At 74.2% G+C, this 57043-nt stretch carries 47 protein-coding genes, 3 tRNA genes and 3 pseudogenes (2 of these 53 running past the window's edge); 19 read left to right on the top strand and 34 right to left on the bottom strand.

Features of this window, described 5'->3' with window-relative positions:
* The 5 genes from FXF50_RS10465 to FXF50_RS10485 form a co-directional block, all read right to left on the bottom strand.
* Nucleotides 1-494: the 5' end (the start) of an ROK family protein gene (locus tag FXF50_RS10465; protein WP_148427027.1), read on the bottom strand. The gene continues 559 nt to the left of window position 1, outside the view; 494 of the gene's 1053 nt are visible here — the first part of the coding sequence; its start codon is at nt 492-494; its stop codon lies off the left edge, out of view.
* 110 nt (nt 495-604) lie between these two features.
* Complete coding sequence (locus FXF50_RS10470; RefSeq protein WP_148427028.1) at nt 605-1396, bottom strand: putative protein N(5)-glutamine methyltransferase; 792 nt, start codon at nt 1394-1396, stop codon at nt 605-607.
* Between the two features lie 171 nt (nt 1397-1567).
* Entirely contained in the window at nt 1568-2680 is a 1113-nt protein-coding gene (locus FXF50_RS10475) for a cystathionine gamma-lyase (protein ID WP_148427029.1), read from the bottom strand.
* 7 nt (nt 2681-2687) lie between these two features.
* Nucleotides 2688-3695 carry an NAD(P)H-dependent glycerol-3-phosphate dehydrogenase gene (locus FXF50_RS10480; RefSeq protein ID WP_091312560.1) on the bottom strand — a complete coding sequence of 336 codons (1008 nt, stop codon included), beginning with the start codon at nt 3693-3695 and terminating at the stop codon, nt 2688-2690.
* A 76-nt stretch (nt 3696-3771) separates the two neighbouring features.
* On the bottom strand, nt 3772-4497 hold the full coding sequence (locus FXF50_RS10485) for a 1-acyl-sn-glycerol-3-phosphate acyltransferase (protein WP_148427030.1): 726 nt from the start codon (nt 4495-4497) through the stop codon (nt 3772-3774).
* Between the two features lie 109 nt (nt 4498-4606).
* Here FXF50_RS10485 and cofC point away from each other — a divergent pair.
* The 4 genes and pseudogenes from cofC to FXF50_RS10500 form a co-directional block, all read left to right on the top strand.
* Nucleotides 4607-5239: pseudogene (gene cofC / locus FXF50_RS29785) on the top strand (2-phospho-L-lactate guanylyltransferase); the annotation flags it as partial.
* 12 nt (nt 5240-5251) lie between these two features.
* The gene (locus FXF50_RS29790) at nt 5252-5449 is read left to right on the top strand and encodes a cold-shock protein (protein WP_212838810.1); all 198 of its coding nucleotides are present in this window, start codon (nt 5252-5254) and stop codon (nt 5447-5449) included.
* A 54-nt stretch (nt 5450-5503) separates the two neighbouring features.
* A complete protein-coding gene (locus tag FXF50_RS10495) occupies nt 5504-7792 on the top strand; it encodes an RNA degradosome polyphosphate kinase (protein WP_187399612.1) in 2289 nt (762 codons plus the stop codon).
* 40 nt (nt 7793-7832) lie between these two features.
* Entirely contained in the window at nt 7833-8714 is an 882-nt protein-coding gene (locus FXF50_RS10500) for an NUDIX hydrolase (protein ID WP_148427033.1), read from the top strand.
* 45 nt (nt 8715-8759) lie between these two features.
* On the opposite strand, the gene FXF50_RS10505 is transcribed toward FXF50_RS10500, so the two are convergent.
* The 4 genes from FXF50_RS10505 to leuC all read right to left on the bottom strand — a co-directional run bounded on the left by FXF50_RS10505 (nt 8760) and on the right by leuC (nt 13777).
* Nucleotides 8760-10808, bottom strand: a complete 2049-nt coding sequence (locus tag FXF50_RS10505) for an endonuclease/exonuclease/phosphatase family protein (RefSeq protein WP_148427034.1) — start codon at nt 10806-10808, stop codon at nt 8760-8762.
* 133 nt (nt 10809-10941) lie between these two features.
* Nucleotides 10942-11571, bottom strand: coding sequence for an HU family DNA-binding protein (locus FXF50_RS10510; protein ID WP_187399613.1), 630 nt, complete (start codon nt 11569-11571; stop codon nt 10942-10944).
* A 160-nt stretch (nt 11572-11731) separates the two neighbouring features.
* Entirely contained in the window at nt 11732-12319 is a 588-nt protein-coding gene (gene leuD / locus FXF50_RS10515; protein ID WP_148427035.1) for a 3-isopropylmalate dehydratase small subunit, read from the bottom strand.
* 15 nt (nt 12320-12334) lie between these two features.
* Complete coding sequence (gene leuC / locus FXF50_RS10520; protein ID WP_148427036.1) at nt 12335-13777, bottom strand: 3-isopropylmalate dehydratase large subunit; 1443 nt, start codon at nt 13775-13777, stop codon at nt 12335-12337.
* A 49-nt stretch (nt 13778-13826) separates the two neighbouring features.
* Here leuC and FXF50_RS10525 point away from each other — a divergent pair, with 49 nt between their 5' ends.
* A complete protein-coding gene (locus tag FXF50_RS10525) occupies nt 13827-14513 on the top strand; it encodes an IclR family transcriptional regulator (protein WP_013284529.1) in 687 nt (228 codons plus the stop codon).
* Between the two features lie 145 nt (nt 14514-14658).
* Here FXF50_RS10525 and FXF50_RS10530 read toward each other — a convergent pair.
* The 4 genes from FXF50_RS10530 to FXF50_RS10545 all read right to left on the bottom strand — a co-directional run bounded on the left by FXF50_RS10530 (nt 14659) and on the right by FXF50_RS10545 (nt 16078).
* Nucleotides 14659-14734: transfer RNA gene (locus FXF50_RS10530), tRNA-Glu, on the bottom strand.
* Nucleotides 14735-14887: 153 nt separating this feature from the next.
* Nucleotides 14888-14960: transfer RNA gene (locus FXF50_RS10535), tRNA-Glu, on the bottom strand.
* Between the two features lie 136 nt (nt 14961-15096).
* Nucleotides 15097-15168 (bottom strand) — tRNA-Gln (locus FXF50_RS10540).
* A gap of 106 nt (nt 15169-15274) precedes the next feature.
* A complete protein-coding gene (locus FXF50_RS10545) occupies nt 15275-16078 on the bottom strand; it encodes a fumarylacetoacetate hydrolase family protein (RefSeq protein WP_091312593.1) in 804 nt (267 codons plus the stop codon).
* A gap of 173 nt (nt 16079-16251) precedes the next feature.
* Here FXF50_RS10545 and FXF50_RS10550 point away from each other — a divergent pair, with 173 nt between their 5' ends.
* The 3 genes and pseudogenes from FXF50_RS10550 (at nt 16252) to FXF50_RS10560 (ending at nt 19128) form a co-directional block, all read left to right on the top strand.
* Nucleotides 16252-17688 (top strand): hypothetical protein, encoded by a 1437-nt coding sequence (locus FXF50_RS10550; RefSeq protein WP_148427037.1) that lies wholly within the window; start codon nt 16252-16254, stop codon nt 17686-17688.
* Between the two features lie 34 nt (nt 17689-17722).
* Nucleotides 17723-18208 (top strand): annotated as a pseudogene (locus FXF50_RS10555) (3-methyladenine DNA glycosylase); the annotation flags it as partial.
* A gap of 26 nt (nt 18209-18234) precedes the next feature.
* Complete coding sequence (locus tag FXF50_RS10560; RefSeq protein WP_148427038.1) at nt 18235-19128, top strand: 3-methyladenine DNA glycosylase; 894 nt, start codon at nt 18235-18237, stop codon at nt 19126-19128.
* Nucleotides 19129-19334: 206 nt separating this feature from the next.
* On the opposite strand, the gene FXF50_RS10565 is transcribed toward FXF50_RS10560, so the two are convergent.
* Nucleotides 19335-20729, bottom strand: coding sequence for a recombinase family protein (locus tag FXF50_RS10565; protein WP_187399614.1), 1395 nt, complete (start codon nt 20727-20729; stop codon nt 19335-19337).
* Nucleotides 20730-20775: 46 nt separating this feature from the next.
* On the opposite strand from FXF50_RS10565, the pseudogene FXF50_RS10570 reads away from it, so the two are divergent.
* Nucleotides 20776-21040: pseudogene (locus tag FXF50_RS10570) on the top strand (3-methyladenine DNA glycosylase); the annotation flags it as partial.
* 206 nt (nt 21041-21246) lie between these two features.
* On the opposite strand, the gene FXF50_RS10580 reads toward FXF50_RS10570, so the two are convergent.
* The 8 genes from FXF50_RS10580 to FXF50_RS10615 form a co-directional block, all read right to left on the bottom strand.
* On the bottom strand, nt 21247-21822 hold the full coding sequence (locus FXF50_RS10580; protein ID WP_255509980.1) for a GNAT family N-acetyltransferase: 576 nt from the start codon (nt 21820-21822) through the stop codon (nt 21247-21249).
* A gap of 69 nt (nt 21823-21891) precedes the next feature.
* Nucleotides 21892-22317 (bottom strand): alternative ribosome rescue aminoacyl-tRNA hydrolase ArfB, encoded by a 426-nt coding sequence (gene arfB, locus FXF50_RS10585; protein WP_148427041.1) that lies wholly within the window; start codon nt 22315-22317, stop codon nt 21892-21894.
* A 9-nt stretch (nt 22318-22326) separates the two neighbouring features.
* Entirely contained in the window at nt 22327-22635 is a 309-nt protein-coding gene (locus FXF50_RS10590) for a hypothetical protein (protein WP_148427042.1), read from the bottom strand.
* Nucleotides 22636-22761: 126 nt separating this feature from the next.
* Nucleotides 22762-23622: a S1C family serine protease gene (locus FXF50_RS10595; RefSeq protein WP_091312621.1), complete on the bottom strand. Its 861-nt coding sequence runs from the start codon at nt 23620-23622 to the stop codon at nt 22762-22764.
* A gap of 45 nt (nt 23623-23667) precedes the next feature.
* A complete protein-coding gene (locus tag FXF50_RS10600) occupies nt 23668-24627 on the bottom strand; it encodes a VWA domain-containing protein (protein WP_148427043.1) in 960 nt (319 codons plus the stop codon).
* Nucleotides 24624-25616: a DUF58 domain-containing protein gene (locus FXF50_RS10605; protein ID WP_148427044.1), complete on the bottom strand. Its 993-nt coding sequence runs from the start codon at nt 25614-25616 to the stop codon at nt 24624-24626. The genes FXF50_RS10600 and FXF50_RS10605 overlap by 4 nt, the downstream gene beginning before the upstream one ends.
* Nucleotides 25613-26662, bottom strand: coding sequence for a MoxR family ATPase (locus FXF50_RS10610; protein WP_148427045.1), 1050 nt, complete (start codon nt 26660-26662; stop codon nt 25613-25615). The genes FXF50_RS10605 and FXF50_RS10610 overlap by 4 nt, the downstream gene beginning before the upstream one ends.
* A gap of 192 nt (nt 26663-26854) precedes the next feature.
* Complete coding sequence (locus tag FXF50_RS10615) at nt 26855-27394, bottom strand: hypothetical protein (protein WP_148427046.1); 540 nt, start codon at nt 27392-27394, stop codon at nt 26855-26857.
* A 411-nt stretch (nt 27395-27805) separates the two neighbouring features.
* On the opposite strand from FXF50_RS10615, the gene FXF50_RS10620 reads away from it, so the two are divergent.
* Nucleotides 27806-28741 (top strand): endonuclease/exonuclease/phosphatase family protein, encoded by a 936-nt coding sequence (locus FXF50_RS10620; RefSeq protein ID WP_255509999.1) that lies wholly within the window; start codon nt 27806-27808, stop codon nt 28739-28741.
* Nucleotides 28742-28748: 7 nt separating this feature from the next.
* Here FXF50_RS10620 and cimA read toward each other — a convergent pair whose 3' ends face one another.
* Nucleotides 28749-30329 carry a citramalate synthase gene (gene cimA / locus FXF50_RS10625; protein WP_148427048.1) on the bottom strand — a complete coding sequence of 527 codons (1581 nt, stop codon included), beginning with the start codon at nt 30327-30329 and terminating at the stop codon, nt 28749-28751.
* Nucleotides 30330-30637: 308 nt separating this feature from the next.
* Here cimA and FXF50_RS10630 point away from each other — a divergent pair, with 308 nt between their 5' ends.
* The 4 genes from FXF50_RS10630 to FXF50_RS10645 all read left to right on the top strand — a co-directional run bounded on the left by FXF50_RS10630 (nt 30638) and on the right by FXF50_RS10645 (nt 33075).
* Nucleotides 30638-31198, top strand: coding sequence for a peroxiredoxin (locus tag FXF50_RS10630; RefSeq protein WP_148427049.1), 561 nt, complete (start codon nt 30638-30640; stop codon nt 31196-31198).
* Nucleotides 31199-31200: 2 nt separating this feature from the next.
* Entirely contained in the window at nt 31201-31731 is a 531-nt protein-coding gene (locus tag FXF50_RS10635; protein ID WP_148427050.1) for a carboxymuconolactone decarboxylase family protein, read from the top strand.
* An 89-nt stretch (nt 31732-31820) separates the two neighbouring features.
* Nucleotides 31821-32279 (top strand): PRC-barrel domain containing protein, encoded by a 459-nt coding sequence (locus tag FXF50_RS10640; RefSeq protein WP_148427051.1) that lies wholly within the window; start codon nt 31821-31823, stop codon nt 32277-32279.
* 67 nt (nt 32280-32346) lie between these two features.
* Nucleotides 32347-33075, top strand: coding sequence for a tyrosine-protein phosphatase (locus FXF50_RS10645; protein ID WP_187399615.1), 729 nt, complete (start codon nt 32347-32349; stop codon nt 33073-33075).
* A 66-nt stretch (nt 33076-33141) separates the two neighbouring features.
* On the opposite strand, the gene FXF50_RS10650 is transcribed toward FXF50_RS10645, so the two are convergent.
* Together FXF50_RS10650 and FXF50_RS10655 are read right to left on the bottom strand one after the other, a co-directional pair.
* Complete coding sequence (locus tag FXF50_RS10650) at nt 33142-34239, bottom strand: branched-chain amino acid aminotransferase (protein ID WP_148427053.1); 1098 nt, start codon at nt 34237-34239, stop codon at nt 33142-33144.
* Nucleotides 34240-34445: 206 nt separating this feature from the next.
* Nucleotides 34446-35477, bottom strand: a complete 1032-nt coding sequence (locus FXF50_RS10655) for a 3-isopropylmalate dehydrogenase (protein WP_148427054.1) — start codon at nt 35475-35477, stop codon at nt 34446-34448.
* A 152-nt stretch (nt 35478-35629) separates the two neighbouring features.
* Here FXF50_RS10655 and FXF50_RS10660 point away from each other — a divergent pair, with 152 nt between their 5' ends.
* Together FXF50_RS10660 and FXF50_RS10665 are read left to right on the top strand one after the other, a co-directional pair.
* A complete protein-coding gene (locus FXF50_RS10660) occupies nt 35630-36505 on the top strand; it encodes an FAD:protein FMN transferase (protein WP_148427055.1) in 876 nt (291 codons plus the stop codon).
* Between the two features lie 333 nt (nt 36506-36838).
* The gene (locus FXF50_RS10665; protein ID WP_187399616.1) at nt 36839-37195 is read left to right on the top strand and encodes a hypothetical protein; all 357 of its coding nucleotides are present in this window, start codon (nt 36839-36841) and stop codon (nt 37193-37195) included.
* 60 nt (nt 37196-37255) lie between these two features.
* Here FXF50_RS10665 and serA read toward each other — a convergent pair whose 3' ends face one another.
* Entirely contained in the window at nt 37256-38854 is a 1599-nt protein-coding gene (gene serA, locus FXF50_RS10670) for a phosphoglycerate dehydrogenase (RefSeq protein WP_091312671.1), read from the bottom strand.
* 275 nt (nt 38855-39129) lie between these two features.
* Here serA and FXF50_RS10675 point away from each other — a divergent pair, with 275 nt between their 5' ends.
* Nucleotides 39130-40884 carry a tetratricopeptide repeat protein gene (locus tag FXF50_RS10675; protein ID WP_148427057.1) on the top strand — a complete coding sequence of 585 codons (1755 nt, stop codon included), beginning with the start codon at nt 39130-39132 and terminating at the stop codon, nt 40882-40884.
* Between the two features lie 70 nt (nt 40885-40954).
* On the opposite strand, the gene ilvC is transcribed toward FXF50_RS10675, so the two are convergent.
* The 4 genes from ilvC to FXF50_RS10695 all read right to left on the bottom strand — a co-directional run bounded on the left by ilvC (nt 40955) and on the right by FXF50_RS10695 (nt 47059).
* A complete protein-coding gene (gene ilvC / locus FXF50_RS10680; protein ID WP_148427058.1) occupies nt 40955-41968 on the bottom strand; it encodes a ketol-acid reductoisomerase in 1014 nt (337 codons plus the stop codon).
* Between the two features lie 58 nt (nt 41969-42026).
* A complete protein-coding gene (gene ilvN / locus FXF50_RS10685; RefSeq protein WP_046563652.1) occupies nt 42027-42542 on the bottom strand; it encodes an acetolactate synthase small subunit in 516 nt (171 codons plus the stop codon).
* Complete coding sequence (locus FXF50_RS10690) at nt 42542-44428, bottom strand: acetolactate synthase large subunit (protein ID WP_148427059.1); 1887 nt, start codon at nt 44426-44428, stop codon at nt 42542-42544. The genes ilvN and FXF50_RS10690 overlap by 1 nt, the downstream gene beginning before the upstream one ends.
* A gap of 180 nt (nt 44429-44608) precedes the next feature.
* Nucleotides 44609-47059: a bifunctional diguanylate cyclase/phosphodiesterase gene (locus FXF50_RS10695; RefSeq protein WP_148427060.1), complete on the bottom strand. Its 2451-nt coding sequence runs from the start codon at nt 47057-47059 to the stop codon at nt 44609-44611.
* Between the two features lie 111 nt (nt 47060-47170).
* Here FXF50_RS10695 and ilvD point away from each other — a divergent pair, with 111 nt between their 5' ends.
* The gene (gene ilvD, locus FXF50_RS10700) at nt 47171-49018 is read left to right on the top strand and encodes a dihydroxy-acid dehydratase (protein ID WP_148427061.1); all 1848 of its coding nucleotides are present in this window, start codon (nt 47171-47173) and stop codon (nt 49016-49018) included.
* A 13-nt stretch (nt 49019-49031) separates the two neighbouring features.
* Here ilvD and FXF50_RS10705 read toward each other — a convergent pair whose 3' ends face one another.
* The 3 genes from FXF50_RS10705 to FXF50_RS10715 form a co-directional block, all read right to left on the bottom strand.
* Nucleotides 49032-50675, bottom strand: coding sequence for a SulP family inorganic anion transporter (locus FXF50_RS10705; RefSeq protein ID WP_148427266.1), 1644 nt, complete (start codon nt 50673-50675; stop codon nt 49032-49034).
* A 77-nt stretch (nt 50676-50752) separates the two neighbouring features.
* Nucleotides 50753-51091, bottom strand: coding sequence for a helix-turn-helix transcriptional regulator (locus FXF50_RS10710; protein ID WP_148427062.1), 339 nt, complete (start codon nt 51089-51091; stop codon nt 50753-50755).
* Between the two features lie 118 nt (nt 51092-51209).
* Nucleotides 51210-53657 (bottom strand): glycoside hydrolase family 2 protein, encoded by a 2448-nt coding sequence (locus FXF50_RS10715; protein ID WP_148427063.1) that lies wholly within the window; start codon nt 53655-53657, stop codon nt 51210-51212.
* 320 nt (nt 53658-53977) lie between these two features.
* Between FXF50_RS10715 and FXF50_RS10720 the strand changes: the two genes are divergently transcribed.
* The gene (locus tag FXF50_RS10720; protein ID WP_148427064.1) at nt 53978-54997 is read left to right on the top strand and encodes a LacI family DNA-binding transcriptional regulator; all 1020 of its coding nucleotides are present in this window, start codon (nt 53978-53980) and stop codon (nt 54995-54997) included.
* 31 nt (nt 54998-55028) lie between these two features.
* Here FXF50_RS10720 and FXF50_RS10725 read toward each other — a convergent pair whose 3' ends face one another.
* Nucleotides 55029-57043 carry the 3' portion of a bifunctional diguanylate cyclase/phosphodiesterase gene (locus tag FXF50_RS10725; RefSeq protein ID WP_255509981.1) on the bottom strand. Its footprint extends 274 nt past the window's final position, so the window shows 2015 of its 2289 coding nt (coding positions 275-2289); the start codon falls outside the window, past its right edge — the gene reads right to left on this strand; the stop codon is at nt 55029-55031.

Consider the following 57043-nt stretch of genomic DNA (forward strand, 5'->3'; position numbering starts at 1 on the left):
ACCACCCGGCCGCCCTCCACCACGCCGCCACCGAGCCCGGTGCCGACGATCGCGGCGACCGAGGAACGCTGCATCGCGTCGGCGCCGAAGTGCACGTGGTGCGCGTAGAGGGCCGCCGCGTTGCCGTCGTTGGCGTAGACCACCGGCAGGCCGAGCCGGTGCTCCAGCGCGCCGCGCACGTCGTAGCCGCGCCAGGCCGGCTGGGAGAAGTTGGTCGAGCCGCGCGAGGAGATCACCCCGGTGGCGCTGGCCGGGCCGGGCGTGTCCAGCCCGACCGCCCGGACCAGCTCGCGGGGCACCCCGGTCAGCGCCAGCACGCCGTCCAGCGCCCGGGCCAGGGCCTCGATCGCCGCCTCCGGCCCGGCCTGCACCTCGCTCGGGGTCTCCACGAGCCCGTCCACCAGGAACCGGCCGTCGACGGTCAGCACGGTGGCGTTGTTGCTCGTGCCGCCGTTGTCCAGACCCACCACCACCGGCACACCCGCGCTGCCCACCGCCACCGCCTCCCACCGAGCCTTGATCAGAGGCTAGTGGGCGGTGCGGCGTCCCGCCACGGTCGCGCGTGCCCGCCCGGTCCGGAACCGGGCGGGGTCAGGGGCGCGGCTCAGCCGGGCCGGCGGGCCGTGACGGCGGTGGCCTCCAGCTCGTCGTCGCGCACCACGGTCGGGCTCAGGCCGGCGTCGGCCAGGACCGCGCAGAGCGCGCCGGCCTGGCCGGCGCTCACCTCCACCGCCAGGTGCCCGCCGGGGGCCAGCCACTCGGCCGCGCCGGCGGCCACCCGGCGCAGCACGGCCAGCCCGTCCACGCCGCCGTCCAGCGCCACCGGCGCCTCGTACAGCCGCGCCTCGGGCGGCAGCATCGCCACCGCTCCGCTCGGCACGTACGGCGCGTTCGCCACCACCAGGTCCAGCCGACCCCGCCAGGCGGTGGGCAGGGGCGCGAACAGGTCGCCCTCGTAAACCGGGACGCCCAGCGGGTCGAGGTTGCGGCGGGCACACGCCACGGCGGCCGGGTCGAGGTCGGCGGCGGCCAGCCAGCGGGGTGCCAGCCGCCCGTGCAGCACCAGCGCAGCGGCGCCCGAGCCGCAGCAGAGATCCAGCACGGCGGGCGACGGGCCGGCCACCGCCGCGGCGGCGGCGACCAGCAGGGCGGTCCGCCCGCGGGGCACGAACACCCCGGGGTCGACGGCGACCCGCAGGCCGCAGAACTCGGCCCAGCCGAGCAGGTGCTCCAGCGGCAGGCCGGCGACGCGGCGGTCGACGAGGTCGGCCAGCGCCTCGGCCGAGCCGGCGGCGGCGATCAGCAGCTCCGCCTCGTCCTCGGCGAAGACGCAGCCGGCGGCGCGCAGCCGCCCGACGAGGGCGGGACGGTCGGGAGTGAACAGGGTGGGTGTCATGGCAGGCCTTTCGGGAACGCTCGTCGGCGCTCCCGGCGTCGCCTAACCCTGGGGCGACGCGGACTCGGAGGGAGCGCCGGTCCTCTGCTGGTGGATCGGTCTCACCTCCTCGAATCGGGGCCCGCGCGGGCCGCTGCTGCCCGTCACCCTAGTGGAGCGGCCACGCCGGTGTCAGGCCGCGTCCAGCGCGGCGGTCACGTCGGCCACCAGGTCCGCGGTGTCCTCGATGCCGCAGGAGAGCCGGACGAAGCCGGGCGGGGTGTCGTCCCCCCACTGGGCCCGCCGGTCGGCGGTGGTGTGCAGCCCGCCGAACGAGGTCGCGGCGGCCACCAGGCGGGACGCGTCGAGGAACCGGGCCACCCGGTCGGCGTCGCCCAGGTCGAAGGAGAGCACGCCGGGCATCCGTCGCATCTGGACCGAGGCCACGGCGTGGGCCGGGTCGGTCGGCAGCCCGGGCCAGCGCACGCCGGTGACGTCGGCGCGGCCGGCGAACAGCCGGGCCAGCGCCTCGGCGTTGGCGGTCTGCCGGCCCAGCCGCAGGTCCACGGTCGCCAGCGAGCGGTGGGCCAGCCAGCAGTCGAACGGCCCCGGCACCCCGCCGGTCGTCGTCCGCCAGGCGGTCACCGCGTCGAGCAGTTCCCCCGAGCGGGTCGCCACGTAGCCGAGCAGCAGGTCGGAGTGACCGGTGAGGGCCTTGGTGCCGGAGGCGACCACCACGTCGGCGCCGAGCTCCAGCGGGCGCTGCCCGAGCGGGGTGGCGGTGGTGTTGTCGACCGCCACGAGGGCCCCGGCGCCGTGCGCCGCGACGGCCAGCGCCGTCACGTCGGCCACGTCCAGGCCGGGGTTCGCCGGGGTCTCCAGCAGCACCAGCCGGACGCCCTCGAACGACGGGTACGGCCCGGCGGTCGGCACGAAGCCGACGCGCACCCCGATGCCCGCGAGGGTGTCGGTGGCGAAGGCGCGCACCGGGAAGTAGCCGTCGGCGGGCAGCAGCACGGTGTCCCCGGGGCGCAGCACGGCCAGCAGCAGCCCGGTGATGGCCGCCTGGCCGCTGGCGAAGACCCGGCAGTCGCCGCCCTCCAGCTCGCCGACGGCCGCCTCCAGCAGGCGCCGGGTGGGGTTGTCGGGCCGCCCGTACCCGTTGGGGGTCGCCGCCGGCCCCCGCCACGGGTCGAGGTGGTAGGGCGCCGCGAAGACCGGGCCGGGCAGGAAGGGCTGGCCCGGTTCCGGAGCGGGCAGCCCGGCGTGCACGCTGCGCGTGCCGTCCCCCCACTCGTCGGTCATCGCCAACTCACTCGTACGACTCGGGCTTCGCGGTCCGGCTCATGAGGGCGTCCACGGCGAGCCGCGGGTCCATCCCCTCGTGGCAGATCCGCTCGATCTGCTCGGTGATCGGCATCTCCACGCCGTGCGCCCGGGCCAGGTCGCGGATGGCCAGGCAGCTCTTCACGCCCTCGGCGGTCTGCCGGGTGGCCGCCTGGGCCTGTTCCAGGGTCTCCCCCCGGCCCAGGTGCTCGCCGAAGGTCCGGTTGCGGGCCAGGGGCGAGGAGCAGGAGGCGACCAGGTCGCCCATGCCGGCCAGCCCGGCGAAGGTGATCGGGTCGGCGCCCAGCGCCACGCCCAGCCGGGCGGTCTCGGCCAGGCCGCGGGTCATGAGCATGGCCCGGGTGTTGTCGCCGAAGCCCATGGCGGTGGCGATGCCGTACGACAGCGCGATCACGTTCTTCACCGCACCGCCCAGCTCGCACCCGATCACGTCGTCGTTGGTGTACGGCCGGAAGTACGGCGTCCGGATCGACGACTGGACCAGCGCGGTCCGGCGGCTGTCGGTGCCGGCCACCACGGTCGCGGCCGGCTGCTCGGCGGCGATCTCCGGCGCCAGGTTGGGCCCGGAGACGACCACCACCCGGTCGGCGGGCACCCCGGCGGTCTCCATGATCACCTGGCTCATCCGCTTCGTGGTGCCCAGCTCGATGCCCTTCATGAGGGAGACCAGCGTGGCGTCGGCGTCCAGGTACGGGGTCCAGTCGGCGAGGTTGGCGCGCAGCGTCTGCGACGGCACGGACAGCACCACCACCTCGGCCCCGGCGATCGCCTCCTCGGCGTCACCCGTCGCGGTGACCCGGTCGGGCAGGCGCACGTCGGGCAGGTAGTCCGGGTTGTGCCGCCCGGTCCGGATGGCCTCGGCCACCGAGGCGCGCCGGGCCAGGATGGTCACGTCCCGGCCGGCGTCGGCGAGGATCTTGGCGAACGCCGTGCCCCACGACCCCGCGCCGAGCACAGCGACATGCCCGCTCATGCCGTCGCCTCCCTGCGGTGGGCGACGACATGAGGCTCCAGCGCACTGAGCTGGCTGATTCGCTCGCTACGCTCGCTCATTCGGTCACCTCGGGGGTACGCGTCCGGGCCGGCCGCTCCCACAGCGGTGGTGGCGTGCCGCCGCGGATCTCGGCCACCAGGTCCCGGATCCGCAGCATGATCGTGTCGGTCATCTCCTCCAGGATCGCCCGGGTCGGCGTGGCGCCCGCCCACCGGCTCAGGTCGATCGGCGGACCGGCGACCACCGTCACCGGCGTACGCGGCCGCAGCCCGATGCGGGCGGTCCGCGGGTCGAACATCTTCTCCGGGCCGACCATGGCGACCGGGATCACCGGGGCACCGGTGGCCAGCGCCAGCCGGGCCGCGCCGGTTTTGCCCTTCATGGGCCACAGGTCCGGCTCCCGCGTGGTGGTCCCCTCCGGGTAGATCACCACCGCGCCACCCTCGTTGAGCGCGGCGACCAGCTTGTCCAGCGACTTGACCGCCTCGACGCTGCCGCGCTCGACCGGGATCTGCCTGCAGCGGTGCAGGATCCACCCGATCACCGGCACCTTGAACACGCTGGCCTTGCCGAGGAACTGCGGCCAGCGCCCCGAGTCGTAGATGAAGTGCGCGGCCACCAGCGGGTCCGCGTGCGAGATGTGGTTGGGCACGATGATGATGCCGCCGTCGCGGCGCAGGTGTTCCATGCCCCGCCAGGTGCGCCGCGTCCAGACGGTCAACACCGGCTTCACCAGCACCACGGCGAACCGTGGCCAGAATCCCAGCCTCCGCGGTGCCACCCTGCCTCCTCGTTCCGCCCCATGCGCGCACGCCCCGGGACGAAATCATGCCTGCTCGCCCCCGGTCCGGCCAGTGAGGGTACCGCCGGCCGACTGGCAGGATTGTCACGTGCCTGAGCCGACCTGGACCGTGGTGGTGCCGGTGAAGCGCCTCGGGGCGGCGAAGAGCCGCCTGCGCGGCGCGCTGCCCGGCGTACCCCATGAGGAGCTGGCGCTGGCCCTGGCGGCCGACACGGTCGGCGCGGTGCGGGCCTGCCCGGCGGTGGCCCGGGTGCTCGTGGTGACCGACGACCCCCGGGTGGCGGCGGAGGCCACGACGGCCGGCGCGGAGGTCGCGCCGGACCCGGCGGCCGGGCTGAACGCGGCCTTCCGGCACGGTGCGGCCGTGGCCGGCCCGCGCGCCGCGGTGGCCGGCCTGACCGCCGACCTGCCGGCGCTGCGCCCGGCCGAGCTGGCCACGGCGCTGCGGGCCGTCCCCTCCGACGGGGTACGCGGCTTCGTGGCCGACGCCCCGGGCAGCGGCACCGTCCTGCTCGCCGCGCCGCCCGGGGTGCCCCTGGCGCCCCGCTTCGGCCCCGGCTCCGCGGCGGCGCACACGGCGAGCGGGGCGCTGCCGCTGACCGGCGGCTGGCCCACCCTGCGCCGGGACGTGGACACCGCGGCCGACCTGGCCGCCGCAGCCCGGCTCGGCGCGGGCCCGCGCACCGCCGCGCTGCTGGCGCGGGCCGGCGGGGACGTCGGGTACGGTGCTGGCATGCAGGGCACGGTGGCCACCTACGACGCGTCGACCCGCAGCGGGGTGCTGCTCCTCGACGACGGCACCGAGCTGGCCTTCCCGGCCCGCGCCTTCGACGCCTCCGGCCTGCGGCTGCTCCGGCTCGGGCAGCGGGTCCGCATCGAGCGGGACGCCGCCGGCGAGGTCGTCCGGGTGACATTGCCGACGATGGCGTGACCCACCTGCCCCGAGTTCATTTTCCGTTCACCGTTGTCGGGGAATCATGAGGTGGTGAGCACCCCTCGCGAGCACCCCGACGGCCCCCGTAACCTCGTCGACCCCGGCGCGCCCCGCAACGGCGCGTCGACCCGCGGCGCCGACGGCCGGTTCCGCCGCGTCCGCCCGCCCGAGGAGAGCGTCAGCCCCGAGCCCGCGGCGGCGGCCTCCGCCGGGCTGGAGGAGTCGCTGGACCCGGTCGAGGGTCCGGGCCCGCAGGCGGAGCCCGCCGCGGCCCTGCCCCTGCCCGAGGACCGGTTCTTCAACCGGGAGCTCTCCTGGCTCGACTTCAACGCCCGGGTGCTGGCGCTGGCCGAGGACCCCCGCACCCCGCTGCTGGAGCGGGCCAAGTTCCTGGCCATCTTCGCCAGCAACCTGGACGAGTTCTACATGGTGCGGGTGGCCGGGCTGAAGCGCCGGCTCTCCGCCGGCCTGCCGGTACGCGGCGGCGACCGGCTGCCGCTGCGGACCCAGCTGGATCTGATCACCGAGAAGACCGCCGACCTGGTCTCCCGGCACGCCGCCTGCTTCGTCGACGACGTGCTGCCCAAGCTGGCCGAGGAGAACATCCGGATCCTGCGCTGGAGCGACCTCGACGACGCCGAGCGGGAACGGCTGCGCACCTGGTTCCGGGAGCACATCTTCCCGGTGCTCACCCCGCTCGCCGTGGACCCCGCGCACCCGTTCCCGTACATCTCGGGCCGGTCGCTGAACCTGGCCGTCTCGGTGCGCGACCCGGACGGCGGCTCGGAGCTGTTCGCCCGGGTGAAGGTGCCGAACAACGTGCCCCGGTTCGTGCGGGTGGCCCGCGACCAGCCGGGGGTGCGCTTCCTGCCGGTGGAGGACCTCATCTCGGTGCACCTCGGGCAGCTCTTCTCCGGCATGCAGGTGGTCGAGTGCCACCTGTTCCGGGTGACCCGCAACGCCGAGGTGGAGGTGGACGAGGACCGCGACGAGGACCTGCTCCAGGCCCTCGAACGGGAGCTGGCCCGGCGCCGCTTCGGCCCGCCGGTGCGGCTGGAGGTGGCCGCCTCCATCTCCGACCACATGCTGGAGCTGCTCGTCCGCGAGCTGGACATGGACGGCCACGACGTGCTCCGGGTCCGCGGCCTGCTCGACCTCTCCGCGCTCTGGCAGGTGTACGGCGAGGCCGACCGCCCGGACCTCAAGGACCCGCCGTTCGTGCCGGCCACCCACCCCCGGCTCGCCGAGGGCGAGGTGCCGCGCAGCGTCTTCGCCACCCTGCGGGACGGGGACGTGCTGGTGCACCACCCGTACCACTCGTTCGCGACAAGCGTGCAGCGCTTCATCGAGCAGGCCGCCGCCGACCCGGACGTGCTGGCCATCAAGCAGACGCTCTACCGCACCAGCGGCGACTCCCCCATCGTCGACGCGCTTGTCGACGCGGCCGCCGCCGGCAAGCAGGTGGTGGTGCTCGTCGAGCTGAAGGCGCGCTTCGACGAGGTGGCCAACATCGGCTGGGCGCGCACCCTGGAGCGGGCCGGCTGCCACGTGGTCTACGGCCTGGTGGGCCTCAAGACGCACTGCAAGACCGCGCTGGTGGTCCGCCAGGAGGGCAACCAGATCCGCCGCTACTGCCACATCGGCACCGGCAACTACCACCCGAAGACCGCCCGGCTCTACGAGGACTTCGGCATGCTCACCGCCGACCCGGAGATCGGCGCCGACCTCACCGACCTGTTCAACGTGCTCACCGGCTACAGCCGGCAGACCGCGTACCGGCGGCTGCTGGTGGCCCCGCAGGGCATCCGCAGCGGCCTGGTCGAGCGGATCGAGCGGGAGATCGAGCACGTCCGGCTGGGCATGCCGGGGCTCGTGCAGTTCAAGGTGAACGCGCTGGTTGACGAGGAGATCACCGACGCGCTCTACCGGGCGTCCCGGGCCGGGGTGCACGTGGACCTGCTGATCCGGGGCATGTGCACGCTGCGGCCCGGGGTGCCGGGGCTGTCGGAGAACATCCGGGTCCGCTCGATCCTCGGCCGGTTCCTGGAGCACTCGCGGATCTTCCGGTTCGGCAACAACGGCGACGCGGAGTTCTGGATGGGCTCCGCCGACCTGATGCACCGCAACCTGGACCGCCGGGTGGAAGCGCTCGTGCAGGTGAGCGACCCGGTGGCCCGGGCCGAGCTGGACCACGTGCTGACCGCCGCGTTCAGCCCCGAGGTGGACGCCTTCGAACTGGCCGCCGACGGGAGCTGGCACCGGCGTACCGGCAGCGACGACACGCCGCTGACCCACCTGCAGGACCTGCTGCTGCACCGGGTCGGCGGGAGGGCGGGCTGAGCGGACCACGGCGCGCTCCGGGCGGGCATACGGTGAGCGGATGACGGACGACGAGCCGGTGCGGATCCGGGCCGCGGGCGGGGTCGTCTGGCGCCCGGCGGCCGGCGGCGTCGAGGTCTGCCTGGTCCACCGCCCCCGCTACGGCGACTGGTCGCTGCCCAAGGGCAAGCTGGACGCCGGCGAGCACCCGCTGCGGGCCGCCGTCCGCGAGGTCGCCGAGGAGACCGACGTCCGGGCCGTGCCGCAGGTACGCCTGCCCACCGCCCGCTACCGCAGCGAGGGCCGACCCAAGTCGGTCGACTACTGGTCGATGCGGGCCGCCGCGCAGGGCGGCTTCCAGCCGGACACCGAGGTGGACGAGGTGGCCTGGTTCCCCGCCGACCGGGCGGTACGCCAGGTCAGCTACCCGCACGACGCCGAGGTGATCGCCGCGTTCGCGGCGCTGCCGCCGGTCACCGCCACCCTGCTACTGGTCCGGCACGCGCACGCCGGCAAGCGGGGCACCTGGACCGGGCCGGACACCGGCCGGCCGCTGGACGCCGAGGGGTGGGCCCAGGCGCAGGCCCTCGCCGCCCTGGTGGCGCTGGTCCGCCCCACCCGCCTGGTCTCCGCCTCGGCCCGGCGCTGCGTGCAGACCCTCGACCCGGCGGCCGCCCTGTTGGACCTGCCCATCGAGGTGGTCGGCGACCTCGACGAGCCGCGGCCCGGACAGCAGCCGGACGAGTGCGCCCTGGCCGCCGCGGCCCGGCTGTCCGCACTGGCCGCCGACGGGGAACCGGTCGCGGTGTGCAGCCAGGGCAAGGTGATCCCGGGCGCGCTGGAACATCTGACCGGCACCGCCGACAACTTCACCACCCCGAAGGGCGGCGGCTGGCTACTCGCCTTCACCGGCGACCGGCTGCTCGCGGCCGACCGCCTCTGAGCCCTCCGGGCCCGACAGCTCTGGGCCCTCCGGGCGCCCGGCGGCTCAGGGCAGGGCGAGCGTCACCGCGACCGGCAGGTGGTCGCTGGCCGTTGTGCGCGGCGCGGTCACCCCGGACGCGGTGAGACCCGGCGAGACGAGGACGTGGTCGATCTCGGTGCGCGGGTCGTCGGCCGGGCTGGTGCGCAGCGGTCGGGCCGCGGCGAGCGCGTCGGCCAGGCCGGCCCGGGTGAACTCGGCGAAGGCCGGGTCGGCCGGCTCGGTGTTCAGGTCGCCGCCGAGCACCAGCGGGCGGCCGGCCGCGTACCGGGTGGCGAAGGCGGCGACCTCGCGGGCCTGGGCCACCGGGTCCTGCCCCGGCGGCGGTTGCAGGTGGGTGGCGACCACGGCGAGGTCCCGGCCGCCGAGGTCGAGCGTGACGCCGAGTGCCTGCGCCCCGGTCGGCGCGCCGTGCGCCGCGAGGGGCCGGGTTTCGCCGGCCCGCACGGGGAAGCGGCTCAGCACCGCGTCGCCCCACACCGGATCGGCGGCGGGCGCGAAGACGTACGGCATGCGCAGCCGCCCGGCGAGCAGCGCGAGGGTGTCGTGGCCGCCGTTGAGCAGCCAGCCGCGGTCCACCTCGCTGAGCAGCACCACGTCCGGCCGGCTGCCGTCGACCGCCCGGGCCAGCGCGTCGAGGTCGAGCCGCCCGTCCAGCCCGAACGCCATCCGGATGTTGTACGCCACCACCCGTACCGCCGCCGGTGGGGTCGCGGGCGGGTGCGGGGCCGGCGCCGGCCGGTGGATCCCGCCGCCGACGGCGGTCAGCAGCATCGCGCCGAGGACCGTCCACGCCGGCACCGGCGTGCGGAACCGGCGAGCGGCGCCCGGCGGGGCGGCCACGGCCGCGGCCGCGACGGCGAGCGCCGCCAGCACCGGCACCCCACCGTTGGGGTACCCGAGGTCGTAGGCGGCGTAGTAGGCCACCGCGCCGACCGCGAAGCCCAGCATCCCGCCGGCGACGGCGAACCCGCGCCGCCCGCCACCGTCCCCGCCACCCGGACCCGGCGCGGCCGGCTCGCCGGAACCCGCACCCTCGCCCGGTCCGGTCACCCCGGCGGCGCCTGCGCCTGCGACGGAGCCGGAGTCCGCGGCGGATCCCGCGACCGTCGCGGGGATGAGAGGCCTGCCGGAGCGGCGGTGCACCAGCGCGTGCCCCCGGTCGGCGACGGTGTCGACGAGGGCGAGGCAGCCACCGAGGCCGGCGGCGGCCAGCAGGACCGCCGCCGCCAGCCAGCCGGCCCGGTCGGCGGCGAACAGCCCCGCGCCGGCCACCAGCGCCACCGGCCAGAGCAGCCGGGCCACCGGCCGGGGCGGCCGCACGAGCAGCGCCACCAGGAACAGGCCGATCGCCAACTCGGGGACCGCCGCGAGGTGGGCCGGTGGCAGTCCCAGGCCGGGCAGGTCCGCCGAGCCGTGCCAGTAGGAGGCCGCCGCGTCCCACACGGCCGGTGCGAGCGCCAGCTGGCCGGCCAGCAGCAGCACCGGCCCGACCAGCAGCCAGGCGACCCGGCTCGCCGCGCCGCTGTCCCGAAGCCCAGCCGCGGGATCCGCGGCCGACTGCGCGGCGAGGAAGGCGCCGACCAGCACGACGCTCACCGTCCACCCGAGCACGCCGCCCCGCCAGACGAGGTCCTCGGTGCCGAGCAGGGCGTGCCCGACGGCGGCCCCGGCCAGGCCGAACGCCAGCCCCGGCACCGGGCGGGCGACCGTCGCGGCGGTCGCGGCGAGCCAGACCAGGCCGGCGAGCAGGCCGGCGCAGGCCAGCCAGAGCTGGACCCGACCGCCGGGCGCGGCGGTAAGGGCGAGCCGGGTGGCGGCCAGGAGGCCGGCCGCGGCCAGGCGTGCCGGGCGCGCACCGAGCCGGCGGACCAGGACGGGCACGGCGAGGGCCAGCACGAACCAGCCGAGGGCGAAGGCGCCGAGGAGTTCGGCCGGTGTCTCGGCCGCCTGGCCGAAGATGGTGATGATCGACGGCAGCCACACCCGCAGCACATCGAGCAGGACCACGACGCCCAGGGCGAGCGCCACGGTGGGGAGGTGACGGTGGCGCACGGGCGCCCCCTCTTCTCGTGACCGACGGGGGTTTCGGCACGAGGATTCTGCGGGGCCGCGCGCGGGCCGGTCAACGCGTACCCACGAAAAGGGCGCCCACCGCGGAGGGTGGGCGCCCTTTCCGGCCGTGCGGTCAGCGCCGGGTGGCGGCCTTCTTGGCCGGAGCCTTCTTCGCCGGCGCCTTCTTGGCGGCCGTCGTCTTCTTGGCGGCCGTCGTCTTCTTGGCAGCCGTCGTCTTCTTCGCCGCGGTGGTCTTCTTGGCCGCGGTCGTCTTGGCCGCGGCCTTCTTGGCCGGCGCGGCCTTCTTGGTCGCGGCGGTCGTCTTGGTGGCCTTCGCCGCCGTGGTCTTCTTGGCGGCGCCCGCCGCCGTGGTCTTCTTCGCGGCGGTCGCCTTCGCGCCGGTCGCCTTGGCACCGGTCGCCTTCGCGCCCGTGGTCTTCGCGGCGGCCGCGGCGGTCTTCCTGGCGGCGGCGGTGGCCTTCGGCAGCTTGCCGCTGGCCACCATCTCCTTGAAGCCCGCGCCGGCGCGGAACGTCGGGACGGAGGTCTTCTTGACCTTCACCGCCTCGCCGGTCCGCGGGTTGCGCGCTGTTCGGGCGCCCCGGACGCGCTTTTCGAACGCTCCGAATCCGGTGATCGCCACCTTCTCGCCCTTGGTGACCGCCGCCTGGACCTCAGCGAGAACCGCGTCGAGAGCGGCCGTCGCCGTCTTCCGGTCCCCCAGGCGAACGGCGAGCGCCTCGATGAGCTCGGCCTTGTTCACGACTTCCTCCCGATTGTGCAACTGACTCGACGCGAGCCATTCTGCGCGCACGGTATGCCCTGTGCTGCCTGGACACAAACATTCGGTGGAAAAAAGCCCTTGTGTCGTAACGGATTCGCCCCCACCGGTCGGACCGGTGGGGGCGAAAAGCTATCTGCGGTCAGGCGACCGAGGGCAGGAACGACGGCCGGGACCCCTCGTACGCGCTGATCTCGGCCTCGTGCCGGAGGGTGAGTCCAATGTCGTCCAAGCCCTCCATCAGCCGCCAGCGGCTGTGGTCGTCCAGCGGGAACGCCCAGGTGGCGTCACCGGCGTGGACCTGGCGGGCGGCGAGGTCGACGGTGATCGGCGTGGTCGGCTCGGATTCCACGAGATCCCACAGTTCTTCCACGGCTTTCAATTCCAGCTCGACCGGAAGGAGACCTTCCTTCAGCGCGTTGCCGCGGAAGATGTCGCCGAAGCGCGGCGAGATGACGGCCCGGAAGCCCCAGTCGCGCAGCGCCCAGACGGCGTGCTCCCGGGACGATCCGGTGCCGAACTCGGGGCCGGCGATCAGAATCGACGCGCCCGAATGGACGGGATCGTTGAGGACGAATGACGGGTCCTCCCGCCACGCGTTGAACAGACCGTCGGCGAATCCGGTCCGGGTCACCCGCTTGAGGTACACGGCGGGGATGATCTGGTCGGTGTCCACGTTGGACCGGCGCAGCGGCACGGCGGTGCCGGTGTGGCTGGTGAACTTGTCCATCTCTCGGCTGCCCTTCTACAGGTCGGCGGGGGCGGCCAGCCGGCCGACCACGGCGGTGGCGGCGGCGACCGGCGGGGACACCAGGTGGGTACGCCCGCCCCGGCCCTGGCGGCCCTCGAAGTTGCGGTTGGAGGTCGAGGCGGAGCGCTCGCCCGGCTTCAGCGTGTCCGGGTTCATGCCCAGACACATGGAGCAGCCGGCGAAGCGCCATTCGGCACCGGCGTCGGTGAAGACCTTGTCCAGCCCCTCCGCCTCGGCCGCCTCGCGGACCGCGGCCGAGCCGGGCACCACCAGCATGCGTACGCCGTCGGCGACCTGGTGCCCGCGCAGCACGTCGGCGGCGGCACGCAGGTCCTCCAGGCGGCCGTTGGTGCAGGAGCCGACGAAGACCACGTCCACGGCCAGGTCACGCAGCGCGGTGCCGGGGGTGAGGTCCATGTACTCCAGGGCCCGGCGGGCGGCGACCCGCTCCGGCTCGGTGACGAACTCCTCCGGGTCCGGCACGGCCGCGCCGAGCGGCAGGCCCTGGCCGGGGTTGGTGCCCCAGGTGACGAACGGGGTGATCCGGGTCGCGTCCAGGGTCACCTCGGTGTCGAACGTCGCCCCCTCGTCGGTGGGCAGCGTTCGCCACCAGGCCACCGCCGCGTCCCAGTCGGCCCCCTGCGGCGCGTGGGGCCGCCCCTTGAGGTACGCGAAGGTGGTCTCGTCCGGCGCGATCATGCCGGCCTTGGCGCCCCACTCGATGGACATGTTGGCGATGGTCATCCGGCCCTCCATGGAGAGGTTCCGGATGGCCTCGCCGCGGTACTCCACGATGTGGCCGCGCCCGCCGCCGGTGCCCACCTGGGCGATCAGGGCGAGCACCAGGTCCTTGGCCGTGACGCCCGGGGCGAGTTCACCGACGACGTTGACGGCCATGGTCTTCGGGCGGGCCTGCGGCAGCGTCTGGGTGGCCAGCACGTGCTCGACCTCACTGGTGCCGATGCCGAAGGCGAGCGCACCGAACGCGCCGTGGGTGGCGGTGTGCGAGTCGCCGCAGACGATCGTCATGCCCGGCTGGGTGAGGCCGAGCTGCGGGCCGATGACGTGCACGATGCCCTGGTTCTCGTCGCCCAGCGGGTGCAGCCGTACGCCGAACTCGGCGCAGTTGCGGCGCAGCGTCTCGATCTGGGTGCGGGAGGTGGGGTCCGCGATCGTGAGCAGGTCGCCGCGCCGGGAGCGGAACGCCGGGTCGTCGTACCCGGTCGGGGTGTTGTGGTCCTCGGTCGCGATCGTCAGGTCGGTGCGGCGGACCCGACGGCCGGCCAGGCGCAGCCCGTCGAACGCCTGCGGGCTGGTGACCTCGTGGAGCAGGTGCAGGTCGATGAAGAGCAGGTCCGGCTCGCCCGCGGCGGAGCGGACGACGTGCGCGTCCCAGACCTTCTCGGCCAGGGTCCTCGGTTGAGTGACTCCCACCATCTGGACATCCTAAATTCTGGGAGGTAAATTTCGGCTTGTGGGACACAGTATGAGCGGTGTCGGCGTTCTCGACAAGGCGGTGGTCATCCTGGCCGCCTGCGTCGACGGCGCCAGCCTTGCCGAACTCGTTGAACGGACCAAGCTGCCCCGGGCCACCGCGCACCGGCTGGCACAGGCGCTGGAGATCCACCGGATGCTGGTCCGGGACACCCAGGGCCGCTGGCGCCCCGGCCCCCGGCTCGGCGAGCTGGCCAACGCCGCACCCGACGTGCTGCTGACCGCGGCCGAGCCGCTGCTCGCCGCGCTGCGCGACGCCACCGGTGAGAGCGCCCAGCTCTACCTGCGCCGTGCCGACGAGCGGATCTGCGTGGCCGCGGCCGAGCGGGCCAGCGGCCTGCGGGACACCGTGCCGGTCGGCTCGGTGCTGCCCATGACGGCCGGTTCCGCGGCGCAGATCCTGCTGGCCTGGGAGCCGCCCGAGGCGGTCATGCCGCTGCTGCCCCGGTCGAAGTTCACCGGCCGCACCCTCGCCGAGGTCCGCCGCCGCGGCTGGGCGCAGAGCGTCGCCGAGCGGGAGGCCGGTGTGGCGAGCGTCTCGGCCCCGATCCGCGACCGCACCGGCCGGGTCATCGCCGCCATCAGCATCTCCGGCCCGATCGAGCGCCTGGGCCGCCGCCCCGGCGAACGCCACGCCATGGCCGTGGTCCGAGCCGGCCAACGCCTCTCCGGCCTGTAACCCCGCCCTCCCCAGACTGGTCGATCATGACGTTAGCGGCGGTCTCTGAGATCAGGAACGCCGCCAACCTCATGATCAACCAGGCAAGGGGTGGGGTGGAACGGCGAACGGCCCGTCTCGCACGGGCGAGACGGGCCGTTCGGTGTGGTAGCCCCGACCGGATTCGAACCGGCGCTACCGCCTTGAGAGGGCGGCGTCCTGGGCCGCTAGACGACGGGGCCAGGCACTTTTCCTGCTTCACCGCCCTGGCGGGCGGTGCGGCAGTAGTCTAGCGGCACCACGTCCGGCCCTCCACGAGGGGGTCGCGACGCCGGACCACAGCCGGAAACACGAAACAGCCCGCCCCATGAGGTGGGACGGGCTGTCAGCGCTTGTAGCCCCGACCGGATTCGAACCGGCGCTACCGCCTTGAGAGGGCGGCGTCCTGGGCCGCTAGACGACGGGGCCAGAACTTCGTGCTTCCGCGCCCTCGCGGGCGGGAAGCTGCACTCTATCAGAGATCATCTGCCGCCCCTCTCGCGAGGGGCGGAGCGGAACTCCGCCAGAATCCAGCGTCCGGGATTCTCGCGAATCCGCGGCTGCGCTGGGGTACCAGGACTCGAACCTAGACTAACTGAACCAGAATCAGTCGGGCTGCCAATTACCCCATACCCCATTGGCCCCTTGCGGCGCCGGGAATGAACTTTACCCTCCCGGTGCCGGCAGGCCAAATCCAACCCCCCGAACCGCCACTGAGCTGCGGAAACGAGGCGTCGGACGCATCAGGCGACCGGTACCACCGGGTTGGTGAGTTCGCCGATCCCCTCGATCCGCACGGTGACCGTATCCCCGTCGGTGAGCGGGCTAACCCCCGCCGGAGTGCCGGTCAGCACCACGTCACCGGGGAGCAACGTCATGACGTGGGAGATGTACGACACCAGGGCCGGCACGTCGAAGACCATGTCCTTGGTCCGGCCGAGCTGGCGTACCTCCATCTCCTCCGGGTTGCGACCGACCTCACAGCGGACCTCCAGGTCGCTGACGTCCAGCCCGGTGGTGATCCACGGCCCGATCGGGCAGAACGAGTCGAAGCCCTTGGCCCGGGTCCACTGCCCGTCGGAGCGCTGGAGGTCCCGCGCCGTGACGTCGTTGGCGCAGGTGTAGCCGAAGATGGCCCGCTCGGCGGCGGCCCGGTCGGCCCGACGCGCGCCCGGCGCGCCGATCACCACGGCCAGTTCGGCCTCGTGCTCGACCTGCTTCGAGAAGACGGGCAGCCGGATGGCGTCCCGGGGGCCGATCACCGAGGTGGACGGCTTGAGGAAGAGCAGCGGCTCCTTGGGCACCTCGCTGCCGTGCTCGGCGGCGTGTTCGGCGTAGTTGCGGCCGACGCAGACCACCTTGCTCGGCAGGATCGGCGAGAGCAGCCGGACGTCGGAGAGCGCCCAACGGGCGCCGGAGAACTGGATCTGCCCGAACGGGTGGCCCTCGATCTCGGCGATGGTCAGGCCCTGCGGCCCGGCCTCCGGCTCGCCCTCGACGACCCCGAACGACATTCCCTTGGCATGAGCGAAACGAGCGATACGCACCCGGCCAATCTATCCCCGACGCCCGGCCCGGCCACGCCGGACGCGGCCACGGGCTCCGCCGGGCGGGTGGCGCGCCAGGGTACGCCGGCCCGCGCCGGCCGGGGCGGGATTGCCGGCTTCGTACCCGCCCGGCGGGCCCGGGCCCATAGCTTCGGGGCCGGAGGTTCGTTCGTATGCCTGCATCGAGACGACACCACAGGACCCTGGCAGTGTTCGTGAACTGCCTCGGCGTCATGGCCGCCGTGCCGGCCCTGCCGCTCACGGCACCCCGGGCGGAGGCTGCGACCCCGCCACCGGCGGCTCCGGCGGCAGCACGAGCGACGCCGGCAGCGCAAGCGGCGGCTCCGCCGGCCGTGGCGGCCCGGGCCACCCCGATTCCGACCGGGATGCCCGCGGCGCCACCGGCGATGCCCACCACCAAGCCGGCGCCGATCCAGCTGACCACCCCGCCGGTGACCGTGGCGGTGGCGGCGGCCGGCACCCCGGCGCCGGGCTACCGGATCCAGGTCCGCAACGGCGGCCCCACGCCGGTCGAGACGACCGTCCGGCAGGAGTTGCCGGCCGGGTCCCGGGCGACCGCGGTGACCGGTGGCGGCCGGGCCAACCGCCCGATCGGGTCGGCCGCCGCCAACGAGGTGACCTGGCGGCTGCGGCTGCCGGCGCGGAGCACCACCACGCTGAACACCGCGCTCAGCGGGGTCGCCCAGGGCCGGCCGGTGACCGCGCCGACCTGCGCGTACGGCACCGACGGCACCCGGCCGTACGACTGCGCCACGGCGACCTGGACGGGGCCCGCGACGGTGCCGGCCGCGAAGGTGACCGCGGCCCCGGCCTGGCGCCGCCCGCCGGTGCTGCTGGCCGCGCTGGCCGCGCTCCTGGTGGTGACCGGCGGCGTGCTGTGGTGGGTGTGGCGACGCCGGCGCTCCGGCCCGGCGCGGGCGGCCACCGGCACCCCCTCCGGCCCGACCCGGCTCGCCGCCGGCGTCCCACCGGTCGCGAGCGGGACGGGCGGCCCGGCGGACCGCGGCACCGTCTACCCCCGCCCGGCGATGCCCGCCGCCGCCCGACGGCGCCGCCGGCCGCCGATCTGGGCGGTGGTCGGGGTCGCGGCCGCGGTGCTGGCCGGCGTGGTCGGCGCGGCGGCGTGGACGGCCACCCAGCGGGTCGCCGCCATGGACACCACGAAGCAGCCGACCAGCGGCGCCTGGGTGGGCAACAGCGTCACCGGCCCGGTCGGCGTTCCGCTGCGCGAGAACGCGTTCGAGTTCACCGTCTACCGGCTGGCCTGTGGCGGGGGCACGCAGCCCGTGGCGCCGGCCGGTGGGCGGCAGTGCCTGGCCACGGTCGGAGTGCGCAACCTCACGTCCGGCGAGCAGACCTGGCACGGGCAGTTGCAGCGGGCGTACCTGCCCGGTGGCAACTGGGTGGCCACCGACGAGAGCGCCACCCGGGTGGCGAACCTCGGCCGGGACGTCTTCGCCCAGCCGGTCGCCGCCGGCTCCCGGGTGCTGCTGCCGCTCGTGTTCACCGTGCACGGCGACGACCCGCCGAAGCAGTTGGAGCTGCGCAGCGGGGTCTTCTCCGCCGGGGTGCGGGTGGACGTGCGGTGACCGGGGGCGGGGCGGCGGTCGTACCCTGGGGTCCGTGACCGCCGCCCTCGCCCCCGCCACCGCGCTCGACGCGGCCGACTGGCAGGCCCGGCGTCGCGCCCACGAGGAGCGGGTGGACGCCTGGCTGGCGCCGCACCTGGCCCGCCGCCGCTCCGGGGTGCGGCACCCCGTCGAGGACTTCCTCTTCACCTACTACTCGCACCGTCCGGCCCAACTGCGCCGCTGGCACCCCGGCGCCGGGGTGGTGCTGCGCGACGCGGACCCGGCCGGGTTCGGCCGGGACTACCGCGCCACCGCCGCCGGGGTCACCCTCGACACCGAGGGGGTACGCGCGCGGCGCGCCGAGTCGCTCGCCTGGATCCGCACGCTGCTGGCCGCGACCGCCGGCCGCCCGGCCCAGTTCGGCTGCTTCGGCATGCACGAGTGGGCGATGGTCTACCGGCAGACCCAGGACGAGGTGCGGCACAACGCCTGGCCGCTGCGGCTCAGCCCGGCGGAGACCACGGCGGTCGTCGAGGAGCTTGAAGCGGACAAGGGCCCGAATCGTTGACCAGCATCCCCGCCACAAGCTGGCTCCCCCTGTTGGAAGCCCACGAGAAGCGCGCGGACTCCCTCACCGCAGGCCACCGCGCCCGCAAGGCCACCAGGGAACGCCACGCGATCGATGACTTCTTGTACGACTACTACGGCACCCGGCCCTCCGTGCTCCGACGCTGGCACCCGGGCGTGGGCATCTCCTTGGAGCCCGGACCGAACGGCCCCGCCCCACACCGTCAATGGCGTTGGTACGCCACTGACGCGGACGGAGTCGTGAGCTTCGACGTCACCACGTTCCTCGCCGACCGGGCTGAGTCGGTGCGCTTCATCCATCGGCTGTTGTCCGCGATCGCGTCGCGATCAGCCTTCACTGGCTGCTTCGGCCTGCATGAGTGGGCGATGGTGTACCGCCAACGTGAACATCGGCATCCACTCCCCCTGCGACTTGGGCAAGAGGGAACTGACGCGGTAGTCGAGTCTCACCAGATCCGCTGCACGCACTTCGATGCGTTCCGGTTCTTCACTCCTGACGCGCTCAGCCTCAACCGGCTCCAACCAACGAGGGAGAGCCAGGTAGAGCTTGACCAGCCGGGCTGCTTGCACGCCTCGATGGACTGCCACAAGTGGGCAACCAAGCTGGGCCCTGCGGTTCCGGGGGATCTGGCGCTCGACTGCTTCGAGTTGGCGAGGGACATCCGGCTGCTCGACATGCAGGCGTCCCCGTACGACTTCTCCTCCTACGGGGAACCGGCGGTGGCCATCGAGACACCCGAGGGCAAGGCTGAGTACGTCGCTCGTCAACGCGAGTTCTCGCAGCGCGCGGGCCGACTACGCGCCCTGTTGATCGATGTGTGTGTGGCGCTGCTTGAGGGAGCGGAGCCACCGGCAAGGGTGGGGGCATGACCCCCTGAGACGCCCTCTCCGCACCGCTACGTCATAGCATGGCTGAATACCAGTAGCACTGGGATGCAGGGGCACTTCCGCGAAGCGTCCGCGCCACAGGATCGCTGCGCTCGCGTGGTGTTCATGCGTCGGCGGAGAACCTGAAGATCAGGAGTCCGAAGATGGGCCCCTTCGGGGCCCTCTCCCGGTTCGGTTCCTCCCCTGTGTCAAATGCTCGCAACCTTCGCAGGATCTTTCGCCCTGAACAACACATCGACATGCCGCTCATCGGTGCGGCGGACGCCACGCCCCTTCTGGCGGAGACAGCAGCTCACGACAACCGCGAGGATCAGGGACCGCCTGCGGTCTACATCCAGCCCATCCCAGTGACGGCGTACCTGCTCGTCCGTCATCCCGGTGACGCCCTTGACGGCGCTGTCACCTCCGAGTTGGGATAGCTGATCCTCCAACTCGTCCACCCGGCTGCGCATGGTCTGGGATGCAGTCAGAAACTGCGATCGAGTAACGAGCCCAGCGGCATAGTCGGTGGCCAGATCATCGAGTCGTGACCGCAGGCTCCCCAACTCGTCCCTCATCTGCTGAACAGGCAGGTCATCCTCGCTCTGCTCGAACGCTTCCGCGAACTGCGGCGCGGTCAGGAACCGGATCACGCGCTCACTGACCATGGTGTCAGCCTCGTCCTGACGGTGGGATACGCAGTGCTTCAACTTGCACTCATAGACGGCGTAGCTACCCTGCTCGCCCTTCCGTCCACGCCATGCCGTGCGGATGGGGCCCCCACAGTTGGCACAGGTAGCGACGCCCGTCAGCAGGCTCCGACGGGGACCGCCACCACCAGCCTTGCGGGTCGGAGAGTTGAGCACACGGACAGCGGACCGGTAGATCTCCTCAGGCACCAGGGCATCCCAGTTGCCAGGGCCGACCTCATCCCCTGCGTACGTCCGGATGGCGCAGTTCCTGGCAGACATGAGGAGCTGACGAACAGTTGCTCCCGTCCAGTTCCTCCCCCTGGTGGTGAGCATGTCCTGACGGTTCCACTCGTCGGCGATCGACAACAGGGACCGCCCCGCCAACAGATCCTGGTACGCACGCTGAACGGCCTCGGCTTCACCACCACGAGGTGTTCCATCGCGCTCGTACCCGAAGGGTCGAGCTGACCACCAGGGCCGGCCCTGGGAAGCGCGCTGCGTGGCTGCCAGACGCTGACGAGCAGCCTTCTGCTGACCCTCGAACTGAGAGAACGCCGTGACCACGTTCGCCATCAGGACGCCTGTCGGGTTGCTCAAGTCCAGCATCCCTGCGGTCACGGCGTGGACGGGCACGCCGTAGCTGATCACCCGGTCCAGCTCACGGGTGAGGCGAACGAGCCGGTCGAGATGCCAGACGATGATGGCGTCCGGCTTCGGGCTCAGGGTGAGCAGCTTCTCGAACGCCGGCCGGACCCGGCCGGTCGTGGCGCTGATGCTGTTGTCGATCAGCTCCCGCGTCACCGTCCAACCCTGACGAGCCGCCAACTCCCGGCAGGCTTCGAGCTGCCGATCAACGCCCAGCTCGTTACCCAGCTTGTCCAGGCTGAGCCGTGCGTAGATGACGACGTCCATCCCTGCGTTCCCTCCCTCGGAATTGACTGGGATGAGCATACGCAGGAATCTCTACAAGTGGACGTACAAGCTCTCCCCGCTGGTGCCCTCGGAGCTGGTGGCGGACGCGTTCGCGCTGGCCCGGGAGATTCGCACGCTGGACATGCGGGCCAGCCCGTACGACCTGGCCGACCTCGGTCACCCGCCGGTCCGGGTGGAGACCCCGGAGGGCCGGGCGGAGTACGCCGCCGCCCAGCGGGGCTTCGCCGAGCGGGCCGCCGGGCTGCGCCCGGCTGCTGGCCGCCCTCGACGCGACCGACCGGCCGGCCTGACCGCGGGCTCGCCGACACGCGCCGACGGGCCCGGTCGAGGGGTCAGGTGGCCGCGCAGGCGACCACGGGCACGAGGTTCGCGCCGGCGCCGCCGGCCAGGAAGCCGAACGTGGTCTGCGCGCCGGGGGCGAGGCTGCCGTTCCAGCTCGCGTTCCGGTTGAAGCGGTTCGACGCGCCCGGCTCAATCCCGGTCCCGCGTGCCGGACTCAGCCGGCCGGGTGGCCCCGATGCGCGGCCCACTCCTCGGCGAGGATCGACATGACGGTGGCGTCCACCCAGCCGTCGCCGTCGCGGAGGACCTGCCGCAGCGTGCCCTCGGCCACGAAGCCGACCTTCTCGTAGGCCCGGCGGGCGCGCGGGTTGAAGGCGAACACCTCCAGCCCGATCCGGTGCAGGCCGAGCTGCTCGAAGCCGTACCCGACGACGAGCCGGACCGCCTCGGTGCCGAGCCCGCGGTCCCGCCCGGCGGGGCCGATCAGGGTGCGGAAGTTGCAGCTGTCGTTGTGCCGGTCCCACTCGTTGAGCACCACCTCACCGACGCAGGCCCCGGTCGCCCGGTCCACGACGGCCAGGTCGAGCCGGTCCTGCTGGCTGTTGCGGGTGCCGTACCAGGCCCGCAGCCGGGCCGGTTCGAGCCCCTCCCCGGGCGGGCTTCCGGTGAGCCGGGCCACCTCCGGGTCGGCCAGGATCTCCTCGAAGGCCGCGAGGTCGTCGTCGACGAACGGACGCAGCAGGACCCGGTCGCCGGTGAGGGTGGGCTTGACGGAGAAGTCGCTCGGCACCCGGCGAATTCTGGGCGACGGCAGGCGGGCCCTCAAACCGTTTTCCGGCGCCTGCCATGTTCCTCGCGGTCAGTCGCCGTCCACCCGGCGGTCGCGCTTGCGCTGGGACTGCCGCTTCTTCTCGGCCAGCCGGCGCTCCTTGGCGGCGCGGGACGGGCGGGTGGGGCGGCGCGGCTTCGGCGGCGGCGCGACCGCCTCGCGCAGCAGGGCGGCCATCCGCTCGCGGGCCGCCTCGCGGTTCGCCAGCTGCGCCCGGTGCTCGCTGGCCGCCACGGTCAGCACCCCGTCGACCAGCCGGCCGGCGAGCCGGTCCAGGGCGCGGGCGCGCAGCGGCTCGGGCACGCTCGGCGACCCGGCCAGGTCGAAGCTCAGCTCCACCCGCGAGTCGGTGGTGTTGACCCCCTGGCCACCCGGGCCGGACGAGCGGGAGAAGCGTTCCCGCAGCTCGGCGTCGGGCAGCACGAGCCGGTCGGTCACCCGCAGTCCGTCGTCCACGCCCTGAGGCTAACGCCCGGCGCGGTGGCCCGGGGTGGCGGTCACGGTCGGGGTCGGGGTGGGGCCCGGGCCCGCGCGGTCGTGGTCCGAACTGGCCGCCGCGTACGCCGCCGCCCCGAACAGCAGCAGCGCGATCACGCCGATCTTCGTGATCACCGCACGGGTCGCCATCCACGCGGTGCGCCGGGCGCCCGGGATGGTGGTCCGGATGGTCTTGTAGTCCTTCCAACCCCGCTGCGCGCGGGCGTACGACGCACCGACACCGGCGCCGATGACCAGGCCCCCCAGGAGGAGGGCCGCGATGACAGCTTGCTCCACCTCCGCCAGTATCCATACTCAGCGTAATATTTCCATGGCCCGATGGTCCCAGGCCGGATATCCGACACTTCTGACCTTCCGGCCGGACGTTCGGCACGCGCGCGCAGATCAGGGCCGCGGGGCCGGTCAGCCGCCCCGGCCGATGATGGTGTCGGCGGTCTGCTGGACCTGGTCGATCGGGATGGCGAAGCCGATGCCGATCGAGCCGTTACCGTCGATGGTGGCGATGGCCGTGTTCACCCCGACCACCTCACCCCGCGCGTTGACCAGCGGCCCACCCGAGTTGCCCGGGTTGATGGAGGCGTCGGTCTGCACCGCGGTGTGCCGCCCGTTGCCGATGCGGACCTGCCGGTTCAGCGCGCTCACGATACCGGCGGTGACGGTGCCGGCCAGGCCGAGCGGCGAGCCGACCGCGAGCACCGGCTCGCCCACCCGGGTGGAGTTCGGCTTGGCCAGCGGCAGGGCCGACAGCCGGGCCGCCGCCGGGACCTTCAGCACCGCCAGGTCGCTGCCGGGCTCCCGCCCCACCACCTCGGCGGTGAACCGGCGCCCGTCGGAGGTCTCCACGGTCACCGGTCCGGAGCCGCCCTTGGCCAGGATGTGGTCGTTGGTGACGATGTGCTGCTCGTTGTCGATGGCGAAGCCGGAGCCGGAGGCCGACGCGCCGGACGCGCCGCCGACCATCACCGAGACCACCCCGGGGACGGTCTTCTCGGCGGCGGTGACCAGCTCCGCCGGCACCGGCGCGGCGGAGGCCGCCGCCGGGCCGGGGGCGTCCCGGTCGGCCGCCCAGGTGCCGGCCGCCGCCCCGGAGACGGTGGAGAGGGCCACCACCGCCGCCGCGCTCAGCAGCCGGCCGCGCCAGCTCCGCCGTGCCGCCTCCCGCTCGGACCCGGGTACGTCCCAGCGCCCGCGTCCGTCCGGGTCCAGCTCGGGCGAGACGAACCACGGGCCGCGCGGCTCGCCGAGTCCGGTCTGCACTGCCATACCTGGGCTCCTCACGTGTCGTGCGTCGTCCGGTCGTGGTGCGGGTCAGGGCAGCCGGGAGAACCACCGCAGCGAACCGGCGGCGGCTCCCATGGCGAAGACCAGCCCGAGGCCGATGAAGCGGGCCGAGATGTCCTGCCGTTCCTTGCGGTAGCCCACCGAGGTGCCGATGTCCTCGTAGACGGCGCGCAGCTCCTCGCTGGTGGACGCCTCGTGGAAGCCGCCGCCGGTCTCGTCGGCGACCGCCTTGAGGGTCTGCCCGTCGACCGGCACCTGGATCGCGCGCCCGCCCCGGTCCACCGAGCCGGACGGCGTGCCGAACGAGATGGTGTGCACCGGCACCTTGGCGGCCACGGCCTGGCCGGCCGCCTCCATGGGGTCCATCCCGGAGGTGTTCGCGCCGTCGGAGAGGATGATGATGCGCGCGGGCGGCGGGTCCTTCGCGGCCTTCGCGTCGAGGCTCTTCACGGCGCCCAGCGAGGTGCTGATCGCCTCCCCGATGGCCGTGCCCTGCACCCCGGTGATGCCCTCGGCGAGCCGCTCGATCCCCTCGTGCAGGGCCTCCCGGTCGGTGCTCGGGGGCACCAGCACCGCCGCGCTGCCGGCGAACGCCACGAGCCCCACGTTGAACTCGTCCGGGAGCCCGTCGACGAAGCGGCGGGCGGCCTCCTTGGCGGCGGTCAGCCGGTCCGGGTCGACGTCGCCGGCCAGCATCGAGGTGGAGACGTCCACGGCCACCATCACGGTGGCCCGCTCCCGGGGCACCCGCACCTCGGCGTTGGGCCGGGCGAAGCCGACCACCAGCAGCGCGAGCATGGCGAGGAAGAGACCCGCCGGCACGTGGCGGCGCCAGGCCGGCCGCCGCGGGGCGACCCGGTCCAGCAGCCGCAGGTTGGTGAAGCGGACCGCGTACCGGCTCTGCCGGCGCTGCATCACGACATAGCCGACGACCAGCGCGGCGACGCCGAGCAGGAGCCAGAGGCGGGCGGGCGACTGCCAGGTCACGCCGCACCTCCCCGGGCCGCGGCGGGCGCGGCGGCCAGCCGGCGCTGGGAGTGCACGTGCCGGACGATGTCCGCGCTCCAGTCCCGGTCGGTACGCAGCGCCAGGTGCGTCGCCCCGGACCGGCGCAGCGCGTGCCGGACCTGGTCGCGCTGGGCCGTGGCGGCCTGCGCGTACCGCTCGCGCAGGGCCGGGTCACCGGTCCACACCTCGCGGTGGCGGCCGGTCTCCGGGTCGACGAGGGTGACCAGCCCGACATCGGGCAGCTCCAGCTCCCGCGGGTCGGTCACCTCCACGGCGAGCACCTGGTGCCGGACGGCCAGCCGGCGCAGCACGGTCTCCCAGGCCGGGGCGGCGTCCGGGTCGTCGGGCAGCCCGTCGAGGAAGTCGGAGACGACCACCACGAGCCCGCGCCGGGTGGCCACCCGGTGCAGCCCGTCCAGCCCGTCGGCCAGGGTCGGCGGGGGCGTGTCCGGGTGCCCGTCGGTGCGCGGCGCGCCCAGCAGCGCGCGGAGCAGCCCGAGCAGGTGGATACGCCCGCCCCGGGCCGGGAACCGGCGGACGCCCTCCGGGGTGAGCACCTGGCCGCCGAGGCGGTTGCCGACGCCGGCGGTGAGGAAGCCGACCGCCGCCACCGCCGCCACCGCCAGTTCCCGTTTGTCCAGCGTGGCCGTGCCGTACTCCATGCTGGGGCTGGCGTCGACCAGCAGCCACGTGGTCAGCTCGCGGTCCGCGTCGACCTCGCGCACGTGCGGAACGGTGGTCCGGGCGGTGACCGCCCAGTCCATCCGGCGTACCTCGTCCTCGCCGGGGCGGTACTCCCGGCTGCCGGCCGCCTCGCTGCCCGGCCCGGGCAGCAGGCCGCGGTACTGGCCGTGCAGCAGCCCGTCGAGCCGACGGGTGACGGTCAGTTCCAGCCGGCGCAGTCGCTGGTCGGGGGCGAGGTCGGCCAGCCCGGGTTCGGGCAGGACGGGCGCGTCCCGGCGCCTCATGCCGCCGCCAGGTCGGGCGCCGCCTCCGGGTGCCCGGTGACCACCCGGGGTGGCGGCACCGCCTCGACCAGCCGGCGGACCAGCGACTCGGCGGAGATCCCGTCGGCCACCGCGTCGAAGGAGAGCACCAGCCGGTGCGCCAGCACGTCCACCGCCAGGTCCCGGATGTCCTCGGGGAGGACGTAGTCCCGGCCGTGGATCAACGCCTGCGCCCGGGCCGCCGCCACCAGGCCGAGGGTGGCCCGCGGGCTCGCGCCGTACGCCAGCAGCGGCGCGATCTCGGACAGCCCGAACCGCCCCGGGTCCCGGGTGGCGAGGATGAGCCGGACCACGTACTCGGCGAGCGCGTGGTGGACGAAGATGTCGGCGGCGCGGCGCTGGAGCGCCCGCAGCCGGGACGGGTCGAGCACCGGTCGCGCGGTGGGCCGCTCGGTGCTCATCCGGTAGAGGATGGCCAGCTCGTCGGCGTCGCTCGGGTAGTCGACGACGATCTTCATGAGGAAGCGGTCGCGCTGTGCCTCGGGGAGCTGGTAGACCCCCTCCGACTCGATCGGGTTCTGGGTGGCCAGCACGAGGAACGGGTCGGGGACGGGCCAGCTCCGGCCGCCGATGGAGACCTGCCGCTCGGCCATCGCCTCCAGCAGCGCCGACTGCACCTTGGCCGGGGCCCGGTTGATCTCGTCGGCGAGCACCAGGTTCGCCATGATCGGGCCCAGCTCCACGTCGAACGCCTCGGTGGAGGCCCGGTAGATGCGGGTGCCGACGATGTCGGAGGGGACCAGGTCGGGGGTGAACTGGATCCGGGAGAAGGTGCCGCCGACCACCGTGGCGAGGGTCTGCGCCGCGAGGGTCTTGGCCACCCCCGGCACGCCCTCCAGCAGGCAGTGGCCGTCGGCGATCAGGGCGGTGAGCAGGCGGTCGACGAGGCGATCCTGCCCGACGATCACGCGTTTGACCTCGAAGAGGGTCTGTTCCAGCTCGACGCCGCTCGCGTCGGCATCGACCGGGCTGGGCACGCTGGCCAGGGTGTCCGAGATGTCCGTCACGGTGCTTGCTTCCCGTGCCGACGTGGGGACAAACGTCGGATTATCAGCCCCTGGGCGTCCCTTTCCGGCCCGGATCGGGACGACTCCCCCGCTCGGTCCGCAACGGCGCGAGCGGGCCCGGGCACCCCAGGCCGGGCCAGAGCGGGCCGGCCGGCCCCCGCGTGGCGCGGGGGCCGGCGTGGCGGCCCGCGGTCAGTTGGCGATGACCAGGTGGAACGGCCGGTCGGCGTAGCCGCCGGAGGAGCTGCGGGTCTGGACGAAGACGGCGTTCGGGGTCAGGTAGCGGGGCGCCACCGCGACCTCACCGCCCGGCGGGACGTTCGCCGCGTCGTTGGTGCCGATGGTCGCGTGCAGCCCCCGGAGGCGGACGTCGTAGTCGAGCGTCACCTGGTACTGCCCGGCGAACTGACCCGGCAGCGACGGCGAGAACTTCTTGGCGCTCACGACGTTCGCCGAGTGCTGGAGCAGAGTCCCGTTGGCACTCACCACCGCCCAGGCGACCAGGCCGGGGGTCGGCGCGGCGAGGGTGGCGTTCAGCGCGGCCTTCGCCGCCCGGCTCTCGGCGGCGGTCACCGGAGGCTGGTGGCCGGGCTGCCGGGCGCCGGGCTGCCCGGCCTCGACCGGGGCCTTCGCCGCCGGGCGGGCGGCTGCCGCGATACCCCCGCCGGCCAGGGTGAGGGACAGCGCGGCGAGGGCCACCACCGTCGCCTTGCGCTTGAGGAATGTGGCCATGACAGATCTCCCTTGTGTGACCGTGGTGACACGGCCGACCCCGCGTGCGGTGCGGGACGGCTGGATTCGAGACGCCAGCCAGGTGCGGAAAATTGTGGGCCATCGGGGGACCCACGTCGTCAGCGCACCGTGAATGTCGAGCTGCACCTGGCTCTGAACTGGGCTTACTACGAAGAGTCGCGACGCCTCGACCACGTGGAACCTAGCACCGGAAAATGCGGAGGGTCAATATTTCACATTTACGGCGCGCCATTAGAAATGCGCTTCCGACAATTGCGAGAGTTGAAGTTCCGACCATTCACGAAACGGCCGCGCGGGCACCGCCCCGGGCGGCCGGCCGGTAGCGTGACGGCCGTGATCACGACGAGTGGGCCGGCACCGGCCGGCATCCGGGTCCGCCGGTTCGCCACGATCGCCTGCTGGCTGGCGGTCGCGCCCCTGGCCGCCTGGGCGGTGCTCCGGCTGGCCGGGCTGGAACGGGGGCCGCTGGTGCAGGCGGTCGCCTTCACGCCGTACGTCGCCGCCTGCGCGCCGGCCACGATGGCGCTGGCCCTCGCCCTCCGGCGCCGCGCGCCCGCGGTGGTCGCGGCGCTCGCCGCCCTGGCGCTGGTCGGCGCGGTGGCGCCGCGTGCCGTCCGGGACGACCGGCCCACGGTCCACGGGCCCGTCCTCCGGCTGCTCACCGCCAACCTGCTCAAGGGCGGCGCCGACCCGGCGCGGCTGGTCGAGCTGGTCCGGACGCACCGGGTGGACGTGCTGACCGTGCAGGAGTTCACCCCACAGGCCGCCGCCGAGCTGGACCGGCTCGGGCTGGCCACCCTGCTGCCCTACCGGATGCTGAATCCCGAGGTCGGCACCACGGGCTCCGGCCTGTACGCGCGCCACCCGCTCAGCGGCACCGGCTACCGGCGCAACCAGGGCTTCTTCTTCACCCAGGCGTACGGGACGGTGGCGGTGCCGGGCGCGCCGCCGCTGCGGGTGGAGTCGGCGCACCCGGCCGCCCCGTACGCCGTCGAGGTGGTGCCGGACTGGTGGACCGACCTGCGGGCCCAGCCGCCGGCCACCCCGCGGGGCGGGTTGAGCGTCCTGGCCGGCGACTTCAACGCCACCCTCGACCACGCGCCGCTGCGCGACCTCATCGACACCGGCTACGTCGACGCCGCCGCCGCGGCCGGCGCCGGGCTCTCCGGCACCTGGGGCCCGTACGACGGCGACCCGATCCCGCCGGTCACCATCGACCACGTGCTGGTCGACCGGCGCATCGCGGTCCGGGCCGTCGACGTGTACGCCGTGCCGGGCAGCGACCACCGCGCGGTGCTGGCCGAGCTGCGGCTGCCCGCCGGGTGAGCCGGCGTCAGACCCGCGCCCGGTCCAGGCCGTAGGTGAGGGCGTCGACCAGGGCGTGCCAGCTGGCCTCGACCACGTTGGGGTGGACGCCGACCGTGGTCCAGTCGCGGCCGGCCCCGGCGGTCTCCACGAGCACCCGGGTCACCGCGCCGGTGCCGTGGCTGCCCTCCAGGATGCGGACCTTGTAGTCGGCCAGCTCGAACTCCCGCAGCTCCGGGTAGTGCCGCGCGAGCGCCACCCGCAGCGCCTCGTCGAGGGCGTTGACCGGGCCGTTCCCCTCGGCGGTGGCGATGACGCGCTCGCCGCGCACCCGGATCTTGACGGTGGCCTCGGAGACCACGGCCCCGTCCTCGCGGTGCTCGACCAGCACCCGGTAGGACTCCAGCGCGAACGGCCGGGCCGGCGCGGCGTCCGGCAGCTCGGAGCGGACCAGCAGCTCGAACGAGGCGTCCGCGGCCTCGAACGACCAGCCGCCGGCCTCCAGCTCCTTGACCCGCTTGGTGACCCGGGACAGGGTGTCCGGATGACCGGCCAGGTCCAGGCCCAGCTCGCGGCTCTTAAGCTCGACGCTGGCCCGGCCGGCCATCTCGGTCACCAGGATCCGCATGTCGTTGCCCACCACCGAGGGATCCACGTGGTTGTAGAGCAACGGGTCGACCTTGATCGCGCTCGCGTGCAGCCCCGCCTTGTGGGCGAAGGCGGCGGCCCCGACGTAGGCCTGGTGGGTGTCGGGGGCGATGTTGGCGATCTCGGCGATGGCGTGCGAGACCCGCACCATCTGTTCCAGGCAGCCCTCCGGTAGGACGGGCATGCCGAGCTTGAGCTGGAGGTTGGCCACGATCGCGAACAGGTCGGCGTTGCCGGGGCGCTCGCCGTAGCCGTTGGCGGTGCCCTGGACGTGCCGGACGCCGGCCTCGACCGCGGCGATCGTGTTGGCCACCGCGCAGGCGGTGTCGTTCTGGGCGTGCATGCCGAGCCGTTCGGGGGCGATCCCGGTGCGCGCCGCGAGGTCGGTGATCGCGGCGGTGACCTGGGAGGGCAGCATCCCGCCGTTGGTGTCGCAGAGGACGAACCGCTCGGCACCGGCGGCCAGCGCGGTCTCGGCGACCGCGGCGGTGTACGCCGGGTCGTGCCGGTGGCCGTCGTAGAAGTGCTCGCCGTCGACGAAGACCCGCCGCCCCTGCGCCACCAGGTACGCCACCGTGTCGCGGACCATCGCCAGGTTCTCCTCGGCGGTGGTGCGCAGCGCCCGCTCGACGTGCCGCAGGTCCGCCTTGGCGACCAGCGCCACGGCCGGGGTGCCCGCGTCCAGCAGCCCGCGCACCTGCGGGTCGTCCTCGACCGCGACGCCGGCCTTGCGGGTGGCCCCGAAGGCGACCAGGATCGCGTGCCGCAGCTCCAGTTCGGTGCGGGCCCGGCGGAAGAACTCGGTGTCCTTGGGCACCGCGCCCGGCCAGCCGCCCTCGATGAAGCCGACCCCGAGGTCGTCGAGGAGGCGGGCCACCGCCAGCTTGTCGACCACCGAGTAGGTGAGCCCCTCGCGCTGGGCGCCGTCGCGCAGCGTCGTGTCGTACACCTGGAAGGTCATGGGAGTTCCTCTTCTCGAACCTGGGGGGAGCAACAAAAAGACCCCCCGCGGATGCGGGAGGTCTGCGCGCTCGGCGAGAGGGAAGGCCGGCGCGCTAGCTGCCAATAATGAGGACGGAGCTGGTCACGGCTCGTACTCTGCCACCCCGCACCGGTTTTGGGAGGCGGAATCCACATCGCGGGACGCACCCGTGATCGGGTTAACACGCCGCCCGCCCGGCGTCCGGCGGGAACCGGGCTGCGGAAGCATCTGGAACAGATCAAGTTACCGGCCTGGCGTCGTCGCCCGGCCGCCGTCAAGGAGGACCCGTGCTCACTGTCGGTGACCGCTTCCCCGAGTACGAACTCACCGCCTGCGTCTCCCTCGACGCCGACAAGGCGTTCGAGACGATCAACCACAAGACCTACGAGGGCAAGTGGCGCGTCGTCTTCTTCTGGCCGAAGGACTTCACCTTCATCTGCCCGACCGAGATCGCCGAGTTCGGCCGCCTCAACGGCGAGTTCGCCGACCGGGACGCCCAGGTCCTCGGCGTCTCCGTGGACAACGAGTTCGTCCACTACGCCTGGCGCAAGGACCACCCGGACCTGCGCGAGCTGCCCTTCCCGATGCTCAGCGACATCAAGCGCGAGCTGACCGCCGACTGCGGCGTGCTCGGTGCGGACGGCGTCGCCCAGCGGGCCGCCTTCATCGTCGACCCGGACAACGAGATCCAGTTCGCCATGGTGACCGCCGGTTCGGTCGGCCGGAACGTCTCCGAGGTGCTGCGGGTGCTCGACGCCCTCCAGACCGACGAGCTCTGCCCGTGCAACTGGAACAAGGGCGGCGCCACCCTGGACGCCAACGCGCTGCTCGCCGGCGCCGGGGCCTGAGCATGGGTCTGGACGCGGTCAAGGCGGCCCTGCCGGAGTACGCCAAGGACATCCGGCTCAACCTCGGCTCCACCATCACCACCTCGACGCTGAAGCCGGAGCAGGCCTGGGGCACCGCCCTGGCCTGCGCGGTGGCGGCCCGCAACCCGGTGGTGCTGCGGGAGATCGCCGCCGAGGCGGCCGGTCACCTCACGCCCGAGGCGGTCGAGGCGGCCAAGGGCGCGGCCACCATCATGGCGATGAACAACGTCTACTACCGGGCCAAGCACCTCATCGGCGACGAGCAGTACGCCTCGCTGCCGGCCCGCCTGCGGATGCAGATCATCGCCCGGCCCGGGGTGGAGAAGACCGACTTCGAGCTCTGGAGCCTCGCCGTCTCGGCGATCACCGGCTGCGGTGTCTGCCTGGAGTCGCACGAGAAGACCCTGCGCGCCGCCGGGTTCAGCCGCGACCAGGTGCACGAGGGGCTGCGCATCGCTGCCGTCGTGCACGCCGCCGCGGTGGCCCTGGACGCGGAGGCCGCGCTGGCCTGAGCCAGTTTGGTGTATCGATCTTCGCATCCGGGTAGGAAGGGATCCGACAGGCACATCCCCCAAAAGTCGAGAAAGGGAGTGTTGACGCCATGGAGCGGCTCGACCCTCGAACGACCCACGGGACGCCGGATCCGCTGACCCAGGGTGGTCAGGGCGCCTTCGCGGGCGGCGCGCCCGCCGGGCGTTTCGATCCGTGGAGCTACCGGGACGACGCCGGGGTGACCGGTGTCGACCTGGTCGGCTACAAGGTGGAGGCGAGTGACGGCGGTATCGGCAAGGTGGACCGGGCCAGCCACGAGGTGAACTCCAGTTTCCTCGTGGTCGACACCGGTCCGTGGATCTTCGGCAAGAAGGTCATGCTGCCGGCCGGCACCGTCAACCACGTCGACCACGACGAGCGGAAGGTCTACGTCGACCGGGCCAAGGACCAGATCAAGGCCGCGCCCGAGTACGACGAGACCACCGACACGGACCCGGCGTACCGGGACAAGCTCGGCGGTTACTACGACGACACCTACTCGTCGATTCCGCCGGGCACGGCCCGGTAACGGAGACACCTGCAACCAGCGGCCGGCGGGGCACATCGTGGCCCCGCCGGCCGTTACCGTGTCAGGGATGGACGCCCTGGAGACCCCCTTTCCCGCGCTGTTCAACTTCCGCGACGTCGGCGGCTACCGCAGCCGGGACGGGCGCACCGTCCGGCACCGGCGGCTCTACCGCTCCGACTCGCTGCACCGGATCGACGAGACCGACCGGGCCGCGTTCGCCGCGCTCGGCATCCGCACCGTCATCGACCTGCGCCGCCCCACCGAGGTGGCGCGGGACGGCCGGGTGCCCGCCTACGACGGGCTCACCTACCGGCACATCCACCCCGAGCACCAGGACTGGACCGAGCGGCGCTACGAGCCCGGCAGCGACCTGGCCCGCTACCTCGCCGACCGCTACGCCGACCTGGCCCGCACCGGCACCGCCGGGCTGGCCGAGGCGGTCGGCCTGATCGCCGACAGCGCCAACGCGCCGGTGGTGGTGCACTGCGTCGCCGGGAAGGACCGCACCGGCATCGTCTGCGGCCTCACCCTCGCGGTGCTCGGCGTGCCCGACGAGGACATCGCCGCCGACTACGCGCTCAGCACCGCCGGGTCCGAGCGGTTCAGCGCCTGGGTCCGGGCCACCGTGCCGGACGCCGAGGAGCCACCGCCGCCGTTCCTCGCCTCCCCCGCCGAGGCGATGAAGCTGTTCCTCACCGAGCTGCGCGAGGGCTACGGCTCGCCCGAGGGCTACCTCCGGCACGCCGGTGTGACCGACGAGCAGCTCGGCGCGCTCCGCGCCCACCTCCTCGACTGACGTCCGCCGCAGGCGCGCACGGCCGGCGCCGTCGAGGACGGGCCGGCCGTGCGGGACGAGCGGGGATCAGAGGACGCGGGAGACCCAGCCGTGCCGGTCCTCGGCGCGGCCGCGCTGGATGTCGACCAGCTTCTGGCGCAGCGCCATGGTGGAGCGGCCCGGCTCGCCGCCGCCGATCAGGAACTCCCCGTCCGGGAAGCGCACCCCGCCGATCGGGGTGATCACCGCGGCGGTGCCGCAGGCGAACACCTCGCGCAGCCGGCCGCTGGCCGCGTCGGCCTGCCAGTCGGCGAAGCTGACCGGCCGCTCCTGCACCCGGTGCCCCGACTCGGCGGCCAGGGTGAGGATCGCGTCGCGGGTGATGCCCGGCAGGATGGTGCCGGTCAGCGGCGGGGTGACCAGGGTGTCGTCGTCGTAGACGAAGAAGACGTTCATGCCGCCCAGCTCGTCGACGAAGCGCCGCTCCACCGCGTCCAGGAAGACCACCTGGTCGCAGCCGGCCTCGATGGCCTCGGCCTGCGCGGCCAGCGACGCGGCGTAGTTGCCGCCGCACTTGGCCGCGCCGGTGCCGCCGGGCGCCGCCCGGGTGTAGTCCGGCGAGACCCAGACCGTCACCGGCTTGACCCCACCGGCGAAGTACGCCCCGGCCGGCGAGGCGATCACGCAGTAGAGGTATTCGTTGGCCGGGCGGACGCCGAGGAAGACCTCGCTGGCGAACATGAACGGACGCAGGTAGAGGCTCGCGTCCTCGTGCTCCGGGATCCAGTCCTGGTCGATCTCGACGAGCCGGCGCAGCGACTCGACGAACGTCTCCGCCGGCAGCTCGGGCATGGCCAGCCGGTGGGCCGAGGCGACGAAGCGGGCGGCGTTGGCCTCCGGGCGGAACATGGTCACCGACCCGTCGCCGGTCCGGTACGCCTTCAGCCCCTCGAAGATCTCCTGCGCGTAGTGCAGGACCGCGGCGGCCGGGTCCATCGGGATCGGCGCGCGCGCCTCCACCCGGGCGTCGTACCAGCCCTTGCCCTCGGCGTACCGGATGGTCACCATGTGGTCGGTGAACACCCGGCCGAAGCCCGGGTTCGCCAGCAGGGCGGCCCGGTCGGCGGCGGATACCGGCGCGGGATTCGGACGGATCTCGAAATCGAGCTTGTCACCACCGCTCATCGCGCTGACCTCCCTGCGGGTCCACGGCATGCGGGATCGCACGCCGACGTCACTGGTGCCAGAAACTTACCCCGAACGGTCGTTCAGCCGATAGCTCCGCCCCGGCACATCGCGTGTGCCGGACGGGCGGCCCCGGACGGACCGGAATTCGAGCGGGCCCGGTACGGGTCTGGCGGCCCGCATCCGGGCCGAGGGTGACGGCCCGGTCAGGCTACGGCGTACCCGGCGAGCCGGTCGCCGACCTCCTCGGTGCGCAGCGGCGCGCCGGGCGTACGCCCGGCCAGCTCGGTGGCGACCGCGGCGGTGACCCGCGCGGCGGCGTCGGCGTGGCCCAGCTGGTCGAGCAGCAGCGCGGCGGAGAGCACGGCGGCCACCGGGTCGGCGACGCCCTTGCCGGCGATGTCCGGCGCGGAGCCGTGCACCGGCTCGAACATCGACGGGTAGCGCCCCTCCGGGTTGATGCAGCCGCTGGCCGCGAGCCCGATGCCACCGGTCACCGCGGCCGCGATGTCGGTGAGGATGTCGCCGAAGAGGTTGTCGGTGACCACCACGTCGTACCGCGACGGGTTGGTCACCAGGAACATCGCGGCGGCGTCGACGTGCTGGTACTCGGTGGTCACGTCGGGGTGCTCGGCGGCGACGGCCGCGAACGCGCGCGCCCAGAGCGAGCCGGCGTGGGTGAGCACGTTGGTCTTGTGCACGAGGGTGACCTTGCGCCGCTCCCGGCGGCGGGCCCGGGCGAACGCGTCGCGGACCACCCGCTCGACGCCGTGCCGGGTGTTCAGGCTCTCCTCGGTGGCCACCTCGGCCGGGGTGTCCCGGTGCAGCGAGCCGCCGGCGCCCGCGTAGAGGCCCTCGGTGCCCTCGCGGACCACCACGAGGTCGACCTCGCCGGGCTTCACGGCGGCCAGCGGGCCGGTCACGCCGGGCCAGAGCCGGGAGGGGCGGAGGTTGACGTACTGGTCGAAGGCGAACCGGAGCTTGAGCAGCAGGCCCCGCTCCAGCACGCCCGGCGGCACGGTGGGGTCGCCGACCGCGCCGAGCAGGATGGCGTCGTGCCCGGCCAGCTCGTCGAGGACCGAGTCGGGCAGCACCTCGCCGGTGCGGTGGTAGCGGGCCGCGCCCAGGTCGTACTCCGTGGCCTCGACCCCGGGGAGCACCGCGTCGATGACCTTGCGGGCCTGCGCGACCACCTCGGGTCCGATGCCGTCCCCGGCCACCACCGCAATGCGTGCCACCTGGCGCTCCCTCACCTCGTCGTTCTGCGCAACCGTACGTCGCCGTCCCGGCTCCCGGTACGCGTCTTCCAGCATTCGGGATACCGGGATGCACAGGAGTCTCCCAGGTGGCATTCATGGTGCGGCCATGTCCGCTGCCTAGGGTCGGTGTCATGCGGATCGAGGAGCAGCGGCGGGCCCGCTGGACGGACGAGCAGCCCCGCAACCGGTGGATCGACCAGTCCGCCTTCCGCCACCGCCGTCCCGACCTCCGCCTCGGCACCCGCAGCCACAAGCTGGAGCGGGCCGGCGGCGCCGCCGGGGACCGGATCAGCGTCCGGCACACCGTCCGCACCTCCACGGCGGAATACTCGCTGCTGCTCAACGCCCCCGAGTGGCTGGGCCGCCGGGGCGTCGGGGAGGCGCTCCGGGACGCGGTCGCCGAGCTGCGCGCCATCGACCTGACCTACGGGCCGAACCAGCCCGACAGCCTGGTGTCGAAGCTGCGCCGGGGCGAGATCGCGCCCGAGTCGTACCCGCCGCTGGCCGATCTGGTGGACCGCTGCACCGCGATGCGGGCGGCCACCGACGGGTGGTTCGACGCCTGGGCGGTGCCGGGCGGCTTCGACCCGGGCGGCCTGCTCGGCGGCTGGGCGGTGGAGCGGGCCGCGGCCCGGCTGCGCGCCGCGGGGGTGCACGACTACGCCGTGCTGGCCGGCGCCGACCTGACCGTCCGCGGCCACGCCGCGCACGGCGGCCCGTGGCGGGTCGCGGTGCACCACCCGACCGACGCGCAGCGGGCGCCGCTGGTGCTGGAGATGACCGCCGGCGCCGTGGGCACCTCCGGGGTGACCGGGCGGCGGGGGCACGTGGTGGACCCGCACACCGGCGAGCCCGCCGACCAGCTGGTCGCCGCCACGGTGGTGGGCCCGGACCTCGCGGTCGCCGACGCCTACGCCACCGCCCTGTACGCCGCCGGCCCGGCCGGACTGGCCTGGTTCCGCAACGGCTCGGAGTACCGGGCGCTCTTCGCCCACCGTCGGCACTGACCGTGGAGAGCCGTCCCGCCTTCGCATCCGGGACGTGAACCGCGATCGGCCCCCACGGTCTCGGCAACGACCGTGGGGGCCGGTCAGCGACGAGTGCGCGTGGCTCGCGCAATCGAGGGGTGCGGGCCGGTGGGCCGGACGGCCGACCGCGCCACCCGAAGACGGGCCGGGGTATCGACTCAGCCAGTGACCGCACGGGTACGCTAGCGAATCGACGCAACTCGACGCAAGAGTCTCCACAGCGGACCGTCCGGCGTCCTGTCGGTAATCAGCGGGTTGCCCTGCGGCGGGGCAGGGGTGACGGCGCGGACCGGGGATGGCACGCTGTCCGCCGTGAGTTTCGATCTGAGCGTGTGGGCCCTGCCGGCCGGGGCCACGCCCGACGACGTGCGGGCGGCGGTGCAGCGGTGCCGCGAAGGGCGGCACGGTGAGCGCTACCCCGACCCGCGGGTGGTCGCCTTCTACCGGGCCGTCACGGCCACCTATCCCGACCGTCCGGCGGCCCCGGGCACGCCCTGGGAGGTCACCCCGCTGCACGCGGCCGGTGACCACGTGGAGATGAACCTCTTCCCCACCTGCCCGGACCAGGTGCTGCTGGACATCGAACGGCTCGCCGGCGAGCACGACCTCATGCTCTTCGACGCCCAGGACGGCTCGGTCTACCCGCCACCGGCACGCGTCACGTCCTGAACCACGGATACGACGAGGGGCCCGGCCGTCCGGCCGGGCCCCCCATCCGTCGTGGTCGGACTACTCGTCGCGCAGGTCCGCCGCGCTGGCCGCGACCGCGCCGATCGAGTCGGCCGCCGAGGTGAGCAGGTCCGCGCCGAGCGCCTGGTCGACCGTGAGCGTCATCAGCGTCTCGCCACCGGCCTCGCGGCGCGCCACCTGCATGGCGGCGATGTTCACGCCGGCCTCGCCGAGCAGCGTGCCGACGGTGCCGACGACCCCCGGCCGGTCGGCGTAGCGCAGGAAGACCAGGATGCCCTCGGCGCCGATCTCCACGTCGAAACCGTCCACCTCGGTCAGCTTGAGCACGTCCCGGGTGCCGGTGTGCGCGACCGTGCCGGAGACGCTGACCGTCCGGCCGTCCGGCAGCGCCCCGCGGACCGTCACCAGGTTCGGGTGGTCGACGGTCTCGGCCTGGGTGGCGAGGGTGACCTCGACGCCCCGCTCGGCGGCCAGGTGCGGCGCGTTGACGTAGGTGACCTGCTCCTCCACCACCGAGCTGAACAGGCCCTTGGTGGCGGCCAGCTTGAGCACCGACACGTCGTTGGTGACGATCTCGCCGCGCACCTCGACGGTGACGCTGGCGGCGACCCCGCCGGCCACCGCCGTGAAGGCCCGGCCCAGCTTCTCGGCCAGCGGCAGCAGCGGCCGGACGTCCTCGGCGACCACGCCGCCGGCCTGCACGTTCACCGCGTCCGGCACGAACTCGCCCTGGAGCGCCAGCTTGACGCTCTTCGCCACGGCCAGACCGGCCTTGTCCTGCGCCTCGTTCGTGGAGGCGCCCAGGTGCGGGGTGGCCACCACGTTGTCGAAGGCGAACAGGGGCGAGGAGGTGCACGGCTCCTTCGCGTAGACGTCGACGCCGGCGCCGGCGACCCGGCCCTCGGCGATCGCGTTGGCGAGCGCCTGCTCGTCGACCAGCCCACCGCGGGCGGCGTTGACGATCCGGACGCCCGGCTTGACGATCGCCAGCTCCTTCTCGCCGATCAGACCCAGCGTCTCCGGCGTCTTGGGCAGGTGGATCGAGATGAAGTCGCTCTCCCGGAGCAGCTCCTCCAGGCCCACCAGCCGCACCCCGAGCTGCGCGGCGCGGGCCGGCTGGATGTACGGGTCGTACGCGATCAGGCGGGTGCCGAAGGCGGCGATGCGCTGGGCGAAGAGCACGCCGATGCGACCGAGGCCGACCACGCCGACGGTCTTGCCCTGGATCTCCACGCCGGTGTACTTCGACCGCTTCCACTCCCCCGCCTTGAGCGCGGCGCTGGCGCTGGCGGTGTTGCGGGCCACGGCGAGGAGCAGCGCGAGGGCCTGCTCGGCGGCGGAGACGATGTTGGAGGTGGGAGCGTTGACGACCATGACGCCCCGCGCCGTGGCGGCGGGCACCTCGACGTTGTCCAGCCCGACGCCGGCCCGGGCGACCACCTTCAGCCGCGGCGCGGCGGCGATCGCCTCGGCGTCGATCTGCGTGGCGCTGCGTACGATCACCGCGTCGGCCTCGGACAGCGCGGAGAGCAGGGCCGGACGGTCGGTGCCGTCCACGTGACGCACGTCGAAGTCGTGCGCGAGCACCTCGATGGCGGCGGGAGCGAGTTCTTCGGCGATCAGTACGACAGGATTCATCGGTCCTCGTAGACGCTCGGATTCTTGGTCGGTCGGGGGCGTCGGGACGCCTCGCTGCGCCCTGCGCCGGTCCGTGCCGTGGCCGTCGGGCGCCGGCTGAAGCAGCACCTCACCAAGGATGGTAGGGGTCGGCCCGGCCTCCGGGTCGCGGACCGCGGGGTGAGCGCCCTCACACAGGCTCGTCGCACGCCCGTCATCCCCCGTTCACCGGACGCGGTGGCTGGCGGAGCCCGCGTACAACGGAACCCAGCACCCGCACGGGGAGGGAGCCGCTGATGTCGCTCGTGGTCCGGATCGCGCTGCTCCGGCCGCTGGCCCGGCTCGGCCCCCACCGGTGGGGGCCGCGGCTGGCCGAGGCGTTGGTCACCCGGTCCCATCAGGTGAGCGGGCTGCCGGGCTCGACCGTCCGGCGCACGGCGGCGGCAAAGGAGGCGGTGGCCCTCTGCCGGCGGCTGGCGGCCGAACGGCCGGACCAGCACCGCGTCGCCCTGGCCCGGGCCCTGGTGGCCCGGGCTGCCGCCCCTGACACCGCCCCCGCCAGCGAGGCCATCGACCAGCTCCACGAGGCCATCGGGTACGTCGAGGACGCCGAAGACCGGTGCGCGCTGGTGGTGCTCGCCACCGCCCGGGGGCTTCTCGCGCTGAACCTCCACCAGGGCGGGGAGGTCCGGGAAGCGCTCACGCTGGCGCTGCGGGCACGGGCGACCTGGGACGTCTGCGGCCCGTTGCGCCCGCTGGAGCGGATGCGGCTGGCCCGGGCGCTGCTGGTGATCGGCGGCTGCCACGAGGCGCTGGGCCGGAGCGATGAGGCGAACACCGTCCGACGCCAGGCGTGGGAACTCCACCGCGCTCTTTCCGCCTACCGCCGGTCCCAGTGGATCACCGTCGGCGCGACGGCCGCGACGGACCTCGCCCAGGGCCTGACGGTCACCGGTCCGGCGCGGGAAGCCCTCGACCTGATCGAGGAGTCCCGCGCCGACGTGGAGGTCCTGAGCCGGTTCCAGCCCCGGCAGGGGCGGCCGCTGCTGGCCCGGGCCATGCTGATCGAAGCGGAGTGCCGGGCGCAGCTGGACGATCCGGACAGGGCCGTGCGGCTCGCGGAGCAGGCCGTCGACCGGCAGCGGGCGATGGTGGCGGCGGAGACGCCGGGATCCGTCGCCGCGCTGGCCCACGGGCTGCTCGTGCTGGGCAACCTGGCGGCCCGGGCGGGCCGGGAGGGCGAGGCGGTCGCGCACCTGACGGAAGCGACGACGCTCGCCCGGAACTGCCACGACGACGTGCTGGCCCGAGCCCTGTTCGAGCTTGTCGACCTGCGGGTCGCGGCCGGAGACCGGGCGGCGGTCGAAGAACTCCTGGCCGAGGCCGTCCCGCTCTGCCGGGAGCACGCCGGGCGGTTTCCGGAGGTGTGGCGCTCCCGGCTGGCCCGCGCCCTGCTGATGCGCTGCGGGCTGACCGTCTTCGCGCTGCCGGCCACCGCGGTTCCCAGCGGATCGGACGCAGCGGCACCGGACGGGACATCGCCGGTGTACGGCCCGGACGGGGACGGGCTGGCGGCCGGGCGGGAGGCGGTCGAGCTGGCCCGGTCGCTGGCCGGCGCGGACCCGGCGTACCGCGAGCTGCTCGGGCGGTGCCTGTTCACGCTGGCCCGGGCGGTGCACCTGGCCGGCGACCCGCGCGAGTCGGGCGATCTGCTCCGCGAGTGCGTGGCCGTCCGCCGGGAGCTGTTCTCCGCCGACCCGGTGGAGTTCCGGCTGCGGCTGGCCGAGGCGCTGTGCGACCTGGGCAACCGGACGCACGCCCTCGACCGGCTCGACGAGGCGGTCGGGATCTACCGGGAGTGCCTCGACCTGCTGCGGGCCGACCCGGAGCGGATCGACCAGGCGGAACTCCTCACGCCGCTGCGCAACCTCGGACGCACGCTGTGGCGCCTCGACCGGAAGGACGAGGCGGCGCGGGTCTGGGACGAGATCGTGGCCGTCGAGGAGTTGGTCGGCACCTCCCGTTCCGGTCCCTCGCCACGGCGCGAATGACGGCGGCCCGCGGCCCGACGCCGGGGAGAGCGTCGGGTCGCGGGCCGCCGCGGAGCTGCCCGACCCGGGGTCAGGCGGTCTCGGTGATGGGCCGGTCGACCCAGCTCATCATGGCGCGCAGCTTCTGCCCGGTCTCCTCGATCGGGTGCGCCGCGCCCTCGGCCCGCCACTTGACGAAGTTCGGTCGGCCGGCCTCGTCCTCGGCCACCCACTCACGGGCGAACTCGCCGGACTGGATCTCGCCGAGGATCTTGCGCATCTCCTCCTTGACGCGGGAGTCGATGACCCGGGGGCCACGGGAGAGGTCGCCGTACTCGGCGGTGTCCGAGATGCTGTAGCGCATCCGGGCGATGCCGCCCTCGTACATGAGGTCGACGATGAGCTTCAGCTCGTGCAGGCACTCGAAGTAGGCCACCTCGGGGGCGTAGCCGGCCTCGGTGAGCACCTCGAAGCCGGTCTGCACCAGCGCGGCCGCGCCGCCGCAGAGCACCGCCTGCTCGCCGAAGAGGTCGGTCTCGGTCTCCTCGGTGAAGGTGGTGCGGATCGCGCCGGCCCGGGTGCCGCCGATCGCCTTGGCGTACGCCAGGGCCAGGCCGAACGCGTTGCCGCTGGCGTCCTGCTCGACGGCGACGAGGCAGGGCACGCCCTTGCCGTCGACGTACTGGCGGCGGACCAGGTGACCGGGGCCCTTCGGGGCGACCATCGCCACGTCCACGTCGGCCGGGGGCTTGATGAGGCCGTACCGGATGTTGAAGCCGTGGCCGAAGAAGAGGGCCTTGCCGGGGGCGAGGTTGGGGGCGATCGCCTCGGCGTAGAGGCCGCGCTGGGCGGTGTCCGGCGCCAGGATCATGATCACGTCGGCCTCGGCCGCCGCCTCGGCCGGCGTGAGCACGCGCAGGCCCTGCTCCTCGGCCTTCGGCCGGCTCTTCGAACCGGCGGGCAGGCCGATCACCACGTCGACGCCGGAGTCGCGCAGCGACAGCGCGTGGGCGTGGCCCTGGCTGCCGTAGCCGATCACGGCGACCTTGCGGCCCTGGATCAGGCCCAGGTCGGCGTCGTCGTCGTAGAACACCTCAACGCTCATTGACTTCCCTTTCGTACGGCGGTGCCCGTCGGCCCGTCGAAATCTGGTGGGGTGCGGATCAGGCGGCGCGCAGCGCCGGGCCGGCGGTGATGGAGCGGGAGCCGCGCCCGATGGCCACCGTGCCGGACTGGACCATCTCCTTGATGCCGAACGGCTCGAGGTCACGCAGCAGCGCGTCGAGCTTGTCGGGGGTGCCGGTGGCCTCGATGGTCAGCGTGTCCGGCGCGACGTCGACCACCCGGGCGCGGAACAGGGCGACCGTCTCCAGCACCTGGCCCCGGGCGTTGCGGTCCGCGCGGACCTTGACCAGCAGCAGCTCCCGGGCCACCGAGACCTGCGGGTCCAGCTCGACGATCTTGAGTACGTTGACCAGCTTGTTGAGCTGCTTGGTGACCTGCTCCAGCGGCGACGACTCGGCGTTGACCACGATGGTGATGCGGGAGACGTCGGGGTTCTCGGTCTCGCCCACGGCGAGGCTGTCGATGTTGAACCCGCGCCGGGAGAACAGCCCGGAGACCCGGGCCAGGACACCCGGCTTGTTCTCCACGAGCACGGACAGGGTGTGCATGGTCATCAGAGTTCGTCCTCGTCGAAGGCGGGGCGGACGCCCCGGGCGAACATGATCTCGTCGTTGCTGGTGCCGGCGGCGACCATCGGCCACACCATGGCGTCCTTGCCGACCACGAAGTCGATGACCACGGGGGCGTCGGTGATCGCCATGGCCGCCTCGATGGTCTTGTCCACGTCGGCGGCGTTCTCGCAGCGCAGGCCGACGCAGCCGAGCGCCTCGGCGAGCTTCACGAAGTCCGGGATGCGGTGCTTGTGGGTGCCCAGCTCGGTGTTGGAGTAGCGCTCCCCGTAGAACAGGGTCTGCCACTGCCGGACCATGCCCAGGTTGCCGTTGTTGATGACGGCGACCTTGATGGGGATGCCCTCCAGGGCGCAGGTGGCCAGCTCCTGGTTGGTCATCTGGAAGCAGCCGTCGCCGTCGACCGCCCAGACCGTCGTGTCCGGCTTGCCGACCTTGGCGCCCATCGCCGCCGGGACGGCGTAGCCCATGGTGCCGAGGCCGCCGGAGTTCAGCCAGGTGTACGGCTTCTCGTACGAGATGAACTGGCTGGCCCACATCTGGTGCTGGCCGACGCCCGCCACGTAGACGGTGTCCGGGCCGGCGATCTCGCCCAACCGCTTGATCACGTACTGCGGGGAGAGCGTGCCGTCGGCCGGCTCCTCGTAGCCCAGCGGGTAGCGCCCGCGCAGGTCGTCGAGCTGGTTCCACCAGTCGGCGAGGTCGGCGGCCGGGCGGGCCGCCTGCTCGGCGGTGACGGCCGCGATCAGCTCGTCGATGACGTGCCGGGCGTCGCCCACGATCGGGACGTCGGCGTGCCGGTTCTTCCCGATCTCGGCCGGGTCGATGTCGGCGTGCACCACGGTGGCGTCCGGCGCGAACGAGTCCAGCTTGCCGGTGACCCGGTCGTCGAAGCGGGCGCCCAGCGCCACGATGAGGTCGGACTTCTGGAGGCCGTAGACCGCGGCGACGGTGCCGTGCATGCCGGGCATGCCCAGGTGCTGCCGGTGCGAGTCGGGGAACGCGCCGAGCGCCATGAGGGTGGTGACCACCGGGATGCCGGTCAGCTCGGCCAGTCGGCGCAGCCCCTCGGTGGCGCCGGCCTTCAGCACGCCGCCGCCGACGTAGAGCACCGGGCGGCGGGCGGCGGTCATCAGCCGGGCCGCCTCGCGGATCTGCTTGCCGTGCGGGTGCAGGGTGGGCCGGTAGCCGGGCAGGTCCAGGGTGGGCGGCCAGGTGAAGGTGGTCGGCGCCTGGAGGACGTCCTTGGGGATGTCGACCAGGACCGGGCCGGGCCGGCCGGTCGAGGCCAGGTGGAACGCCTCGGCGAGCACCTGCGGGATCTCCTCGGCCGTCTGCACCAGGAAGTTGTGCTTGGTGATCGGCAGGGTGATGCCCTGGATGTCCGCCTCCTGGAAGGCGTCCGTGCCGATCGACGGGCGGGCCACCTGGCCGGTGATCGCCACCATGGGCACCGAGTCCATGTACGCGTCGGCGATCGGCGTCACCAGGTTGGTCGCGCCCGGGCCGGAGGTGGCGATGCAGACGCCGACCTTGCCGGTGGCCTGGGCGTAGCCGGTGGCCGCGTGCCCGGCGCCCTGCTCGTGGCGGACCAGGATGTGCCGCACCGTCGAGTCGTAGAGCGGGTCGTACGCCGGCAGGATCGCGCCGCCCGGGATGCCGAAGACGACGTCGACGCCGAGCGCCTCGAGCGACCGCACCAGCGAGCCGGCACCGGAGACCGGAGCGGGGTCCGGCTGCCGCACGGCCGGCGAGGCCGGGGTGGCTCCGGTGCGGGGGGCGGGGGCGTGGTCGGCGTCGCCGGCCGGCTCGGTGGCCGGTCGGGCGCGCCGGACGGAGTGGGCGAGGGTCTCTGGCGTGGGTCTCGTCATGGCGGTTCAGGCCTTCGGCTGGAGTGTGTGATGCGCTTCTCAGGATGGGACGCGGGCGTCCCGGCGATGGTCCGACGGCAACAAAAACGGCCCACGTGCAGATGCACGGGGCCAGCGCACTCTCGTTCGGGAGAGTGCGCTCAGGTAAGTACTCGCAGCGACCGGTTCGACGACATGCGGTCAAGCCTGACGCATCTCACGCGATGAGTCAACTGATCCCACATTTTGGTTCACGGACGTGGGCGTGTCGGCTCCCGACGCCCCCTCCGCGCCCGGCGCGACCTGCGAAGATCCCTCGTTCGAGGTACGCGGCGCGGGTATCTGGGCGGGTGGATTGGACCGGAGCCGGGGCAGCAGCGGGGACGGCCCGATCCGGGGCGGTGGGGCCGGCGCGGCGGGCGGCGCCGAGGCGGGGCGGCTGCCGGGCGAGGTGGCCGCCTCCAGCATCGCCTCCAGGTGCTCGGCGGGCACGCCCCAGCCGAAGGCCGCGCCCTGCCCGAAGCGGCAACCGGCGGCCACCACGGCGGCCAGCTCGGTGGGGGTGGTGACGCCCTCGGCGATCACCTCCAGGCCGAGCTGGTGCCCGAGGCGCATGACGATGTCGACCATCGGGGCGAACGCCGGGCCGTCCCGGCCGACCGGCCGGACCGGCTCGTGCTCGGCGACCAGGCTGTGGTCGATCTTGAGAATGTCGATCGGGAGGCGGCGGAGCTGCCCCAGCGAGGAGTAGCCGGCGCCGAAGTCGTCCAGCGCGATCCGCACCCCGGTGAGGCGCAGCGCGGTGAGCCGCCGGATCAGCTCGTCCAGGTCGGTGGCGACGGCGTGCTCGGTGACCTCCAGCACCAGCCGCTGCGGCGGCACGTGGTGGGCGCGCAGCGCGTCGGCGACCTGGACCACGTACTCCGGCGCGTGCAGCTCCCGCGGCGAGACGTTCACCGACACCCAGACGTCGTGCCCGTCGGCCAGCCAGCGGGAGAGCTGGTAGCACGCCTGGTGGAGCACCCAGGCGCCCAGCTTGGAGATCATCCCGCACTCCTCGGCCAGCGGGATGAACTCGTCCGGCCGGACGTTGCCCAGCTCCGGGTGGTGCCAGCGGAGCAGCGCCTCGGCCCCCACCGGGCGGACCGAGGGCAGCGAGGCCACCGGCTGGAAGGCCAGCCGCAGCTCGTCGCGCTCGATCGCCCCGCGCAGCTCGTGCTCCAGCATGGTGCGCCGGCGCAGCAACTGGTCGTAGGTGGCGTCGTAGCGCTCGATCCGGTTCTTGCCGCGCTGCTTGGCGTAGCGCAGCGCCAGGTCGGCGTTGCGCAGCAGCAGCTCGACGTCGGTCTCCCCGCAGGCGCCGGCCACCCCGATGCTGACCGAGAGGAAGACCGGTCCGTCGGCTTCCTCGTAGGGGCGGCCGAGCACCCCGAGCAGCCGCTCGGCGACCGGCCCCGGGTCGGACGTGCCGTGCATGAGCACGGCGAACTCGTCGCCGCCGAACCGGGCGGCCAGGTCGCCCGGGCGCAGGTTGCCGCGCAGCCGCCGGCCCACCTCGGCGAGCACCGCGTCGCCCACGTCGTGGCCGCGCATGTCGTTGACGTTCTTGAAGCCGTCCAGGTCCAGCCCGAGCAGCACGCAGGGGACGCCGGCCTCGGCGCAGCGGTGCAGCGCGCCCAGCAGGCCGCGCCGGTTGGCCAGGCCGGTGAGCGGGTCGGTGTGCGCCAGCTCGCGGAAGTGCGCCTCCCGCTCGGCCAGCCGGCCGGCGTAGCCGCGGACGTCGTTGAGGGCCAGGTACTGTCGCGCCACCAGGGCGAAGCCCTCGAAGCTGCCCGCCGCGATGCCGAACACGTCGAACCGGCCGCCCTGCACGAGGTGGTACATCGCGGAGGCGGCCATCGCGAACATCGGCACGAAGGCGTACTCACCGTCGCGGCGGATCAGGTCGACGTCGACCCGCGGCAGGTCGACCCGGTGCGCGGCCAGGGCGGTGGCCAGCAGGCCGGCGGCGATCACCGCGGCGCCGGCGAACGCCATTCCCGCACCGGCCTGGCAGAGCCCGGCCGACAGGCCCAGGCCGCCGCAGGTCACCCCGGTCGCGCCGGCGCCCAGCAGGACGAGGCGGCCACGCGGCGGGGCCGCCCGCAACACCATGATCACGGTCAGCCCGGCGGTCAGCGCCGCGCTCACCGTGGCCAGCAGGATGGGTACGCAGAGGGCCGGGGTCGCGTCGCCGAGCAGCCGGGTCGGCGGGCTGAACAGCGCCCAGCCGACGAACCAGAGCGCCCCCGCCATGATCAGGCCGTCCAGCAGCAGTCGGGCGGTGGCCGCCCGGGCCGCGGCCGTGCCGGGCAGCCGCAGCAGGGCGACACCGAGGCCGAGGCCGGCGAGCGTGGTGCCGAACGAGACGAGGGTGGCCCAGCCGGTGCGCTGCCCCTGCCGGTGCGCCCAGTGGTCGCCGGCGGCCAGCGTGCCGGCCAGCCCGAGGAGCAGGCTGAGCAGGGCGACCCCGGCGGCGGCCGCGAGTAGCACGTGGGCCTGCCGGTGCGGCCCGCCCCGGCGGCGCGCCGACGCGGCGAGCAGGGCGGCGGCACCGGCCGCGGCGAGCCCGCTCAGCACCGCGACAACGACCATGCCCGGGGACGACTGCACGACCTCAACTGTGCCGGATCGGCGCCGCCCGTGGGGCACCGGGTGTGCAACTGTTGGGACACGGCGCGCGTGCCCGGGGGTCGCCGGGCCGGCGGTGTCAGACTGGTAGGCATGCCTGAGCTGCGGTCGAGGACCTCCACCCACGGTCGGACGATGGCCGGCGCCCGGGCCCTGTGGCGGGCCACCGGGATGACCGACGACGACTTCGGCAAGCCGATCGTCGCCATCGCGAACAGTTTCACCCAGTTCGTCCCCGGCCACGTACACCTCAAGGACCTCGGCGGCCTGGTCGCCGACGCGGTGGCCGAGGCCGGCGGGGTGGGCCGGGAGTTCAACACCATCGCCGTGGACGACGGCATCGCCATGGGCCACGGCGGCATGCTCTACTCGCTGCCCAGCCGTGAGCTGATCGCCGACGCGGTGGAATACATGGTCAACGCGCACTGCGCGGACGTCCTGGTCTGCATCTCCAACTGCGACAAGATCACCCCGGGCATGCTGCTGGCCGCGCTGCGGCTCAACATCCCGACCGTCTTCGTCTCCGGCGGCCCCATGGAGGCCGGCAAGACGGTGGCGATCGAGGGCGTCGTCCACTCCAAGATCGACCTGATCGACGCCATGATCGCGTCGTCGAACGAGGCGGTCACCGACGACCAGCTCGGTGAGATCGAGCGCTCCGCCTGCCCGACCTGCGGCTCCTGCTCCGGCATGTTCACCGCCAACTCGATGAACTGCCTCACGGAGGCGATCGGCCTGGCGCTGCCCGGCAACGGCTCGACGCTGGCCACCCACGCCGCCCGCCGGTCGCTGTTCGTCGAGGCCGGCCGCACCGCCGTGGAGCTGGCCCGGCGCTGGTACGACGGCGACGACGCGTCCGTGCTGCCCCGGTCGATCGCCACCCGGGCCGCCTTCGAGAACGCCGTCGCGCTCGACGTGGCCATGGGCGGCTCGACCAACACGGTGCTGCACCTGCTCGCCGCCGCCCGCGAGGCGGAACTGGACTTCGGGGTGGCCGACATCGACGCCATCTCCCGGCGGGTGCCCTGCCTCGCGAAGGTCGCGCCGAACTCGCCGCAGTACCACATGGAGGACGTGCACCGGGCCGGCGGCATCCCGGCCATCCTGGGCGAACTGGACCGCGCCGGCCTGCTCCACCGGGACGTGCACGCCGTGCACTCCCCCTCGCTCCAGCAGTGGCTCGCCGACTGGGACGTCCGCGGCGGCTCCGCCACCCCGGAGGCGGTCGAGCTGTTCCACGCCGCCCCGGGCGGGGTGCGCACCACCGAGCCGTTCTCCACCACCAACCGCTGGTCGTCCCTGGACACCGACGCGGCCGGCGGCTGCGTCCGCGACCGGGAGCACGCGTACAGCGCGGACGGCGGGCTCGCCATCCTGCACGGCAACCTGGCGCCGGACGGCTGCGTGGTGAAGACCGCCGGGGTGCCCGAGGAGTGCCTGACCTTCCGCGGGCCGGCCAAGGTCTACGAGTCGCAGGACGACGCGGTGGCGGCGATCCTGGCCAAGCAGGTCGTCGCCGGGGACGTCGTGGTGATCCGCTACGAGGGCCCGAAGGGCGGCCCCGGCATGCAGGAGATGCTCTACCCCACCTCGTTCCTCAAGGGGCGCGGGCTGGGCCGCTCGTGCGCGCTGCTCACCGACGGCCGGTTCTCCGGCGGCACGTCCGGCCTGTCCATCGGGCACGTCTCGCCCGAGGCGGCCTCGGGCGGCCTCATCGCGCTGGTGCGGGAGGGCGACGAGATCGTCATCGACATCCCGGCCCGGTCGATCCGGCTCGACGTGCCCGACGACGTGCTCCAGGCGCGGCGGGTGGCGGAGGAGAAGCGCGACCGCCCGTACACCCCGACCGACCGGGTGCGGCCGGTGTCGGCGGCGCTGCGCGCGTACGCCTCGATGGCCACCTCGGCCAGCGACGGCGCGTACCGGCGGGTCCCGGAGTAACCGCCCCTGGCGGTCAGCCGGCCAGCGCGATGGCGCGGGCGTGGCGGATGGCGGCCGGGGTGTCCGGGAAGATCAGCCCCTCCCGGCGCAGCTCGGCCGCCACGCCCAGCGTGCTGAGCACCTGGTCGTGACCCGGCGTGATGCCGGAGAGCAGCACGGCGATGCCCCGCCCGCGCAGCCGGTCGACGGCGTCACCGAGCACCTGTGCGCCGGTGGCGTCGACCGTGGACACCCGGGACATCCGCAGGATGACCACGCGGACGTCGGCCACCTCGGCCAACTCCAGCAGGAACGTGTGCGCGGCGGCGAAGAAGAGCGGCCCGTCCAGCCGGTACGCCACGATGTGCTCGGCCAGCAGGGCGTGCTCCTCGGCGCTGTGCTCGCCGGGATCGAGGGGGACCTGTTCGAGCCGGGCGCTGCGGGCCACCGCGCGCAGCGCGAGCACGACGGCCACGGCCAGCCCGACCGCGACGGCGGTGACCAGGTCCCACATCACGGTGACCGCGAAGGTGAGCACCAGCACCACGGCGTCGGCCCGGGTGGCCCGGAGCAGCGCCCGCAGCGACCCGGCCTCGACCATCCGCACGGTCGTGGCGAGCAGCACCCCGGCCAGCGCGGCGAGGGGGATGCGGCCGACGAGCGGGGCGGCGGCCAGCACGATGGCGGCGAGGGCGACGGCGTGGGTGAGCGCGGCGAGCTTCGACGAGGCGCCGGCCCGCACGTTCACGGCGGTGCGGGCGATGGCGGCCGTGGCCGGGATGCCGCCGAACACCGGGGCGGCCAGGTTGGCCAGGCCCTGCCCGAAGAGTTCCCGGTCCGGGTCGTGCCGTTCGCCGACGGTCATCCCGTCCGCCACGGTGGCCGAGAGCAGGCTCTCCAGGGCCGCGAGCGCAGCCACCGCGAGCGCGCTGGGCAGCAGCATGCCGATCGCGCCGGGGTCGAGGAAGTCCAGCGACGGGGCGGGCAGCCCCTGCGGCAGGGCGCCGATGCGGACCAGGTCGACCGGGGCCAGTTCGGCGAGGAGCGTGGCGGCGGCCACCCCGAGCAGGGAGAACGGCAGGCCGGGGCGCCAGCGGGCGCCGAGCAGCATGAGCGCGGCCACCCCGAGCGCCACGGCGACGGCCACCGGCCGGGGGTGGGCGGCGAACCGCACGACCGCGTCGGCGGCCACCGCCCAGACCTTCTCGCCGTGGGCGTCGGTGACGCCGAGGGCCGCGGGCACCTGTTGCAGGGCGATGACCACGGCGATGCCGGCCGTGAAGCCCTCGATGACGGGGGTGGGCAGGTAGCGGACGTAGCGGCCGAGGCGGGCCAGGGCGAGGGCGAGCAGGATCAGGCCGGCAAGCGCGCCGACCATCAGCACGCCCCGGGCGCCGAAGCGCTGCACCACCGGCACGAGCACCACGGTCATGGCTCCGGTGGGGCCGGAGACCTGGAGGTTGGAGCCGCCGAAGATCGCGGCGACGGCCCCGGCGATCACGGCGGTGACCAGCCCGGCCTGCGCGCCAAGCCCGGAGGTGACGCCGAAGGCGAGCGCGAGGGGCAGCGCCACCACGGCCACGGTGAGCCCGGCGAGCAGGTCGCGGCGGGGCGAGCGGCGTACCGCCGCCCAGTCGGACCGGCCGGGCAGCAGCCCGGACAGCCGGGTCCGGAGCAGCCGGCCCGCCCGCCGCGGGCCGCCGCCGGGGACGCCGGGCCGGGACGGACTGTCGACGGCGGAGCGGGCAGCGGCGTTCACCGCTGCCCTTCCCCGGCGCGCAGCTCGTCGAGGAGGGCGTCGCGGTCGGTGAGGACCGCGCCGAGGATCCGCCGGCCGGCGGCGAGCAGGTCGGCCACGTCCGGGGTGCTGAGCGAGTAGACGACCAGCGGGCCGTCCCGGTGCGAGGTGACCATGCCGGCCCGGCGCAGGACGGCGAGCTGCTGGGAGAGGTTGGACGGCTCGACGTCGATGGCGGTGAGCAGGTCGCGGACCGGCTTGGGCCCGTCCTGGAGCAGTTCGAGCACCCGGATCCGGACCGGGTGCCCGAGGGTGCGGAACAGCTCCGCCTTGGCCTGGTACAGCGGCACCGACATGTCGACTCCTCCCCGGGAACCCTGAAGACTTTAGCACTTGCGAAAATCTTCAATTCGGTGCCGGGATCTTGGCGAGTTGCCGTTTGCCACGACCGGCAACCCGCCAGGATCCAAGCGGCTATCGGGTGAGGTCGTTGACGCAGCGCAGCACGGGGCGGCGGGTGAGCGCCGCCGGGTCGAGCGGGGCGCCGGCGTGCACCGTGAAGGTGGCCGACTCCCCCGGCAGCAGGGTGACCAGCGCCCGGTCGACCTGCGCGGCCGGGTCGAGCCGGTCCGGGAAGAGGGTCAGGTCGCGCAGCACCGTCCGGGCGGTCACGCGCACCCGCTGGCCGCCGCCCGCCGGCTCGACCGTCGCGGACAGCTCCGCGGCCGGCCACTCGACCTCCCGGTCCGTGGCGAAGAACCACAGCGCCCGCTCCGCGGTCTCGCCGGCCTCCGCGACCAGCAGCTCCCGCCGCGCCTCGTCCGGCCGCGCCAGCTCCGCCGGCAGCGCCAGCACCACCGAGGAGTACGCGGGGACGTCGAGCTCCACCGAGGTCTTCGCCCTCGGCTCCCCGGTGAGGGTCAGCCGGGTGACCGTGGCCGGCGCGCGCCACGCCTCGCCGCTCTCGTTCACCGCCACCAGCGCCAGCCCGCCGTCGCGCGGCTGCACGGTGAGCAGCCGGGCCGCGTAGGCCCGGCGCAGCGCGTACCACAGGGGTTTGCGCCGGCCGTCCCCGTCGACGGCCGCCCACGAGGTGACCGGCCAGCAGTCGTTGAGCTGCCAGACGATGGTGCCCATGCAGACCGGCCGGTACGAGCGGAAGTGCTCAACGCCGAGCTGGATGGCCCGGGCCTGGTTGAGCTGGGTGAGGTAGTGCCAGTCGTCGAAGTCGGCGGGCGCCGGCAGGTGGGCGTCGAGGCCGCGCTGGAGCTTGCGGTCCCCGTCGGCCGCCTTCTGGTGGTGCGCCATGCCGGGCGAGTCGTGGGCGAGCGGCTCGTCGGACAGCGCCCGGCGCAGGGTCGCGTACGCCGGCGGCGCCTGGTAGCCGAACTCGGCGACGAAGCGGGGCACGTACTCCCGGTACTTCGTGTAGTCGTCGGTGTTCCACACGTCCCAGATGTGCGTGGTGCCGTGCGCCGGGTCGTTCGGGTGCACGTCCTCCCTGCCGGACCAGGGGCTGCCCGGCCAGTACGGCCGGGTCGGGTCCAGCTCGGCCACGATCGCGGGCAGCAGCTCCAGGTAGTAGCCGCGTCCCCAGGTGCGGCCGGCCAGGGGCTCCTGCCAGTCCCAGTCGTGCCAGCCCCAGATGTTCTCGTTGTTGCCGGTCCAGAGCACCAGCGAGGGGTGGCTCGCGAGCCGGGTGACCTGCTCCCGCGCCTCCGCCTCGACCTCGGCGCGGAACGGCTCCTCCTCCGGGTACGCGGCGCAGGCGAAGAGGAAGTCCTGCTGCACCAACAGCCCGAGCTCGTCGGCCAGCTCGTAGAAGTCCTCCGACTCGTAGCGGCCGCCGCCCCAGACCCGCAGCAGGTTGACGTTCGCGCCGACCGCCTGCGCGAAACGCTCCGCGAGGCGGGCCCGGGTGACCCGGTTCGGGAAGGCGTCGTCGGGGATCCAGTTGACGCCCCTGACGAAGACCGGCACCCCGTTGACGTGCAGGGTGAACGCGGAGCCGTGCGCGTCGGGGGCGGTGTCCAGGCGCACCGAGCGGAAGCCGATCCGGCGGGACCAGCCGTCCAGCGTCCGGCCGTCCGCGGCGGAGAGGGTCACGTCGAGGTCGTGCAGGGGCTGGTCGCCGTACCCGACGGGCCACCAGAGCGCCGGGTCGCGGACGGCGAGGGTCGCCACGGCGTGGCGCTCCCCCGCCGGGACGGCGATCTCGACGGCGACGCCCGCGACGGTGGCGCGCACGGTGAGTGGGTCGTCGCCCGCCCGCTCGACCTCGATGTGCAGGTCCACCCGGCCGGCGCCGTCCTCGACCGTGACCAGCGGCCGGACGGTCGCGAGCCGGGCGGTGGACCAGGCGTGCAGCCCGATCTCCTGCCAGATGCCGGCCGTGACGACGGTCGGCCCCCAGTCCCACCCGAAGTTGCAGGCGGTCTTGCGGATGAAGTGGAACGGCTCCGGGTACGCGTTCGGCCGGTCGCCGAGCCGGTCCCGGTGCGCCTCGGCGTAGCGGTACGGCGAGTCGAACCGCACGGTGAGCGTGTTGGCGCCCGGTCGCAGCAGCGGGCCGGCGGCGAAGCGGTAGCCGCGGTGCTGGTTCTCGGTGCGGCCGACCTCGGTGCCGTTGAGGGTGACCGTGGCGACCGTGTCCAGGCCGGCACAGACCAGGTCGACGCGCTCGTCACCGCCCGGCCGCCAGTCGAAGGTGGTCTCGTAGACCCAGTCGGTCCGGCCGATCCAGCCCAGACCGTTCTCGTTGTCGTCGAGGTACGGGTCGGGGATGAGGCCGGCCGCCAGCAGGTCGGTGTGCACTTCTCCGGGGACGGTCGCCGGCACCGCCCGGCCGGCGACCTCCGGTGGCACCTGCGGGCCGGGCACGGCCCGCAGCACCCAACCCTCGTGCAGCGTCTGACGGCTCACGACTTCACCGCGCCTTCCATGATTCCGCGGACGATCTGACGTCTCCCGACATCGAGAGACGTTGACTGAACCGGATAAGTGACCACACCGTACGAGGGACATCCTGGGCTGTCAACGGCCGCATAACAGCGAGAGGCTGGCGGAGAGGGGTGGGTCGGGCCGTGCGCTTAACCGCGCAAGCGCCGGGCCACCCCGGCTCCGTTCCGGGTCGCGCCGTACCGACGGCGCGGCGGCCCCCTTGCAGTAGCGTGACAGCCGCCGGTCACCCCCGGTTGTCGAAGGTGGCCCCGCGCGGGCCGGACGAGTGGAGGAGCGCGCCCGTGAAGCGGCCCACCATCGCCGACGTCGCCCGGCGGGCCGGGGTCTCCAAGGGCGCGGTGTCGTATGCCCTGAACGGGCAGCCCGGCGTGTCCGAGGCGACCCGCCAGCGGATCCTGGCGATCGCCGCCGAGATCGGGTTCAGCCCGAGCAGCGCCGCCCGGGCGCTCTCCGGCGCCACCGCCAAGGCGGTCGGCCTGGCCCTGTGCCGGCCCGCCCGGATACTGGGCATCGAGCCCTTCTTCATGGAGCTGATCAGCGGCGTGGAGGCCGAGCTGTCGGCCCGCTCGTACGCGCTGACCCTGCAGGTGGTGGCCGACCAGGAGGCGGAGATCGCGGTCTACCGCCGCTGGTGGGCCGAGCGCCGGGTGGACGGCGTGTTCGTCTGCGACCTGCGCACCGACGACCGGCGGGTGCCGGCACTGGAGGAGCTGCAACTGCCGGCCGTGGTGATCGGCGGGCCCGGGCACACCGGCAGCCTGGCCAGCGTCTGGTCCGACGACGCGGCGGCCCTGGTCGAGACCGTGGAGTACCTGGTCGCGCTGGGGCACCGGCGGATCGCCCGGGTCGGCGGCCTGCCCTCGCTGCTGCACACCGAGATCCGCACCGACGCGTTCACGCAGGTGTGCCGCCGGCTCGGGCTGGACGAGGCCAGCACGGTCTGGTCCGACTACACCGGCGAGGAGGGGGCGCGGGCCACCCGCCGCCTGCTCAGCTCCGCCGGCCGACCCACCGCGGTGATCTACGACAACGACGTGATGGCGATCGCCGGGCTCTCGGTGGCCCAGGAGATGGGGCTGAGCGTGCCCGGCGACCTGTCCATCGTGGCCTGGGACGACTCTCCGCTCTGCCAGCTCGTGCACCCGCCGCTGACGGCGCTGGGCCGGGACATCCCCGCGTACGGGGCGCACGCCGCGCGGCAGCTCCTCGCCGTGATCGCGGGCGAGCCGGTCACCGGCCTCCAGGACGAGACCGCCCACCTCACCCCGCGCGGCAGCACGGCTCCCCCGCGCCCTCGGTGAACCGGTTCAGCCATCCCGCTGAACCACCAGGTCAGCGCGGCGTCGAGGGGAACTCCTCGAACCACGCCTCCACCCGCTCGGCGGGGGCCGGGCGGGCCAGCGCGAAGCCCTGCCCGTAGTGGCAGCCGGCCCGGCGCGCCCCGGCCACCTGGGCGTCGGACTCCAGCCCCTCGACCACCACCTCCAGGCCGAGCCGGTCACCGAGGTTGGCCACCACGTCGATCAGCGGGCGCTGCCCGTCGGCGCCCGGCCCGACCAGATGCGGGCCTACCTTGAGCAGGTCGATCGGCAGCCTGCGGAGCTGGGCCAGCGAGGCGTGCTCGGCGCGGAAGTCGTCCAGCGCGGTGCGGACGCCGAGCGAGCGGAGGCCGGCGAGCCGGGCCACCACGGTGGACAGCTCGGCGGCCACCGCCGGCTCGGCCACCTCCACGACCAGGCGCTCCGGCGGCACGTCGTACGCGGCCAGCGCGGTCGCGGTGCGGGCCACGAAGTCGGGCGCGGCCAGCTCCCGGGGCGTGACGTTGACCGCCATCCACAGCACGCGACCCCCCTCCGACCAGTCCGCGAGCTGCCGGCAGGCCCGGTCCAGCACCCACCGCCCGAGCTCGCCGAGCAGGTCGAGGTCGGCCGCGACGGGCAGCAGCTCATCCGGCAGCACCGTGCCCAGAGCGGGGCTGCGCCAGCGCAGCAGCGCCTCCGTGCCCACCGGCAGCCGGTCGGCCAGCGCCAGCACCGGCTGGTAGATCAGGTCCAGCTCGCCCCGGGCCACCGCGCCCGGCAGCTCCCGCTCCAGGTCCAGCCGGCGGACCAGCTGCTCCTCCAGGTAGGCGTCGTACCACTCGACCCGGTCCCGGCCGAGCTGCACGGCGCGCCGCCGGGCCAGGTCGGCCTGGCGCAGCACGTCCTCCGGCTCACCGCCGGTGGTCTCGGCGAGCCCCACGCTGGCCCGGATCCGGCTCGCCCCGCCGGGCCGCGGGCACGGCTCGGCGAGCGCGACCAGCAGCCGGGTGCCCAGCGCGTACGCGAGCACCGGGCCCACGTCGGTGAGCACGGCGAACTCGGTGTCGGTGAGCCGGGCCACCACGTCGTGCGGTCCGGCGCCGGCCCGGAGCCGGCGGGCGACCTCGGCCAGCACCGGCGCGTCCAGCACGGCCGTCTCGTCGGCGCCGTGCAGGTCGACCACGAGCAGCGCGCCGCCGGCGCGCCGGTCGAGGGCGCGGACCAGCCCGGCCCGGTCGACCGGCGCGGCGCCGGCGGGCGGGCCGTCGTCGCCGACCAGGTGCCGCAGCCGCGCCTCGCTGGCGGCCAGCCGCTCGGCCCGCCGCCGCTGGTCGGCGGCGGCGAGCACCTCCCGGACCACCATGGGCGGGATGACGGACAGCCCCAGGGCGATCGCCGGGGCGGTGAACTCCCCCACCGTCCACAGGTGCTGACCGGCGGCCAGCGCCGCGATGCCGGCCGGCGCGGTGAGCCCGGGCCAGGCGGCCGGGGTCGCACCGGCGCGGGGGCGCTCCCCGGCCGCCGTACGCCGGGCGCCGGCCGCGGTGAACAGCGCGCCGGCCAGCAGCGGCGGCGCGACGGCCAGCACGGCCCGGTCCGGGGCGGCGTAGGCGAGCAGCACCACGAGCAGGGCCAGCCCGCCCAGCGTGGCCGCCGCGCCGGCGTGGCAGCGGGCCGCGCCCGGCCGCCGACGCCGCTCGGCGAGCGCGGCGACCAGCAGCGCGGCCAGCGCCACGGCGCCGCCGACGCTGGCGGCTCGCGCGGCCGGGGGCACGGGGCCGGGCGGCAGCAGCACCCAGCCGGCGAAGACCAGGCTGACGCCGAGGCCGGCCACGTCCACGCCGCGGCGCAGCCGCTCGCGGGTGGACAGCCGGGAGCGGCCGGGCAGCCGGACCAGGGCCACGGCGTACAGCGGGGCGGTCACCGCCAGGCCGGCCAGCGCGACCGGCAGCCGGTGCGCGGGCTCGCTCAGCGGCAGCACCGCGACGGTGAGCCCGGCGGCCAGCACGGCGACGTCGAGGATCCCGGCCACCCGGCGGGACAGCG

Source organism: Micromonospora sp. AP08 (assembly GCF_008085935.1).
Classification (GTDB): Bacteria; Actinomycetota; Actinomycetes; order Mycobacteriales; family Micromonosporaceae; genus Micromonospora; species Micromonospora chersina.

What these genes read in the sequence shown, in the direction of transcription:
- FXF50_RS10640 (WP_148427051.1), top strand. Translation starts at nt 31,821, where the DNA reads ATGGAGCGGCTCGACCCTCGAACGACCCACGGGACGCCGGATCCGCTG.
- FXF50_RS29790 (WP_212838810.1), top strand. Translation starts at nt 5,252, where the DNA reads ATGCAGGGCACGGTGGCCACCTACGACGCGTCGACCCGCAGCGGGGTG.
- FXF50_RS10675 (WP_148427057.1), top strand. Translation starts at nt 39,130, where the DNA reads ATGTCGCTCGTGGTCCGGATCGCGCTGCTCCGGCCGCTGGCCCGGCTC.
- cimA (WP_148427048.1), bottom strand. Translation starts at nt 30,329, where the DNA reads ATGACCTTCCAGGTGTACGACACGACGCTGCGCGACGGCGCCCAGCGC.
- FXF50_RS10550 (WP_148427037.1), top strand. Translation starts at nt 16,252, where the DNA reads ATGCCTGCATCGAGACGACACCACAGGACCCTGGCAGTGTTCGTGAAC.
- FXF50_RS10595 (WP_091312621.1), bottom strand. Translation starts at nt 23,622, where the DNA reads ATGGCAGTGCAGACCGGACTCGGCGAGCCGCGCGGCCCGTGGTTCGTC.
- FXF50_RS10690 (WP_148427059.1), bottom strand. Translation starts at nt 44,428, where the DNA reads ATGACGAGACCCACGCCAGAGACCCTCGCCCACTCCGTCCGGCGCGCC.
- FXF50_RS10500 (WP_148427033.1), top strand. Translation starts at nt 7,833, where the DNA reads ATGACGGACGACGAGCCGGTGCGGATCCGGGCCGCGGGCGGGGTCGTC.
- FXF50_RS10525 (WP_013284529.1), top strand. Translation starts at nt 13,827, where the DNA reads ATGAGCGGTGTCGGCGTTCTCGACAAGGCGGTGGTCATCCTGGCCGCC.
- FXF50_RS10635 (WP_148427050.1), top strand. Translation starts at nt 31,201, where the DNA reads ATGGGTCTGGACGCGGTCAAGGCGGCCCTGCCGGAGTACGCCAAGGAC.
- FXF50_RS10660 (WP_148427055.1), top strand. Translation starts at nt 35,630, where the DNA reads ATGCGGATCGAGGAGCAGCGGCGGGCCCGCTGGACGGACGAGCAGCCC.
- ilvC (WP_148427058.1), bottom strand. Translation starts at nt 41,968, where the DNA reads ATGAGCGTTGAGGTGTTCTACGACGACGACGCCGACCTGGGCCTGATC.
- FXF50_RS10615 (WP_148427046.1), bottom strand. Translation starts at nt 27,394, where the DNA reads ATGGCCACATTCCTCAAGCGCAAGGCGACGGTGGTGGCCCTCGCCGCG.
- FXF50_RS10710 (WP_148427062.1), bottom strand. Translation starts at nt 51,091, where the DNA reads ATGTCGGTGCCGCTGTACCAGGCCAAGGCGGAGCTGTTCCGCACCCTC.
- FXF50_RS10480 (WP_091312560.1), bottom strand. Translation starts at nt 3,695, where the DNA reads ATGAGCGGGCATGTCGCTGTGCTCGGCGCGGGGTCGTGGGGCACGGCG.
- serA (WP_091312671.1), bottom strand. Translation starts at nt 38,854, where the DNA reads ATGAATCCTGTCGTACTGATCGCCGAAGAACTCGCTCCCGCCGCCATC.
- FXF50_RS10645 (WP_187399615.1), top strand. Translation starts at nt 32,347, where the DNA reads ATGGACGCCCTGGAGACCCCCTTTCCCGCGCTGTTCAACTTCCGCGAC.
- leuD (WP_148427035.1), bottom strand. Translation starts at nt 12,319, where the DNA reads ATGGACAAGTTCACCAGCCACACCGGCACCGCCGTGCCGCTGCGCCGG.
- leuC (WP_148427036.1), bottom strand. Translation starts at nt 13,777, where the DNA reads ATGGTGGGAGTCACTCAACCGAGGACCCTGGCCGAGAAGGTCTGGGAC.
- FXF50_RS10605 (WP_148427044.1), bottom strand. Translation starts at nt 25,616, where the DNA reads ATGAGGCGCCGGGACGCGCCCGTCCTGCCCGAACCCGGGCTGGCCGAC.
- FXF50_RS10565 (WP_187399614.1), bottom strand. Translation starts at nt 20,729, where the DNA reads ATGGACGTCGTCATCTACGCACGGCTCAGCCTGGACAAGCTGGGTAAC.
- FXF50_RS10475 (WP_148427029.1), bottom strand. Translation starts at nt 2,680, where the DNA reads ATGACCGACGAGTGGGGGGACGGCACGCGCAGCGTGCACGCCGGGCTG.
- ilvN (WP_046563652.1), bottom strand. Translation starts at nt 42,542, where the DNA reads ATGACCATGCACACCCTGTCCGTGCTCGTGGAGAACAAGCCGGGTGTC.
- ilvD (WP_148427061.1), top strand. Translation starts at nt 47,171, where the DNA reads ATGCCTGAGCTGCGGTCGAGGACCTCCACCCACGGTCGGACGATGGCC.
- FXF50_RS10470 (WP_148427028.1), bottom strand. Translation starts at nt 1,396, where the DNA reads ATGACACCCACCCTGTTCACTCCCGACCGTCCCGCCCTCGTCGGGCGG.
- FXF50_RS10650 (WP_148427053.1), bottom strand. Translation starts at nt 34,239, where the DNA reads ATGAGCGGTGGTGACAAGCTCGATTTCGAGATCCGTCCGAATCCCGCG.